This is a genomic window from Dellaglioa sp. L3N (genome assembly GCF_054941095.1).
This window is the reverse complement of the sequence record NZ_CM142928.1, coordinates 632501-690171: the sequence shown is the minus strand read 5'-3', so window position 1 is coordinate 690171 and position 57671 is coordinate 632501. Positions and strand designations below refer to the sequence as shown.

At 33.9% G+C, this 57671-nt stretch carries 53 protein-coding genes, 2 tRNA genes, 2 pseudogenes and 1 other annotated feature (1 of these 58 cut by a window edge); of the genes and pseudogenes, 13 read left to right on the top strand and 44 right to left on the bottom strand.

Features of this window, described 5'->3' with window-relative positions:
* Nucleotides 1-95: 95 nt before the first annotated feature.
* The 12 genes from ACVPPR_RS03510 to ACVPPR_RS03455 form a co-directional block, all read right to left on the bottom strand.
* Nucleotides 96-797, bottom strand: a complete 702-nt coding sequence (locus ACVPPR_RS03510; RefSeq protein ID WP_462297689.1) for a Bax inhibitor-1/YccA family protein — start codon at nucleotides 795-797, stop codon at nucleotides 96-98.
* Between the two features lie 19 nt (nucleotides 798-816).
* Nucleotides 817-1245: a MaoC/PaaZ C-terminal domain-containing protein gene (locus ACVPPR_RS03505; RefSeq protein WP_462297690.1), complete on the bottom strand. Its 429-nt coding sequence runs from the start codon at nucleotides 1243-1245 to the stop codon at nucleotides 817-819.
* A 140-nt stretch (nucleotides 1246-1385) separates the two neighbouring features.
* A complete protein-coding gene (gene murC, locus ACVPPR_RS03500) occupies nucleotides 1386-2717 on the bottom strand; it encodes a UDP-N-acetylmuramate--L-alanine ligase (protein WP_462297691.1) in 1332 nt (443 codons plus the stop codon).
* Between the two features lie 81 nt (nucleotides 2718-2798).
* On the bottom strand, nucleotides 2799-5237 hold the full coding sequence (locus ACVPPR_RS03495) for a DNA translocase FtsK (RefSeq protein ID WP_462304656.1): 2439 nt from the start codon (nucleotides 5235-5237) through the stop codon (nucleotides 2799-2801).
* Nucleotides 5238-5294: 57 nt separating this feature from the next.
* Entirely contained in the window at nucleotides 5295-5933 is a 639-nt protein-coding gene (gene ytpR, locus ACVPPR_RS03490; protein ID WP_462304655.1) for a YtpR family tRNA-binding protein, read from the bottom strand.
* Between the two features lie 2 nt (nucleotides 5934-5935).
* Nucleotides 5936-6394 (bottom strand): universal stress protein, encoded by a 459-nt coding sequence (locus tag ACVPPR_RS03485; protein WP_462297694.1) that lies wholly within the window; start codon nucleotides 6392-6394, stop codon nucleotides 5936-5938.
* 14 nt (nucleotides 6395-6408) lie between these two features.
* Complete coding sequence (locus tag ACVPPR_RS03480) at nucleotides 6409-6729, bottom strand: thioredoxin family protein (RefSeq protein ID WP_462297695.1); 321 nt, start codon at nucleotides 6727-6729, stop codon at nucleotides 6409-6411.
* Between the two features lie 5 nt (nucleotides 6730-6734).
* Nucleotides 6735-7814 carry a glutamyl aminopeptidase gene (pepA, locus tag ACVPPR_RS03475; protein WP_462304654.1) on the bottom strand — a complete coding sequence of 360 codons (1080 nt, stop codon included), beginning with the start codon at nucleotides 7812-7814 and terminating at the stop codon, nucleotides 6735-6737.
* A 195-nt stretch (nucleotides 7815-8009) separates the two neighbouring features.
* Nucleotides 8010-8669: a tRNA (guanosine(46)-N7)-methyltransferase TrmB gene (trmB, locus tag ACVPPR_RS03470; protein ID WP_462304653.1), complete on the bottom strand. Its 660-nt coding sequence runs from the start codon at nucleotides 8667-8669 to the stop codon at nucleotides 8010-8012.
* 73 nt (nucleotides 8670-8742) lie between these two features.
* Nucleotides 8743-9531, bottom strand: coding sequence for a phosphotransferase family protein (locus tag ACVPPR_RS03465; RefSeq protein ID WP_462304652.1), 789 nt, complete (start codon nucleotides 9529-9531; stop codon nucleotides 8743-8745).
* Between the two features lie 62 nt (nucleotides 9532-9593).
* Nucleotides 9594-10814, bottom strand: coding sequence for an ABC transporter permease (locus ACVPPR_RS03460; RefSeq protein WP_462304651.1), 1221 nt, complete (start codon nucleotides 10812-10814; stop codon nucleotides 9594-9596).
* Entirely contained in the window at nucleotides 10811-11548 is a 738-nt protein-coding gene (locus ACVPPR_RS03455) for an ABC transporter ATP-binding protein (protein ID WP_462304650.1), read from the bottom strand. Before ACVPPR_RS03455 ends, ACVPPR_RS03460 begins: the two co-directional genes overlap by 4 nt.
* A 114-nt stretch (nucleotides 11549-11662) precedes the next feature.
* Between ACVPPR_RS03455 and ACVPPR_RS03450 the strand changes: the two genes are divergently transcribed.
* The 3 genes from ACVPPR_RS03450 to ACVPPR_RS03440 all read left to right on the top strand — a co-directional run bounded on the left by ACVPPR_RS03450 (nucleotide 11663) and on the right by ACVPPR_RS03440 (nucleotide 13452).
* Nucleotides 11663-12094, top strand: coding sequence for an HIT family protein (locus tag ACVPPR_RS03450; protein ID WP_462304649.1), 432 nt, complete (start codon nucleotides 11663-11665; stop codon nucleotides 12092-12094).
* Nucleotides 12094-12417: a hypothetical protein gene (locus ACVPPR_RS03445; RefSeq protein ID WP_462304648.1), complete on the top strand. Its 324-nt coding sequence runs from the start codon at nucleotides 12094-12096 to the stop codon at nucleotides 12415-12417. The genes ACVPPR_RS03450 and ACVPPR_RS03445 overlap by 1 nt, the downstream gene beginning before the upstream one ends.
* Nucleotides 12418-12552: 135 nt before the next feature.
* Nucleotides 12553-13452, top strand: a complete 900-nt coding sequence (locus ACVPPR_RS03440; protein ID WP_462297704.1) for a peptidylprolyl isomerase — start codon at nucleotides 12553-12555, stop codon at nucleotides 13450-13452.
* Nucleotides 13453-13539: 87 nt separating this feature from the next.
* Here ACVPPR_RS03440 and ACVPPR_RS03435 read toward each other — a convergent pair whose 3' ends face one another.
* From ACVPPR_RS03435 to ACVPPR_RS03340, 20 genes are all read right to left on the bottom strand, one after another.
* Entirely contained in the window at nucleotides 13540-14514 is a 975-nt protein-coding gene (locus ACVPPR_RS03435) for a 3'-5' exoribonuclease YhaM family protein (protein WP_462304647.1), read from the bottom strand.
* A gap of 10 nt (nucleotides 14515-14524) precedes the next feature.
* Nucleotides 14525-17215 (bottom strand): ATP-binding protein, encoded by a 2691-nt coding sequence (locus ACVPPR_RS03430; protein WP_462304646.1) that lies wholly within the window; start codon nucleotides 17213-17215, stop codon nucleotides 14525-14527.
* Nucleotides 17202-18422 (bottom strand): metallophosphoesterase family protein, encoded by a 1221-nt coding sequence (locus ACVPPR_RS03425; protein ID WP_462304645.1) that lies wholly within the window; start codon nucleotides 18420-18422, stop codon nucleotides 17202-17204. The genes ACVPPR_RS03430 and ACVPPR_RS03425 overlap by 14 nt, the downstream gene beginning before the upstream one ends.
* Nucleotides 18423-18493: 71 nt before the next feature.
* Entirely contained in the window at nucleotides 18494-18838 is a 345-nt protein-coding gene (locus ACVPPR_RS03420; protein WP_462297708.1) for a YlbF/YmcA family competence regulator, read from the bottom strand.
* Between the two features lie 76 nt (nucleotides 18839-18914).
* Complete coding sequence (locus ACVPPR_RS03415; RefSeq protein WP_462304644.1) at nucleotides 18915-21041, bottom strand: PBP1A family penicillin-binding protein; 2127 nt, start codon at nucleotides 21039-21041, stop codon at nucleotides 18915-18917.
* A 148-nt stretch (nucleotides 21042-21189) separates the two neighbouring features.
* A complete protein-coding gene (locus ACVPPR_RS03410) occupies nucleotides 21190-21657 on the bottom strand; it encodes an arginine repressor (RefSeq protein WP_462304643.1) in 468 nt (155 codons plus the stop codon).
* A 70-nt stretch (nucleotides 21658-21727) separates the two neighbouring features.
* Nucleotides 21728-22438, bottom strand: coding sequence for a Crp/Fnr family transcriptional regulator (locus tag ACVPPR_RS03405; RefSeq protein ID WP_462304642.1), 711 nt, complete (start codon nucleotides 22436-22438; stop codon nucleotides 21728-21730).
* A 284-nt stretch (nucleotides 22439-22722) separates the two neighbouring features.
* Complete coding sequence (argS, locus tag ACVPPR_RS03400) at nucleotides 22723-24414, bottom strand: arginine--tRNA ligase (protein WP_462297713.1); 1692 nt, start codon at nucleotides 24412-24414, stop codon at nucleotides 22723-22725.
* Nucleotides 24415-24674: 260 nt separating this feature from the next.
* The gene (locus ACVPPR_RS03395; RefSeq protein ID WP_462304641.1) at nucleotides 24675-25532 is read right to left on the bottom strand and encodes a MurR/RpiR family transcriptional regulator; all 858 of its coding nucleotides are present in this window, start codon (nucleotides 25530-25532) and stop codon (nucleotides 24675-24677) included.
* Nucleotides 25533-25558: 26 nt separating this feature from the next.
* A complete protein-coding gene (locus ACVPPR_RS03390; protein WP_462297716.1) occupies nucleotides 25559-27013 on the bottom strand; it encodes a PTS transporter subunit EIIC in 1455 nt (484 codons plus the stop codon).
* Between the two features lie 21 nt (nucleotides 27014-27034).
* On the bottom strand, nucleotides 27035-27925 hold the full coding sequence (gene murQ / locus ACVPPR_RS03385) for an N-acetylmuramic acid 6-phosphate etherase (RefSeq protein WP_462304640.1): 891 nt from the start codon (nucleotides 27923-27925) through the stop codon (nucleotides 27035-27037).
* 3 nt (nucleotides 27926-27928) lie between these two features.
* A complete protein-coding gene (locus ACVPPR_RS03380; RefSeq protein WP_462304639.1) occupies nucleotides 27929-28975 on the bottom strand; it encodes a DUF871 domain-containing protein in 1047 nt (348 codons plus the stop codon).
* Between the two features lie 209 nt (nucleotides 28976-29184).
* Nucleotides 29185-30954 carry an ABC transporter ATP-binding protein gene (locus tag ACVPPR_RS03375; RefSeq protein WP_462304638.1) on the bottom strand — a complete coding sequence of 590 codons (1770 nt, stop codon included), beginning with the start codon at nucleotides 30952-30954 and terminating at the stop codon, nucleotides 29185-29187.
* Nucleotides 30954-32633 carry an ABC transporter ATP-binding protein gene (locus ACVPPR_RS03370; protein WP_462297753.1) on the bottom strand — a complete coding sequence of 560 codons (1680 nt, stop codon included), beginning with the start codon at nucleotides 32631-32633 and terminating at the stop codon, nucleotides 30954-30956. The genes ACVPPR_RS03375 and ACVPPR_RS03370 overlap by 1 nt, the downstream gene beginning before the upstream one ends.
* A gap of 240 nt (nucleotides 32634-32873) precedes the next feature.
* A tRNA-Gly gene (locus tag ACVPPR_RS03365) sits at nucleotides 32874-32944 on the bottom strand.
* A 47-nt stretch (nucleotides 32945-32991) separates the two neighbouring features.
* A complete protein-coding gene (locus ACVPPR_RS03360) occupies nucleotides 32992-34356 on the bottom strand; it encodes an MATE family efflux transporter (RefSeq protein WP_462297722.1) in 1365 nt (454 codons plus the stop codon).
* A 29-nt stretch (nucleotides 34357-34385) separates the two neighbouring features.
* Nucleotides 34386-34835, bottom strand: coding sequence for a YaiI/YqxD family protein (locus ACVPPR_RS03355; RefSeq protein WP_462304795.1), 450 nt, complete (start codon nucleotides 34833-34835; stop codon nucleotides 34386-34388).
* Between the two features lie 56 nt (nucleotides 34836-34891).
* Nucleotides 34892-35764 carry an SPFH domain-containing protein gene (locus ACVPPR_RS03350; RefSeq protein WP_462297724.1) on the bottom strand — a complete coding sequence of 291 codons (873 nt, stop codon included), beginning with the start codon at nucleotides 35762-35764 and terminating at the stop codon, nucleotides 34892-34894.
* A gap of 6 nt (nucleotides 35765-35770) precedes the next feature.
* Nucleotides 35771-35971 (bottom strand): hypothetical protein, encoded by a 201-nt coding sequence (locus tag ACVPPR_RS03345; RefSeq protein WP_462304637.1) that lies wholly within the window; start codon nucleotides 35969-35971, stop codon nucleotides 35771-35773.
* Nucleotides 35972-36024: 53 nt separating this feature from the next.
* Nucleotides 36025-36858, bottom strand: coding sequence for a LicD family protein (locus tag ACVPPR_RS03340; protein ID WP_462297727.1), 834 nt, complete (start codon nucleotides 36856-36858; stop codon nucleotides 36025-36027).
* 155 nt (nucleotides 36859-37013) lie between these two features.
* Between ACVPPR_RS03340 and ACVPPR_RS03335 the strand changes: the two genes are divergently transcribed.
* Nucleotides 37014-37634 (top strand): DedA family protein, encoded by a 621-nt coding sequence (locus ACVPPR_RS03335; protein ID WP_462304794.1) that lies wholly within the window; start codon nucleotides 37014-37016, stop codon nucleotides 37632-37634.
* Nucleotides 37635-37688: 54 nt separating this feature from the next.
* Here the strand turns inward: ACVPPR_RS03335 and ACVPPR_RS03330 are convergent, their stop codons facing one another.
* The 7 genes from ACVPPR_RS03330 to ACVPPR_RS03300 all read right to left on the bottom strand — a co-directional run bounded on the left by ACVPPR_RS03330 (nucleotide 37689) and on the right by ACVPPR_RS03300 (nucleotide 44410).
* Nucleotides 37689-37883 carry a hypothetical protein gene (locus ACVPPR_RS03330; RefSeq protein ID WP_462297729.1) on the bottom strand — a complete coding sequence of 65 codons (195 nt, stop codon included), beginning with the start codon at nucleotides 37881-37883 and terminating at the stop codon, nucleotides 37689-37691.
* 182 nt (nucleotides 37884-38065) lie between these two features.
* On the bottom strand, nucleotides 38066-39253 hold the full coding sequence (locus ACVPPR_RS03325) for an acetate/propionate family kinase (RefSeq protein WP_462297730.1): 1188 nt from the start codon (nucleotides 39251-39253) through the stop codon (nucleotides 38066-38068).
* 177 nt (nucleotides 39254-39430) lie between these two features.
* Entirely contained in the window at nucleotides 39431-39871 is a 441-nt protein-coding gene (locus ACVPPR_RS03320; protein WP_462297731.1) for a MarR family winged helix-turn-helix transcriptional regulator, read from the bottom strand.
* 67 nt (nucleotides 39872-39938) lie between these two features.
* Complete coding sequence (locus ACVPPR_RS03315) at nucleotides 39939-42905, bottom strand: YhgE/Pip family protein (RefSeq protein ID WP_462304636.1); 2967 nt, start codon at nucleotides 42903-42905, stop codon at nucleotides 39939-39941.
* A 165-nt stretch (nucleotides 42906-43070) separates the two neighbouring features.
* On the bottom strand, nucleotides 43071-43430 hold the full coding sequence (locus tag ACVPPR_RS03310) for a hypothetical protein (RefSeq protein WP_462297734.1): 360 nt from the start codon (nucleotides 43428-43430) through the stop codon (nucleotides 43071-43073).
* Nucleotides 43431-43526: 96 nt separating this feature from the next.
* A complete protein-coding gene (locus ACVPPR_RS03305) occupies nucleotides 43527-43850 on the bottom strand; it encodes a hypothetical protein (RefSeq protein ID WP_462304635.1) in 324 nt (107 codons plus the stop codon).
* Nucleotides 43851-43963: 113 nt separating this feature from the next.
* A complete protein-coding gene (locus ACVPPR_RS03300; protein WP_462304634.1) occupies nucleotides 43964-44410 on the bottom strand; it encodes a universal stress protein in 447 nt (148 codons plus the stop codon).
* Between the two features lie 104 nt (nucleotides 44411-44514).
* On the opposite strand from ACVPPR_RS03300, the gene ACVPPR_RS03295 reads away from it, so the two are divergent.
* The 8 genes and pseudogenes from ACVPPR_RS03295 to ACVPPR_RS03260 form a co-directional block, all read left to right on the top strand.
* Nucleotides 44515-45039, top strand: coding sequence for a GNAT family N-acetyltransferase (locus tag ACVPPR_RS03295; RefSeq protein WP_462304633.1), 525 nt, complete (start codon nucleotides 44515-44517; stop codon nucleotides 45037-45039).
* Nucleotides 45040-45166: 127 nt separating this feature from the next.
* Nucleotides 45167-45415 (top strand): hypothetical protein, encoded by a 249-nt coding sequence (locus ACVPPR_RS03290; protein WP_462297739.1) that lies wholly within the window; start codon nucleotides 45167-45169, stop codon nucleotides 45413-45415.
* A gap of 101 nt (nucleotides 45416-45516) precedes the next feature.
* Nucleotides 45517-45795: a hypothetical protein gene (locus ACVPPR_RS03285; protein WP_462297740.1), complete on the top strand. Its 279-nt coding sequence runs from the start codon at nucleotides 45517-45519 to the stop codon at nucleotides 45793-45795.
* A gap of 7 nt (nucleotides 45796-45802) precedes the next feature.
* Nucleotides 45803-45886 (top strand) — tRNA-Leu (locus tag ACVPPR_RS03280).
* 355 nt (nucleotides 45887-46241) lie between these two features.
* Nucleotides 46242-46601: a ribonuclease G gene (locus ACVPPR_RS03275; RefSeq protein ID WP_462297741.1), complete on the top strand. Its 360-nt coding sequence runs from the start codon at nucleotides 46242-46244 to the stop codon at nucleotides 46599-46601.
* A gap of 249 nt (nucleotides 46602-46850) precedes the next feature.
* Nucleotides 46851-48061 (top strand): annotated as a pseudogene (locus ACVPPR_RS03270) (IS3 family transposase); the annotation flags it as partial.
* Between the two features lie 171 nt (nucleotides 48062-48232).
* Nucleotides 48233-49501, top strand: a complete 1269-nt coding sequence (locus ACVPPR_RS03265) for an ISL3 family transposase (RefSeq protein WP_462296923.1) — start codon at nucleotides 48233-48235, stop codon at nucleotides 49499-49501.
* A 48-nt stretch (nucleotides 49502-49549) separates the two neighbouring features.
* Nucleotides 49550-49729 (top strand): annotated as a pseudogene (locus ACVPPR_RS03260) (IS3 family transposase); the annotation flags it as partial.
* Between the two features lie 124 nt (nucleotides 49730-49853).
* Here ACVPPR_RS03260 and pepV read toward each other — a convergent pair.
* The gene (pepV, locus tag ACVPPR_RS03255; protein WP_462304632.1) at nucleotides 49854-51251 is read right to left on the bottom strand and encodes a dipeptidase PepV; all 1398 of its coding nucleotides are present in this window, start codon (nucleotides 51249-51251) and stop codon (nucleotides 49854-49856) included.
* A gap of 122 nt (nucleotides 51252-51373) precedes the next feature.
* Here pepV and ACVPPR_RS03250 point away from each other — a divergent pair, with 122 nt between their 5' ends.
* A complete protein-coding gene (locus ACVPPR_RS03250) occupies nucleotides 51374-52180 on the top strand; it encodes an NAD(P)H-hydrate dehydratase (protein ID WP_462304631.1) in 807 nt (268 codons plus the stop codon).
* A 34-nt stretch (nucleotides 52181-52214) separates the two neighbouring features.
* Here ACVPPR_RS03250 and ACVPPR_RS03245 read toward each other — a convergent pair whose 3' ends face one another.
* The 4 genes from ACVPPR_RS03245 to ACVPPR_RS03230 all read right to left on the bottom strand — a co-directional run.
* Nucleotides 52215-52928 (bottom strand): pseudouridine synthase, encoded by a 714-nt coding sequence (locus ACVPPR_RS03245; RefSeq protein WP_462304630.1) that lies wholly within the window; start codon nucleotides 52926-52928, stop codon nucleotides 52215-52217.
* 13 nt (nucleotides 52929-52941) lie between these two features.
* On the bottom strand, nucleotides 52942-54591 hold the full coding sequence (locus ACVPPR_RS03240; protein ID WP_462304629.1) for a putative polysaccharide biosynthesis protein: 1650 nt from the start codon (nucleotides 54589-54591) through the stop codon (nucleotides 52942-52944).
* Between the two features lie 154 nt (nucleotides 54592-54745).
* Complete coding sequence (gene leuS, locus ACVPPR_RS03235) at nucleotides 54746-57160, bottom strand: leucine--tRNA ligase (protein WP_462304628.1); 2415 nt, start codon at nucleotides 57158-57160, stop codon at nucleotides 54746-54748.
* A gap of 57 nt (nucleotides 57161-57217) precedes the next feature.
* Nucleotides 57218-57422, bottom strand: a binding site (T-box leader).
* A 28-nt stretch (nucleotides 57423-57450) separates the two neighbouring features.
* Nucleotides 57451-57671: the final stretch of an MDR family MFS transporter gene (locus ACVPPR_RS03230; RefSeq protein WP_462304627.1), read on the bottom strand. It continues 1243 nt past the right edge of the window; only the last 221 of its 1464 coding nucleotides appear in the window; the start codon falls outside the window, past its right edge; it ends in the stop codon at nucleotides 57451-57453.

Here is a 57671-nt window from a genome sequence, read left to right as displayed (position 1 = left end):
ATGAATCACACAATAACTCAATAAGTAATAAAAACCCCTAAGTTATCAAATGCCTAACTTAGGGGTTTTACCAACTTATTTTGTTAATTTAATATTTAATCTCTACCACCATAACCAAAAATTTGTAAGAACGAAATGAATAAATTAATGAAATCAAGATATAACATCAAAGCACCCGTCATAGCTAGATTAGAAACCGAAATATTGCTATCACGTTGTAAAAAGACTTGTCTTAATTTTTGTGTATCCCAAGCTGTTAAAATGGTGAAAATAATAACAGCAATATATGAAAATACGTAATTAATAAGTTCACTTTGTAAGAACAAGTTTACAAATGAAGCAACAATTAATCCAACTAAAGCAGCTAAAGCTTGTGTCCCTATTTTAGTTAAATCTCGTTTAGTAACATTACCCAAAATTGTCATTGTTATAAAAACAGCTGAACTTGCGGCAAACGCAGCAATAATATTGCCAGCTGAATACATTGATATAATCAGCGACAGCGTTACTCCCTCAAGTACTGAATAACCCATCAATAACGCAAATGTAACAAATGGCGCCCGTGACGCTTTGACGTTAATATTTAAAACAACAACCAATTGAACGATAAAGAGTACCCAAATTGACCATGAATGTGCTGACATAAATCCGAAAACTGATTGTTGGAAGACCGTCAAAACTAAAAATGCGGTAATAGCTGAAACGCCAACGGCTAATGCCATATAACCATATAATTTTGATAAGAAATTGTTTAATCCATCTTTTTCATTAATAATAACTCTATTCTGATTATCCATCTCATTTTCCTCCTATTAATTAAGAAATTTTGGGTGGTTTAACCATAATTAACGCATCCAAAACTCTTTCATTTTCTTTATTCGCTGCTTCAACAGAAATAGTTATAACTTCCTTCATTTCATCTACACGAATAATTTCAAACTTAAATGTAATATTTTGATTTTGATAAATTGGTAATATAAAATTCGTTGAAATGTTCACAATTTGACTACCTGGGCCCGGAAATAACTTAGAAATTGAACTTGTTATAATACCAATTACTAATACCGGAGGCGCAAGAATTGTTTCAAAATCAGCACGCTCAACATAATCTTTTTGCGTATATAAAGGATTCGTATCATTGGTTAATCCTAAATAAATCATAATATCGCGGTTAATAATCCGTTCAGTCACGGTTAGTTTATCGCCCTCAACAATTTCATTAATTAATTTACCGACATTTGCCATACTGTTAGCTCCTTTATTTACCATTTCGTATAAGCACCAGTGTATCAAATTATTTAAGATTATCAAGCCATTTTACTTTTCTTTAAAAAGAATTAACTAATAAAAAAGAAATGACTTTTACGTCATTTCTTTCCTAACAATTAATTATTTTTAAAACTTAAATTACTTAATAAATCTTCATACGCATATTCATATTTTTGAACGTCTCCGGCACCCATGAAAATAACAACTGCATTACTATAATCAAGCAATGGTGAAAGATTATCAAGTTTAATAATCTCGCCACCCTTAACAATTTTTGCGCCAAGATCTTCACTTGAAACATTACCTGACGTTTCACGAGCAGAACTAAAAATATCCGTTAAATATACTTTATCGGCAAGATTTAAACTAACCGCAAAGTCATCCATCAATGCAATTGTTCTACTGAACGTATGTGGTTGGAAAACAGCAATTAATTCTTTATCTGGATATTTTTGACGAGCAGCATCAATTGTTGCTTTAATTTCTGATGGATGATGCGCATAATCATCAATAATCGTCATATCACCAATATATTTTTCACTGAATCGGCGTTTAACCCCTTTGAAGCTTAACAATTCATTAGCAATTTCTTCTAAATCAACTTTTTCAAAATGAGCGACAGCAATAACAGCTAAACTATTTAAAATATTATGTTCACCAAATATAGGAATATTGTAGTGACCTAATGCTTCATCATGATAAAAGACATCAAATTCAGACCCTTTAGTCGTTCGTTTAATATCACGAGCTTGGAAATCATCAGCTTCCTTTGTTCCATAATAATAAATTGGAACATCAGCTTTGATTTTACGGAGTAAAGGATCATCTCCCCAAGCAAAAATACCTTTTTTAGTTTGTTTGGCAACCGTTTCGAAAGCATCAAAAACATCATCAATGCCAGTAAAATAATCTGGATGATCAAAATCAATATTCGTCATAATTGAATAGTCTGGGTGATACGCAACAAAATGGCGACGGTATTCATCAGCTTCATAGACAAAAAATCTTGCATCAGGTTTCCCTTTACCAGTACCATCACCAATTAAGTAGCTCGTTGGTGCGATTCCACTCAAGACATGAGCAAGAAGTCCAGTTGTACTTGTTTTACCATGAGAACCAGCTACTCCGATACTTGTGTAGCCTTCCATCAAACGACTGACCATCTCAGGATAACTAACAACATCTAAGCCCATTTCACGAGCTTTTTTTATTTCAGGATGGTCAGCAGTAAATGCATTTCCCGCAATTACAGTTAACCCTTCATGAATATTTTTTTCATCAAATGAATAAACCTTAATACCAGCTAATTCCAATCCACGTTGTGTAAACGTGTACTGATCGATATCAGATCCTTCAACGTTGAATCCTTTGTCATGTAAAATTAATGCTAAAGAACTCATCCCTGAGCCTTTTATTCCTACAAAGTAATATACCTTTTGATTATTCATAATTATCCTCTTTTCTGACAGCATTCTCTATAATTTTACCATAAACTAAACTCAAAATAAGGTAATATATTCAGAATGTCATTAAAATTCTGCTCTCATTCGTCTTAATTCATCTTCAGTCAAATACACATCTCGGGGTTTAGACCCTTTAGCATGTGAAACATGATGATGATTTTCAAGTTCATCAATAATATTTGCAGCTCTATTATAACCAATCGAAAAGACGCGTTGTAATTTAGAAGTGGAAATAGTCTGTTCATGTGCAATAAAATCTAAAACACCTGGTAATAAATCGTCTTGTTGCTCATTCTGATCTGCCATTTTCTTCAATCCATCTGGATTAAACGCATATCTTGGCTTTCCTTGTGTTCTAACAAAGTCAGTAATCAAATCAACCTCATCTTCGATATAGGTTCCTTGTAACCTAACAGCCTGGCTTGACCCATTACCGAGGTACAACATGTCGCCTCGGCCAAGTAACTTTTCAGCACCCGCCGTATCCAAAATTGTTCTCGAATCAATTTGACTTGATACCATGAACGCAATTCGAGTCGGAATGTTATTTTTAATGGTTCCTGTCACAACATCGACACTTGGACGTTGCGTTGCTAGAATTAAATGAATCCCTGCAGCTCTAGCCTTTTGCGTAATTCTAGCAATATAATCTTGAACTTCATTTGAAGCAACCATCATTAAGTCTGCCAATTCATCAATAATAATTAAAATATATGGCATTTTTAAGCTAAAATCACCATTTGCTTCTGCTTTTTGATTAAAGTTACCAATATTCTTAGCTCCAGCTGCAGCTAATTTCTGATAACGTTCTTCCATTTCATCAACAGCCCATTTTAAAGCCGCAGAAGCCGCTTTAGCATCTGAAATAACTGGCGCCAATAAATGTGGAATATCATGGTATGGTGCCAATTCAACAGCTTTAGGATCAATCAATAGCAACTTAACTTCATTTGGCGTCGCTTTATATAAAATAGAGACTAGTAAACTATTGATAAAGACTGATTTACCAGAACCTGTAGCCCCAGCAATCAAGCCATGTGGCATTTTTTGTAAATTAGTTACTTGCGCTTCACCAAATAAATCAACCCCTAATGCAACTGTTAATGGTGATTTATTTTCCATAAATACAGGCGACCTTAATACCTCTGAAAGTAGGACAGGTCTTGATTTTAAATTAGGAATTTCAATTCCGACACTACTACGACCAGGAATTGGTGCTTCCACACGAATATCTTTTGCCGCTAAGGCTAATTTTAAATCATCGACAAGATTAGTAATCTTGCTTACCTTAACACCAGCAGCCAATGATACTTCGAATTGTGTCACCGTTGGTCCAACTGTCCAACCATCAACTTCTGCATTAACATGAAAAGCTTCTAACGTATTATTCAACACGTCAATTTGAGAAAGAACCCAATCATCCAATTCACCAGCATTCTCTAGAATAGGATCTGGCAATAAATCAAGTGATGGAAATTGGTAGGTTGCATCCGCAATGACAATTTCTTCATCAGATTGGTCATCGTAATAACTGTCTTGTACTTCTTGTACTTCTTGTACTTCTTGTACTTCTTGTACTTCTTGTACTTCTTGTACTTCTTGTACTTCTTGTACTTCTTGTACTTCTTGTACTTCTTGTACTTCTTGTACTTCTTGTACTTCTTGTACTTCTTGTACTTCTTGTACTTCTTGTACTTCTTGTACTTCTTGTACTTCTTGTACTTCTTGTACTTCTTGTACTTCTTGTACTTCTTGTACTTCTTGTACTTCTTGTACTTCTTGTACTTCTTGTACTTCTTGTACTTCTTGTACTTCTTGTACTTCTTGTACTTCTTGTACTTCTTGTACTTCTTGTACTTCTTGTACTTCTTGTACTTCTTCATTAGTTTGATGATTCTTATCAACAGATGCAAGCTCTTCTCGTGACGAAACTTCAGGTTTATCTTTAAAAACAGATAACTCTTTTTGAGCTTCATTTTCAGAATTTGAAATTTCAAACAAACCACGAGCTAATGCATGTTTGTTATTAACAACCATCTTTCTTGGCTCTTGATTAATTTTTTCAATGCTATCATGTTGTACTGGCTTTTCTGCCACTGTTTCAGCTAAAACGGATGGCATTTCTGGTATTACTTTATCCTCAACTACTGGATCTGCAATATGGATTAATTTAGTCGACTCTGTTTTTGGCTCTTCAATCTCTGCTTCAACAAAGTAACTAGTATCCTGTTTGTCAAATAACAAATAAGTATCCTTTGCCTTAGTTAATTGCACTAAAAGCTGACGATACTCAACACTCTTATTATGTTTTTTACTCGTTAAAAATGCGGGTATTTGTTTTGGCTTGAATCCTCGAGAATAATGATTCATTTGCGAACTTTCATTTTGACTACTAGTCTCAATTCCTTTTCGTGCAAAATGATCATTACGACGAGGCACATTTTCTTCTTTTTTTATCGTTTTTTTATAAAACGCGGGTCCATCGTAACGCTCCATTAAATTCATCCTAACTATGTAAAAAACTAATTGCTAATAACCGCAATTAGTTTTTTTAAATCTATATTATGCGAATAATTTAGCTGCTTTTTCAAAATCAAAAGCATCACCAACATGATTCGTTTTTTCATCTAAAACCAAAATACCATGTGCAGTTGGAGCATTAGGGATCCCTAATTCTTGTGCTGAACTAACCATCCCATAACTGTCAATACCACGTAATTTGCCTGGCCAAATAATGGCCCCAGTTGGCATCATTGCACCAACTTTTGCGACTACTACTAATTGTCCCTGTTCAATATTAGGTGCCCCACAAACGATATCCAACATTTGATTATTATTAACCTGAATTTTTGTCACATGTAAATGATCTGAATCAGGATGTTCAGTAGATTCCGCTACATATCCAACAACAAATTTAGGATCATCATCAACGATAAGAACATCATCAAACCCAGCAGCACTGATAAGCTCGTTCAACTTATCTACTTGATTTTCATTTAAAAAGACTTGTCCATTACCTAACAAATCAGGTAATTCTTTAGAAATTTCTAAAAAATTAAAGCCTAACGTTTCATTCGATTTTTCATTAAAAATACGAACAACATTGTTTTTTAATTCTGAATTTTGTTTTTCTGCATCTTCACGTAAGACGACCATTAATGTATCGCCAACATTTTTTAAGTTATAACTTGCTATCAACATGTTTATTTTTTAGTTCCCTTCTTATCATCGCTGATGACTAAAACATCACATGGTGCATTTCTAAGAATTGCAGCTGTTGTTGACCCATTTACAAATCGTTCAACAACATTGGCCCCAGTTTGACCAACCATGATTAAATCAACGTGTTTTTCTTCTGGTATTTCACGGCTCAATAATACCTTAGGAGACCCATAAGCCAAAACAGTTTCAACGTTTTTAACGCCCTTGTCTAATGCAACTTGCTTGTAGTCAGCTAATGTCTCATTCAAACGTTCAACTTCCGTCGTAACATCATCTTCATCTTCCGAAAAGGTATTATCAATACTGTGTTCAACGACGTGCACAATTAACAAACTTGCTTCATTTTTTAAAGTACTGTCAACTGCTTGATTAAATGCACGTTCAGACTGAACACTACCATCAATGCCAACCATTACTTTTTTATAAACTTGCTCAAACATGACCATCACCCCAATTAGTTTAGTTTGTTCATAAATGCTTCGATTTGTTCTTTTGTTTTACGATCTTTATTAACATAACGATCAAGTTCAGTACCATTTTCATAGGCAACAAAACTTGGAATTCCAAAAATACCCCATTCTTGGCAAAGGTCAATTTGTTCGTCTCGATCAACTTTATAAAATTTAAAATCAGGGTATTCTGCTTCAATCTCAGGCATCATTGGTTCAATAAAATTACAATCTGGACACCAACCTGCCGTAAAGTAGAATAATGACTTCCCATTTGCTAATAATTCGTCAAATTTGTTTTTTTCTAAAACTTCTAATTTTTCCAATTTAACTACCCCCTAATGATTGTATCAACAGTCGAGCGGTCTAATCCTAAAATTGTCTTTTCAAGTAATTCTTTTGCTGCTTCGTAATCTCTAATTGAAAACATCGTTTGATGTGTGTGAATATAACGTGCGCAAACGCCAATAACAGAACTTGGAATACCATTATTTTCCATTTGAGCAGCACCCGCATCAGTCCCACCTTGAGAAACAAAATATTGATAAGGAATATTATTATCAGAAGCAGTATCTAACAAGAATTCTTTCAATCTAGGAAGTGTTACTAATCTTGGATCGTAAATTCTGATTAATGTGCCTTCACCAAGGTGTCCAAATGTGCCTTTGGTTGTTTCAATATCATTTGCTGCTGAACAGTCAACGGCAAAAAATAAATCTGGTTTCAGCATATTCACTGCACCTGGTGTTCCTCGCAAACCAACTTCTTCTTGAACATTAGCACCCGCAAACCAAGTATTTGGTAATGGCGTATCCTTTAATTTTTCAAGTGTTTCAAGCACTGCAGAACATCCATAACGGTTATCCCACGCCTTACTAATGATATTTTTACCATTAGCTGTCTTAATTGTTTCAAAATCTGGGACAATGTAATCACCTGGTGCAATCCCAAATTCTCTTGCTTCATCTGCAGATTCAAAACCACCATCAAATAGAATATCATTGATTTGTGGTGTTGCGTTTTGATGGTTATCACCACGCAATAAATGAGGTGATACCGAAGAAGAAATAATTGGATAGGTTTGACCTGAGCGTGTTGTTAATGTAAACCGTTGTGAAGAAACAACGAATGGGTTCCATCCGCCAAGTGGACGAACTGAAAATAAACCATTATCATTAATTGCAGCAAGCATAAATCCAACTTCATCCATGTGCGCAGCAGTCATAATTTTAGGTGCATTTTCAGCCGCATTTTTACGAATACCAAAAATACCACCCAAACCATCTTGGACAATTTCATCCACATTTGGTGTCATTTTTTCACGCATGACCTCACGTACATTATTTTCAAAGCCACTTGTTGCTTGAAGTTCTGTCATTGTTTTAACTAAATTAAACGTTTTATCATTCATAATTAGGAAACCCCATTTCATTTTATCTCACAATTTGGTTACAAATTTTACCATTAACTCGTTTAATATTTCTTAATTTATATTATATAATATTACCATAAAAGAAGCTAAGAATGTAGCTCAGTTACCATTTAAAGCAGTAATCATAGTCTTTTTAATTTTAAACGGTTTTTTTGCAAAAAAAATCTGGAATTCTTATTCCAGATTTTTAAGTGCTTTAAAATGTGCTTCTAATTTGTAAATAGGTTGTCCTTTTTTACTAAATTTTTCTTCATATTCAGTCATAACGTTATCTTCAGCTTCTATGCTGGCATGTAAATCAAGCCAAACTTGATCATAAGACATCCCATACTCATTCAAACTAACTAAAGAATATTCAAACAAGCCTCGATTATCCGTCTTAAATTCAAGATGGCCTTCATTTTTCATAACTTTTTCATAGCCTTTTAGAAAACTACTATGTGTCAAACGACGTTTAGCTTGTCTTGTTTTTGGCCAAGGATCTGAAAAATTCAAATAAATACCATCAACTTCATTATCATCAAAAAATTCAGTTACTGAATCACCATTACCCAAAATTAATTGTAAATTTGGAATTTGTGCTTCAACTTGTTTTTTTAAAGTAATTGCCGCAATTGTCGTTTGTAATTCAATACCAATAAAGTTATATTCTGGAAATTTTCTAGCCATCCCCATAATAAAACCACCCTTGCCCATACCAATTTCGATAAATAGGGGTTGATCTTTTTCAAATCTTGATTGCCAATTACCTTTAAATTGATTAGGTGACGTCACAAGTAATTCGGGATGTTCTGCAATTAATGGTTCGGCCCATACCTTATTTCTTAATCTCAATTTGGATATCCTCATTTCATTTTATAAAGTAAGTGGGGCTAGAACGTATTAATCGTTTTAGCCCCACTCTCTTTTAATTCATTTTCATGTTGTATTTTTGCAATTCGATAAGTGCCTGATTCATTTCATGAAATCGGCCTAACCCATGTGCTTTTTTTATTCGTTGTAAGTTGGCCATTATAATATACCAATTAATTCTGTTCAATAAATCGTTATCCTCTAATGACTCATGGTACTCACTCAACCAATCACTCCATTGGGCATTTGGAATATACTCCGACATAATCAAGCTCAAATCCATGGCTGGATCAGCAATCTTTGCTGACTCCCAATCAACTAAATACAATTGATTGGTATCAGACCGCAACCAATTTCGATGGTTCAAATCACCGTGACAGACTGTATATTCGTCCATTGATAACTTAGGTTGATGTTCATTTAACTGTTGAAACATGTCCGCCAACAAAGGATGTTTTTTTAAATCATCACTCAAATCATCAAAATAATTTGCCAACAATCCACTAGGTGTTATGACTTCCCCACCAACTTGACTCAACATATTTTTCAATTGTTTTGAACGATGAATTTTAGACAGTAACTCAGGAACCATTTTTTGATCCATTTCATCAGAATTAAGATTTCGACCATTCAACCATTCCTGCGCAGTTATTGTATCACCACTCGAAATACGTTTAGTCCAAATTAATTTTGGCGTAATACCAGCAACTGACAATGCAGCTAAAAAAGGTGACATATTTTGTTTCAAAAACACCTTTTCTTGCGCACGAGTACCCATGTATGCGGTACCTGTATCTCCACCAATTGGCAGCAATTGCCAACCGGGATCCAAATTAAAATCCATCCTATTGCTACCTCTTTTTCTCAACTAAACTCTGACCTTATAGTTTTATATTACAAACATCCTTATTCTACGTCAAGGATTTTTTTAACTCTGACAACTAAGTAGAAATGAGTAAACAGTATTATTTCGATTAAACTTACCAAAATACCATAACCTAGCATCAAAAATTGGCCCGTTCCAATATAAAGTGCACTATTTAAAAATACAGCACTTATCACTAAAATAATTAGCGTGAATTTTTTAAAATTCTTAATTTGATGGTCTTTTCCTCTTGGATACAATCTCGTAAAAATGATGTTATCATAATGCTTTGCAAAAGGAAGTAATTGAAAACCAATCAGATAAATAAACAAAGCCAAAAATGCAATTGCTAACCAATCATTTGAAATAAACGCAAGAATCAATGACCCCATTAACGTTAACCGAATGAACAAGCCACTAAATTCAGTCCCACGAATAAATCCTCTTGCATACAAGAAGGCATAAACATTTTTATCATCCTTCTTAATCCAATTTAAAATAAAATCAAGATAGGCCCTTCTTTTAACTTGGCCCTTGACCATTGGGACATCAGTGAACAAATTAAAAAAGCGATAAATTCCTAACATTCTATTTTCTTCAAAACTAATTGCTTTTTTCCAATCAAAAATTTCTTTGAAATCTTTTTTTGCCAAATAATGCAATACAAAACTGCTTAAAATAGCAATCATAAAACTCCCAACAAAACTGCCATATAGACCAAGACTATAAAGTACAATTGGAAACAAAAGATTAACTAACCCTTTATTCAGCCGACCAAATCTGTTATTTTGATACTTTTCCAATAATGAAATTGTTAGCCAATTATTTTTCAAACATAATTGCGTCAGAATTAAAAATAGACTATTTATTAATGAAATTCGCATACCAATGATCATAACCGGAATAAGTAACACAATAAACCCTAATTGCATCAAACTAGCCATAATTGTTGAATACCGTTTTGCCTTTTTTAAATAAGTAATTAACGCATACTCTTGTGGCAAAAGGAAAACAACATCCGCTTCTTTTAGCAACGTACTTAATCGACCAATTTGTAAAATCACCAATAAACCAACAATTAGAGCTGGTCGATACCAAATCAAATTAACCGGCATTACTTTTAAGCCATTAGAATAAGCCAATCCAAGTCCACCAATAAAAAACATAATTGCTACAACAAAATGATCATTTAAGACATATCGTAAATATTTCAATAGTAATAACTGGTGATTTTTTAAACGAGTTATCCATAAATCTTTCATTTTCTTACCTCATCCTTAGTTAGACCGAGATAAATTTCATCTAAAGAAGCATCAGGCTTGTTATAAGCTTTTCTCAATTCAATCATTGTACCTTGCGTTTTTATTTCACCTTTATTCAATAAAATAAACCAATCACAATATTTTTCAGCAGTAGCCAAAACGTGAGTTGACATTAAAACACTTGCGCCACGTTCCTTTTCAGCGACAATTAACTCTAGTAAATCATTAATTGCTAATGGATCTAATCCAAGAAATGGCTCATCAATAACGTAAAAGTCTGATTCTGTTAAAAAAGCACAGACAATCATCACTTTTTGCTTCATCCCTTTTGAAAAATTAGCTGGAAACCATTCTAATTTATTATCAAGTCTAAATATTTTCAGTAATTTATTAGCTTTTTTCCATGCCTTTTCCTCATCCAATCCATAAGCCATCATTGAAAGCTCTATGTGTTCTTTTAACGTTAATTCTTCGTAAAGAATCGGCGTTTCAGGAATATAAGCTAAATGTGATTTATAAGCTTGGCTATCTTCCCTTAATGTCACACCATTTAATTTAATAGTCCCTTTTTGTGGGGTTAATAACCCAATAATATGATTAATTGTCGTTGATTTACCGGCACCATTTAACCCGATTAAGCCAACAACGTTTCCAGGTTTAACTTCAAAAGAAATATCTTTTAAGACTGGTATTTGAGAGTAACCGCCCACTAAGTTTTTAACTTCTAATGTCATTTAATAATTCCCCATTTACAATTTATTTACGCCTTTGATTATATCATATTATGATGAATTATCATTCATGATGTATAATGTAAGCATTAACTAACTTTGAAAGAAGGCAAACTTATGACTGACTGTATTTTTTGTAAAATTGTTGCTAACGAAATTCCTAGTTTCACTGTGTACGAGGATGATAACATTAAAGCTTTCCTTGATATTTCACAAACAACTCCCGGACACACACTTATCATTCCAAAAAAACATGTGGCAGACATCTTTGACTATGACCAAGCACTTGCTAGTAAAGTATTTGCCAAAATTCCAATGATTGCCGCTGCGATTAAAGCAAGTAATCCAGATATTCAAGGGATGAACATTGTTAACAATAATGGTGAGATTGCTTACCAATCTGTTTTCCATTCACATTTTCATTTAATTCCCAGATACACATCAAAAGATACTTTTAAAATGTCATTCAAAGACAATTCAAAAAAATATACACCAGATCAACTTGAAACAATCAAAACATCAATCAAAAATAAGATTGGAGAAAATTAATGTCAAAAACGTTTAAACGCGTCGCCCTTTTATCAGTTCTTGGTGGCTCAGCCTACTATGTCTACATGCATAAAGATGAACTTATGACACGACTGACAGAAAAAATTGCCCAAACAAAAGAAGATTTTTCCGATTATCAAAAAGATATTAACCGTTTAACTAACGCATCAAAAAAAATGCAAGATGCAACAGACATGCTGAATAAAACGGTTGAACAAACATTACCCATTATTACTTCTATCAATGATCGTATTGATAAATTTGGCTATGAAATCCAACCAAACATAAATAAGATCACTAAAAAGTTAGAACAGTACCAATAAAAAATGGTTTGTAAAGTTTGACTTTTTTGTGAATTTTCATGCAATTACTTTCATTACAACGTAATTATGGTATATTAAGACTATTGATCTTTCATTGAAAAGACAAAAATTTTAAGAAATAGGATGTGTTAGGTTATGAAAAAATGGCTTGTAGCTTTAGCCGGCGTACTATTAACATTTACATTAGCGGGTTGTGGGAACTCAACAGTCGCAACTACTTCAGGTGGTAAAGTTACAGAAAGTGCTTACTACGATAGTTTGAAGAAAACATCAAGTGGTACATCAATTTTACAACAAATGATTTTGAACAAAGTATTGGAAAAACAATATGGTGATTCTGTTTCTACTAAAGCTGTCACAAAACAATACAATACTTATAAAGCACAATACGGATCAAGTTTCTCATCTGTTTTATCACAAAACAGCATGACAAAAGCAAGTTTCAAAGAAGAATTACGTTCTAACTTACTTTTGAAAGCTGCCGTTAAACATTACAGTGATTTAAGTACAACTGCTGTAAACAAACAATGGAAAGAATACCAACCAAATGTTACCGTTCAACGTATTCAAGTTGCTGATAAAGCAACTGCAGAAAACATCATTAAACAACTTGATAAGCAAAAAAATGCTAAAGATTTAACTGCTAAATTCACTGCATTAGCTAAATCAAAATCAACTGATACAACTTCTGCAAGTACTGGTGGTACTTTGGCTGCATTTAACAATACAGATACAACATTAACATCAGAATTCAAGAAAGCTGCATTCGACTTGAAACAAGGTAAATACACAACTACCCCCGTTAAAACAACTTCAGGTTACGATGTAATCTTAAGTGTTAAAAACGCTGGTAAAGGTAAAAAAGCCGATCATGTTTCTGACTTAAAGGAACAAATTGTTACTGAAAATATGGCCAACTCAACTAAGTTACAAAAGATTGTTGGTAAAGTACTTAAAAAAGGTAACGTATCAATCAAAGATAAAGATTTGAAAGATGTTCTTTCAAGCTACTTATCATCATCTTCTTCAAAATAGTTCAGTTAAAACATCAGATTTTATCTGATGTTTTTTTTTGCAAAAAAATAACACAATGGAAAAATTCCATTGTGTTATTTAGTAAAATTAATTATTTGGCACATCGTTATTAAGATGCGGCTTATAGAAATTACGACCATCCATCCCAAAAATGCGTTCGGAAAATTCGCCCTCTTCTGTATGAGCTAATGATCCCTTCAACATTTGGATTGATGCATCTATATTATCAATTTGATGTAAAATATCCGCTTCAATCAAATGTGGTTGCACTGGTGATCCATATTCGAGCAAACCGTGGTGAGCAAGAACAACGTGACGTAATAAAATCATGTCTTCTGATTCAAGATTAATTTTCAACTCACCAGCCGCTTTAACAATTTCTTCATCAATCAACACAATATGCCCAATCAAATTACCCGCCAAAGTATAGGTTGTCGCAACAGGTCCTGATAATTCGATTGTTTTACCTAAATCATGCAAAATAACCCCTGAATAGAGTAAAGGTGCATTAATCACATCACCGTACTCAGCAACGATTGATTTGGCAAGTCTTAACATCGAAAGTGTATGGTATGCTAGTCCACCAGAAAATGCATGGTGATTTTTCTTTGCAGCAGGATAGCTAAAAAAGTCATCATGTTTTTCAGTTATCAAATACCGCACAATTCGATTCCAATTTGGAGTTGTAATTTCAAAAATGGTTTTATTAAATTCTTCTTCCATCTCATCTTTTTTCATTGGTGCACTAACAACAAATTGACTTGGATCATTAGGTTCGCCCTCTTCAGTCAATCTCATATGATAAATCTTCATCTGTGGATTATTTTGGTAAACTTCTCGTTTTCCTTTAATGAAGGCAACTTTTCCTGTTTGAAATTGTTCAATTGCTTCAGGTGTCGCGTCCCAAAGTTTAGCACTAATTTGACCGGAACTATCTTCAAAATTAAAGGCAATAAATTGCTTATTATTTTTTGTATTTCTAACTTCTGCGCTCTTAATTAAAACAAACAACGCAACATTTTCATCAACTTTGTATTCAAATATTTTCTTTTCTTGTGCCATGTCCATCCTCCTATAACTCGATTATCTTATCACTATCAAATTCAGTTAATCCTGAATCATCGGCTGTTAAATATATAACTTGAACTGTCTCACTTATTTCTCGTATAAGTCGTAACACAGCATTTCTTCTGTTTTTATCGAAATTAACAAACCCATCATCAATAATCAATGGTAATTCTACTGATTCATTAATTGTCATAACTAAGGCAAATCTAAGTGCAATATAGAGCTGTTCTGCTGTTCCTTGCGATAATTCGCCTATTTCAAATGATACCATATCAGAAGAAACAACCGTTAATAATCCCATTGAATTATTTATTTGTGTGAAACGCCCTAAGGTTAATAATTCAAAGTAATGATTGGCTAATTTAATCATTTGTGGCATTCTAACACCTGATGAATCCTGCAACGCCTCATTAATCCAATTAATAGTGAGTTTTTGAGTTAACCATTTATCTGCTAACTCGCTCAGAACAGTTACTTTTTCAGCCAGATTTTGGCGTAACTCTGTATAATTTCCTTCTACTTTTAAAGTCTGTAACGCCGTTTTTTGGTCAATAATGGTCTGATTTATATGCACTATATCATTTTGAATTTGAGTTGCTTGCTCTGTGAATTTAGCTAATTGTTCATTCAGGCTTGCCTCGGATTCAAACGTATCAAGTTCTTTTCTGACCTCCATAGGTAGTTGCGCATTAATAGTATCCAATTTAGATTTATCTTGAATAAATTGTTTTTGTGAATCATAATTTTTTTCAAACTGATCAACTTCAGTTAGCTGATACTGTGTCAATAAGTCATTGATTTGATTTGAAATATCATTATGTATCTTATCTTCATGCTTTTTTTGCTCATCTAAATAACTCATTTTATTTTTAATCGATTGTGATTCAGCAATTAATGGTTTTAATTTATTATTAAAAATCCTAATTCTACTTAAGCCATCTGATAACTCATTTTTATTGATAGCTAAAAAACTATCAGCAAAATCCGCTTGATTTAAATAAGTCAGTATTGCCTCTGACAGACCATCAATCTCTGCAGATTTTTGATTAACTTGACTCGTTAAAGACCCTAAGCGATTTAAATCATTTTGCATTGGAAGCCACTGATTTCTTGGAAAATCTGTTAACCCATATTGCATTTGGTAATTAGTCAGTTCAACCTCTGTTTGATTCAACTGCCCTGTTAATTCATTTATTTTCAATTGAGTTGTATCAATCTCCGCCGTAAGCGTCTGCAACTCAATTTGAGATTGCGTTAACTGTGTTGGATTCGATTTGTTTTTTGAATTATGCTGTTTAAATGCATATATGGTATATACAATTGCTATAACTGTTCCTAACCATCCTATTAATTTTGATGGGTTAAAAATCAATATACTTAAGACAATTGCAATATCTATTGCACCCATTACAATCATTTGTTGCATAGACCATTTACTTTTTTGGGGGATATTTTCTTGATTAATTTTTTGATTTAGCGCCAAAACATCTTGTTTTTTTGCAAATTGACTTTGCTCAATTTTTTGTAAAGTTGCTTTATTACTTTCTTCAAGCTTAACTAAGTCGACAACTTGCTTAAGATCACTTGTACTAAACACTGTTGGCATTATGCCTTGAGAATTTTGATATTGAATCGTTAATCGTTCTTGTTCAGCCAACAACTGATTCAAGTTTGTCTGCTCCAATAACATTTTATCTAATCGTTGCTGGTTCTCAGACAACTGAGTAAACAAAGTGTCAAAGTCACTTTGATTCGCTTCATAAAAATTGATTAAATTTAAAGCCGCTAAATTTTCTTGCTCACTAGCCACACTATGATCAATTGATTTTAGTCTTTCGTCATTCACTTTTTGCTTACCTAACAAGTTTTGCATCGTTTGATAATTGTCATTGGAAATCATTTCATTTCCATCAACTTGTTTTAACTCATTCACTAATGCTCTTGATTGTGCATAAATTAACCAATTTTGTTTTAACTGTTCATAACGTTGTTGGTCTTTTGTTAGTTTTTGTTGGGTTACTTGTAATTCTTTAACTGCTTCTTTATTTTGATCCAACTTTTTCTGCGTTGCAACATATTCTGGAAACTTCTGTTTAGCATGATTTATCTTATCAACTAAATTGTTGTATGCTGCAATTTCCTTATTTAACTCAGTTACGCGACCAGCTGGTTTATAGACATGATCTGCATTTTTTTGAATTTGTTTAGTCAATTCTAGCCATTCTTGACTACCAACTGCACCCATAGTCGTTAAGTATTCATTCAAATCTTCATTTGTTAAATCAAATACTTGATTCAATGCTTGCTGATTAAATGAAAATACTTGATTATACAGATTTTCATCTACTGGTTTTAACCATTCCTGCAATTGATTACTTGCGACCTTTGCACCAGTCTGGCTGTTGACAATAGCTACCTTGCCACCGGCTTTCCCTTGTGTCCGTGTTAATCGATAAGCAACATCTTCAACCAATAATTCTAGTTCTCCGCCATATGTAGAGGCATCTTTAGGTAAATACTGTTGATATTTCTTTTTCGCAGTAGCAAATCCAAACAACATACTTAACATAAAAGTTGTTAATGTTGATTTACCGGCTTCATTTAACCCAAAAATAACTTGATTCGTTTGACTAAAATCAAATACTTGATCATGCCATTTTCCAAATCCATAAATCGTAACTTTAGTTATTTTCATTTTTACGGCCCTCAATTGCTTGATTTTCACGAAGCAATACTTTCGCACTTTCTTGTAATTCTGATAAGTGTCCATTCCCTAATAAGTATGTATTTAGTTCTGGAATTTGTAATAATTTATCAGCTAACTCAGTCATTTTATCGTTCGTAAACACACGCTTTGCGCTTTCTTCCCAGTACTCTTGGTCAATTGACTCAAAAGTCACTTTTTCATTAACTAACATTTTTATTTTAACAAGCCAATAATAATTATCCGGCGTATGTTTTTGAATCCAAGCCGTCAATAAATCACCATTTTGAATTCGATTTAATAATAAGTCACTAAAATCATCTAAATCAGTTAATTGTATTACCATTAAGTACGCTTTATCTTCAGAGAATTTTTGACATTCGGCATCAATCTCATCAATTGCATCTGACAAGGAATTAATGGTTGCCATAGAGACATCAACTGTCTCCCAATCAATCGTAGAGGAAGTAACAAATTCAGGCACCAATTTACTTCCCTCACTACTTACCAAATAAAAGCCCTTATCGCCTGATTCTTTACGATGACGGCCCTGCGTATTCCCAGGATAGATAACTGGGGGCATTTCATTTAAAACTTGTCGTACGTGAATATGGCCTAATCCCCAATAATCATAATTTTTCTGTAGTAATTCTTTAACCGTAAATGGCGCATAACTTTCAACTGAAGTTGAACTCACACCTTCATTTGCACCATGTATTAATCCAATATGCCATTTTTCATTACCACGTATTGGGTAATCAGCAATCTTTGAAGGCTCCCATCTGTGCGCATAGCTAAATCCAGTTAATTGCACCTCATCGCCATTTTTTAAAAGATGGGTCACGGTTTCAACTTCACTTGTAAATAACGTTACATTTGGCGGAAAAGCTAAATGATTTTGACTATTATCAGAAAAGTCATGATTACCAAAACTTAAATAAACGGCTATCCCCGCTTTTTGAAGTCGTTCACACTGATCAATCAATGTCGTCTGTGCCATAATACTCATCTCGTCTGAATCATATAAATCACCAACTAAACAAACGAAATCAACTGATTCCTTGATAGCTGTATCTACAAGATTGCTCAGAGCTTTAAACGTTGACTGATAAATTGAATCCATTAATTGATTAGGCACATTTTTTAATCCGCCAAAAGGACTATCCAAATGCAAATCAGCTGCATGAATAAATTTCATCTTTCCACTCCTTTATAAAAAAAGCCTGGCACAAAACATAAACTGCTTTGCCTCCAGGATTTTTATTCAAATTAATTACGATATAAATCTTGTATTGGTTTTGTGATAATTGAATTAACTTCATTCATAACTTCACTTAACACACGTTCTTTGTCCATTAAATCTTTAATTGCATCAAACTCACCAATTTTTTCTGAAAGTTTATGTGCTTTTTCAAGTTCTTCGTCTGTCATTTCTTCGCCGTTCATTTGTTTTTGTTGCAATGCCATTTGAATTGTTTGAAATTCCTTAAATAAGTTATAAGCAACTTCATCCTCTTGCATTTTTGTATAAGCTAATTTTAAAGCCTTATATTCTTCCGTTTGACCAAGATCTTGACTCATTTGATTTGCTGTATCATAAATATTAACAACCATTTCTGCTTCCTCCAATAATAGTTTATATTAACCTAATAAGTGTATCATTTTTATTCATAATTTGCATTGATTCGTTCTAATTTCCAAACATTCCTTTAACGCCATCACTAAGCCATTTTTGAGCTTTTTTAGCGGAATCAGATAATTTATTTTTTATTTTATCCGTTTGCTTTTCAACTGAACTCAAAATCCCAGTTCCATTATCATCTGAATTAGTATTATTCGCCAAAACGGCAGCAGATTTCGTTGAAAAACTTGTTTTTGGTGTATTTGGTAAAATACCTGTCATTTCATCTTTAAATAAAGAATCAACAACGTTGCCACTTAAATTTTTCAAGTAATGAGTATCATCAGTTGTATCAAATCCAACCCATGTTGCAACGGTAACATCTGGTGTGTATCCAATCACCCACTGATCTTTCGTACCATTTGTAGAGCCTTTTTTTGCCTCAGTACTTCCCGTCTTTCCAGCAATTGTATAGCCAACTGGCGCAGCAAGTTCTCCGGTACCTCCAGTCTCAAAAACACCCATCATCATACTTGTCATTGACTTAGCAACCTTGCTACTCATCACTTTATTTTCACTATCATCTGAATGATTAGCAATCGTATTACCAGAAGCATCTACAATTTTAGTAATAAAATGAGCCTTTTTTTGCACACCACCATTAGCAAACGCGGTGTAGGCACTAGCCATTTCATATGGTGACACTCCGGTAGTCAACCCACCCAAAGCTAAATCTAGATTTTTATCAGAACTTTTAACGGGTATCCCAAATTTTTTAACAGCTGCATACCCTTTATCAACACCAATTTTATTTAATAACCAAACTGCTGGCGCATTTTTACTAAGTGCTAGTGCTTCATACATCGGTATTTTACCCGAGTATTGGTTATCATAGTTATTTGGCGAATAATTATTTGATCCATATGACTGCTTTTTATCTTTCAATTCAGAATCATAAAAGTAACCATTCTCTAATGCAGGCATATAAACTGCAATAGGTTTCATCGTAGAACCGGGTTGACGATGAATCTGTGTTGCACGATTGTACCCTCGGAAGACATGGGTGCCACGACCACCAACAATTGCCGTAACACCACCCGTTCTTGAATTAATTGCGATTGAACCACCTTGTGCCTTTGTACCATCATCAGCATTTTCTGGGAATAAAGCTGAATTACTGAACGATGTTTGCATTGTTTTTTGATGCGTTTGATCCATCGCTGTATAAATTTTATACCCACGATTCATGATTTCAGATTCAGTTAAGCCATAGTTTTTGATTGCTTCGCTAATCACAGCATCAAAATAATATGGATATTTATATCCTGATTGATAGTCATACGTATCCTTCAGCGTGATAGCTGTCTGTTTAGCACTCGATAATTCGGAATTAGATATTTTTTTGTTCTCATTCATAACATCTAAGACAACATTTCGTCTTTGCTTGGCTGCTACAGGATGATCTATCGGATTGTAAGCTCCTGGTGAGCTCAACATCCCCGCAATAACTGCAGATTCACTAATCGTCAACTCTGAAGCATTTTTACCAAAGTACTTCTTCGAAGCATCTTGAACACCCCAAACACCATTACCAAAATACGCATTATTGAGATACATGGTTAATATATCCTTTTTCGAATATACATTTTCTGTTTGAACTGAAATAAATATTTCTTTTGCCTTACGACTAAAAGTTTGTTTCTGTGATAAAAAAGCATTTTTAACAAGTTGTTGTGTAATGGTACTCCCACCACCACTAATTGCACTGCTACCCGTTAATCGATTTTTAACCAATAAAACAGCAGCACGGGCCATCCCTTTGATTGAAAATCCATACTCATGGTAAAAATTTCGATCCTCAGATGAGAGAACTGCATTCTGAATATTTGGCGAAATTTTGTCCAGTGATACATAAGTCCCTTTTTGAGAATAAAGCGACCCAGCACGATCACCATCTTTGTCAAAAATTTCTGTTGATTGCTGCAAGGCAGATTTTAATCCACTAACATTTGTTGCCTTCGCCACATAAGTTAAATACGCACTTGAGCCTAAAATAATTGCAAGAATAAAAATAGTTAACCATTGCCAACCATGTAAAAAATGCCATACTTTGTGGAACCAATTTTTAAATTTAATTACTAATACGACAAACCAATTTTTATTTTCAGGTTCACTTCTTCTATTTTCAGTTTCCATTAGTCATCCTCATACCAATCTTAATATCTTTTTATCATTTTACCATAGCGTTATTATAAAAAGTAAACTGGCCATTTTATTATGAGATTTTTAAGAACTTAAAAAGGACTAAAAAATGACTTACGTCCATTTTCTAGTCCCTCAATCATTAAATTAAATTATCTACATTAGCGTGTTCAGTAAAAATAGCATAAACTCGTTCAGCAGCCTGTTCATCTGGACTGATAATCATAATTGTATCATGTCCCGCAACGGTTCCAACAATATCAGTTAAACCAAAATCGTCAATAATTGCTGCCAACAAATTACCATTACTGGGAATTGTTTTAACAACGTTCATAAATTGAATTTTAGTAATATTAGTCACTACTTCAAAAATAATTTCAAATAGATGTACTTCTTCGCTAAGATTACCTGATTTAAAAATGACATACCGCAAGTTTCCTTGTTCATCTTGTGCTTTAACAATTTTCATTTCACGAATATCTCTTGAAATAGTCGCTTGCGTCGCCTTAACTCCAACACGTTCTAATTCTGCAATCAAGTCATCCTGCGTTGCAATTATTTTTTTATTAATTAACTGGTCAATTTTAGTTTGCCGTATCTCTTTCTTCATAAGAATCCCTCTTTGAATGAGTATTTATTCTTAGTATAGCAAAAGACAGCAAAATATCGAAATAATACGCTTAATTTAAGACAATTTTATTCATTTTATTGAATTTTGATTCAAATATTAACATCCCTGAATCTTTAATAATATAACCATCTAATACTAACTTTTGGATAACACGGCCAACCGTTTCACGCCGCGTCCCACTGATTGTCGCAATATCTTCATGCGTAATTACATACGGAATTCGCCGACTATTTTCACCATGCTTATCTGCTAAATTTTCACTTAAATATTGTAATGCTTGTGTAATTCGCGTTGTCGTACTACTGCATACCGTTCTTAACCTTAACACCTCTGAACAATTTAAAATGTTTTCAAATTGACCAAATAAATAAGCGGAAACTTCGTAATGTGTCTTAATTAAATTTTCAATAAGTACAACCGGAATTTTAGCAACGGTTACCCTTGTAGCAGCACGACTTGAAACCGTATAGTATTCACTCTGCAGCATCCCACCAATTGGAAACAATTGTTTTGGTGTAACGTACATGTGATTTTGAAAAATACCAGCACGGTCACCCCGTTCAATTTTGACTAACCCATCCAATACAGCATAAATAAAGTCACGTTTATCATTCATATCAAAAATAGCATTTCCCTTTAAAAATCGTTTAAAAGTAATTTGTTCAAAACAAACGGTTTGTTCAACATCATTCAAACACCTAAATAACTCATGACCAACAAACTCTGATCGATACCTTTTCATTTCTTTTTCTGTAATCATCCCTTTACTCCCTTAATGCCCATATTTATGATATATAACTATCAACACTATCAGATTAAATATAGAATGTCGATTTATTTTTCGGATTTTGGAGACCCTGGTTTATTTTTTCGATTCACTGATAGCTCTAAATCGTTAATCCAACAGTAGCAAATACAAAAAATTCACTCTGGTACATTCGCACACTCACTTTGTGTCTAAACGCACAACCATCATCAAAAAGGATACAAACTAAGCATTAAACAAAATAAAAAAGTTAACAATTAAGTTAACTTTTTTAAGAATTACATTTCTTTCGGTGCATTGACGCCTAATAATCTTAATGATTCTGTTAAAACAACACTTACACTTTGAACAAGTGCTAAACGTGCTAATTTTTGATCATCCTCAACTAAAATTTTTGAATTTGCATAATATTTATTAAAAGCTCTTGATAAATGAATAGCATATTTAGCAATCACTGATGGTTCATACTCTTTAGCAGCACGCTTGATTATTTTAGGGAAATCACCAAGTAACTTAATTGTATCCCATGCAGCAGGATCAGAAAGTTCGTTATTGCTTTCACTAATCACAACGTCACCCGCTTTGCGGATAATACTTTGTGCTCTAGCATTTGAGTACTGAACATAAGGACCTGTTTCACCTTCAAAACGAACAACTTCTTCTAAAACAAAATCAAAGTTATTCATCCGTTCATTTTTCAAATCATGGAAGATAACGGCTCCAACACCAACATCCTTAGCAACTTGTTCAGCATTTGGTAAATCAGGATTTTTATCTTGAATTTGTTTTTTAGCAAGGTCAGTTGCATCATTTAAGACTTCTTCAAGTAAAATAACACGACCTTGACGCGTTGATAATTTCTTACCACCTTGTGTAATCAAACCAAATGGAATATGGTGCATATCATCTGACCAATCATTACCCATTTCTTTTAAAACAGCTTTTAATTGTTTGAAATGGTTAGCTTGTTCATTACCAACCACATACAATGATTGTACAAAATCATACGTCCGTTTACGGTAGATAGCTGCAGCCAAATCACGCGTAATATAAAGTGTGGCACCATCCGTTTTTTGAATCAAAGCAGGATTTAAATCATATTTCTCAAGATCAACAATTTCTGCGCCTTGACTTTCTTTTAACAAGTTTTTATCTTTTAACATTGTGACAACTTCGTCCATCTTGTCATTGTAAAAGGCTTCCCCTTTAAATGAATCAAATTGAACACCAAGCATGTCATAAATTTTGTTAAAGGCAGCTAAAGATTCTGAACGGAACCATGTCCACAATTCGATAGATTCTTTATCGCCATCTTCAAGTTTTTTAAACCAAGCACGGGCTTCGTCATTTAATTCAGGTTTTTCTTCTGCTTCTTTATGGAAACGAACATAGTATTCAAGTAATTTATTGATAGGGTCTGCTTTAACTTCTGCTTCACTACCCCATAATTTGTAAGCAGTAATTAACTTACCGAATTGCGTCCCCCAATCACCTAAATGATTAATTTTAATTGGGTTGTAATTAATTTTAGATAAGATATTAGCGATTGAATTACCAATCACGGTTGAGCGTAAATGTCCCATTGAAATGGGTTTAGCTATATTAGGTGATGACATATCAATCGGTACATTCCCATCATGACCAATATCAGATGCCCCATATTCACTACCATTTGAGAGCACTTGTTCAATGATATCTTGGCTAAATGCCGCTTTATTCAAGAAAAAGTTCACATAAGGTCCGACTGCTGCAACTGATTCAAATTGACTTTGATCAATTTGTTCTACTAAATCTTTAGCAATCATTTGAGGTGCTTTTCTGAACGCTTTAGCTAATGCAAAAGCTGGAAATGCATAATCTCCCATATCAGAACTTTTTGGTGTTTCAATTTTGGCAATAATTTCTTCTTCAGTTAGGTTTCCATCAACGACAGCAACCAATACTTGTGCAACTTGTTGTTTATAATTCATTATCCATTCCTCCTAAAATTGTATAAAAAAAGCCCCTTACAAATAATTATGTAAGAGACGAGAATTCCCGCGGTACCACTCTAATTGATTAATATCCACTCAAAGTATTCAGTTATTTCTAAAAAGTACGATTCAACTAACGCCTTTATCTAGCTTCCACCAACCTAGACTCGCTTTGAAATTAATTAGTTTACTAGCTTTTATCATCGAATTTATAACTTGATTGTAACAAATTAATATTGTAAAAGATAGTGATTTTATCATTTAGATTGATTTTTAGTAAAGTACTTCTTTACGATATCCCTTGAATCAGTCAATCTGTTTATACTATCATTAAAATGAATTGATACGAAAGAATAATAAATAAGATCTACCGCATACAACTGCGCTATTAGAGAAGTTGTTGCAGCACTTCTAAATTTTTTATTTTCCCCGCTATTATCATGTTCTAATACAATATCAGCTAACTTTGCCAGCGCACTTTTCTTGTTGTGTGTTAAAACGATAACTTTAATTGCTTGTTGCTTTGCGAGATTCGCTAACTTAATTGCATCTTGGTTTTCACCTGAATTTGATATTAAAAATAAGATTGTTCTTTCTTTTAATTGAGACATCCCAACAGCAATCAAATGTGTGTCAAGTGTTTCCATCACAGATTTCCCAACTCGAATAAATTTTTGTTGAAAGTCTTTAGCGACAATTTCTGATGCACCAAGTCCATAAACGTAAATCATTTTTGACTCTTCAATCGCTATTGCTGCACTTGTAACTCTCTCGTCTAACGTTTTATTAGACTCTTCAATTGTGTGTTGTATTCTCATCGTTAATTTTTGTTTCGTTATTTTTAAATTATCATTAGGATCAATTTCCTCAAGCATCGATTGATCGACTTGAATCTCCGCTGCTAATTCCAATTTTAAGCCTGGAAAACCACTATCACTCATATTTTTACCAAATCTAGTGATTGCTGCAGTACTAACTCCCACTTCATCTGCCATGCTCTGTGTACTCATTCTTATTACTTTCTGTGGTTGCTCTAAAATAAATTGTGCTACTTTCCGCTCTACTTTTGTATATTTATCCATATTAACTTTAATTGTGTACAAACAATTTTCCATGCCTTTACCTCTTTTTCATAATGATGCTATGCCTCTGTTTCAATCATAGCATCTTTTGGAACACCAAAGAAGAACGTTAATACAAAACCTCCTGCGTATGCCGCAAGTAATCCAAAAATATAGCCCAGCCAATGACCGTTACTGATTAAAGGAATCAGAGCTACACCAGAAGGTCCAATTGCGATTGCACCAATATGACCCATACCACCGATTACCGCACCACCAATTCCACCACCTAAACAAGCTGTAATCATTGGTCGTCCTAGAGGTAAAATTACCCCGTAAATTAACGGTTCCCCAATCCCTAGAAATCCAACTGGTAAAGCACCTTTAATTAAATTCGTTAATTTTTTATTTTTACGACAACGAATCCATAATGCAATTGCTGCCCCAACTTGTCCCGCTCCTGCCATTGCTAAAATTGGTAATAATAAAGTAGACCCTGTCTTAGCAATCATTTCAAGATGAATAGGCGTTAAAATTTGATGTAATCCTAACATTACCATTGGTAAGAAGAAAGTTCCTAAAACAAACCCAGAAAATGCGCCACCAACTTCTAAAACCCAATTAATTGATGTAACTAAAGAGTTTGAAATAACCCCTGCAATTGGCATGACTAAGAAAATGGTCATCATCCCAATGACAAATAATGAAATTGTGGGTGTAATAATGATATCTAATGAATCTGGAATCCATTTATGTAATCTTTTTTCTAAAAAGGCTAATACCCATACTGCAAAAATAACACCAATAATACCACCCTGACCAGCACTCAATGCCTGACCATTAAAAATATTGTGTAGTGGTGCTTCTGGGGTTACCCCACTCAGTAAAGTAACAGCTCCAATAACACCACCAAGTCCAGGAGTAGCACCGAATTCGCTAGCACTATTTATCCCTACATAAATAACTAAGTAACTGAAAACACCGTTTTTAATAACATTCAACACAGCAATAAAATCTGTCCAACTTGAACTCAAATCTCCAGCAACCATCATATTTCCAAGAACAGCCGCTAATCCACCAATTAACCCGGCTCCAACAAATACTGGAATTAATGGCACAAAGATATTTGAAATTGATTTAAGTACTTTTTTTATTGGTGTCTGTTTTTGTTTAGCTTTATGTGCCGCTTTAACTTCAGCTGCCTTACTCTCAACCAACTCTTTATCAGTCATTTCTGTCGATTCTACTAAAGACTTTGCAGGAAATGGTTCACCCAATTTAACGCCTACTTGATCAACCATTTCATCCGCAACTTTATTAACTGTTCCTGGGCCAACGACTACTTGTAGCGTGTCATCTTCAACAACACCCATAACTCCATCAATATTTTTTAATTTTTCAATATCTACTTTATCTTCATCCCTAATTGTCATCCTCACCCGAGTCATACAATGAATTAATTTTTCAACATTTTCTGGTCCACCAACATTATCGTAAATTTCATTTGCAATTTTTTTAATTTTTTTGTCTGCCATGATAAAGTTCCTCCAAATAATTTATTTGATTGCTTCTCTAACAAACCCATGTGCTTTTTCTAATTTTTCTTTAGCTTGTACAACATCTTCATCCGTTAAAATCATAACAATTGCGAGCTTAACATCGTGCTCAGAACTTTCAAATGCCCGCTCCGATTGTTCATAACTAACTCCCGTTGCATCCATAATAATACGTTTTGATCGTTCGACTAACTTTTCATTTGTTGGCTTTACATCTACCATTAAATTTTTGTATATTTTCCCAATTCCAATCATCGAAATTGTTGAAAGCATATTTAAAACTAATTTCTGAGCTGTCCCTGACTTTAGGCGGGTAGAACCTGTCAAGACTTCTGGACCAACCTCAACCTCAATAACCGTATCTGCATGCTGACCGATTAGTGAATTTTTATTACATGCTAAACTTACTGTATTTGCGCCTACAGACTTCGCATAATCAAGCCCACCAATGACATAGGGCGTTCTGCCACTTGCCGCAATTCCTACAACCGTATCTAACGCTGTTAATTGAATCTTTACCAAATCTGCTTCACCTAATGCTACCGAATCTTCGGCACCTTCAACGGCTATTGTCATCGCCTGCATACCACCAGCGATTAATCCCTGAACTAAACTTGGATCTGTCCCAAATGTGGGAACACACTCAGCGGCATCCAAGACGCCTAATCTGCCACTAGTACCTGCTCCCATATAAATTAATCGTCCACCATTATTAAACGATTCAATAATTTTGCTAATAGCAGTATTAATTTGAGGTAACTCTTTTTCTACACTTTTAGGTACCGTCATATCAGCTTCATTCATTAGTTTTGCAATTTCAGAATGTGTTAATTCATCTAAATTCATTGTTTGCTTATTTCTAGTTTCTGTTGTTAATTTTGTAATATCCATAGTCTATTCCTCTTTTATGTTTGTATGATTAAATTTTATTTTCTGTCTTGCGCCTATATAGTCAATTAAATCCAAATCCTCAGGCTTAACCCGCCCAATCAGATTTACCTTATCATCAATGGGTAAATTAGTTTTCACAATCTGTAATTCGCCAACATATCTACCATATAATTTATTATCTTGCGTTATAGACCCTCGTAGTCGGACCTTTTTATTGTTAAATGGGGCTATAATAGCCTTATTTCTGATCCTGCCCTCTTCTAATCGAACGACGTCTCTTGCCACATCAGCTCGATTATGCCATGTTTTCTTACTCAGCTCACTATAAGTACTTTCAATGTTTATTTCCATCGTTTGATATCTAAAATAATTAACTATTTTACTTATTGTGCCTCCAGAGATACGTGGATCACCAATATAAACACTATCTGTATGATTATTTTGAATTAAATCTATCATCGCTGCCAAAACATGATAATGGCGATGTTTTTCCAACGTTGGCAATCCCTTGCCAATTGGACCTCTAAACGATTCGTTACCTGGTACAAAAGCCATCGTCCTAAATCCTGATTGCTTTAACCAACTGTTCTTATTTTTTAACCAGTTTTCATCCAATCCTGTATTTGGTCGAGGATAATAATTATGCCACGCTTCAATATTTTTAAAATTTGCGTGATTATCCGTTAATTGCTGAATATCCAAATCTGAAATTGTACTAGCGTTTAATCCAATTTCAATATCAGTTGACAACGCAGCCACTTTTTCCATACTGACGCCATCGTCAATTCTTAATCCAGTAACCCCTGTCTCTTTTAAATCAAAATCTAATAAGTTCAAACTTTTCTCTGAAATATCAACCATTAACGTAAAATTGCTTTTAAGACATAACTGTCCTAAAATTTTTAACGCTTTAATTATTGTCCCACTATCTTCTTCAGGAATATGTAACGACGTAAAAACCCCCTCAAATCCTGCATCGTGCATCACCTTAATATAATGTTTAGTCTCATTATTAATCCCATCACCCAAATAAATTGAAAAACCTAGCATCTGTATTAATCCTCCATCCTAACGAAAAAGAAAACGCTACCATCGATAAATACATCATAACTTAAACGATATAAAATTACAACAAAAATTACTATTAAGTATTTAATTATGTAATTTTATATCATATTTACAAATAAAAAACATCCAACCTAAATTCAAAAAATGAATTCAGGTTGGATGTTTAATTTTTTAAATTCCTTTATTACTGCTTATTCAAACACAAATTGGTTATTATACAATTCAGAATAAAACCCTTTTTGATCTAATAACTCTTGATGATTACCTTGTTCAATCACTTTTCCATCTTTTAAGACAACAATTTTATCAGCATCTAAAATTGTTTTTAAGCGATGAGCAATAACAAAACTAGTACGTCCTTGAATAACTGTATCCATCGCTTTTTGAATTTTAGCTTCGGTTACCGTATCAACGTTAGACGTTGCTTCATCTAAAATTAAAAGTGTTGGATTCGTTAAGATTGTTCTTGCAATACTAATCAATTGTTTTTGACCCGTTGAGAAAACTGAATTTTCATCCGACACTGTCGTATCATAACCCTTTTCTTGACTCATAATAAAATCATGAATATTAGCTTGTTTAGCGGCAGAAATCATATCTTCATCTGATGCCTCAGGTTTACCAAAAACAATGTTATCTCGAATTGTTCCTGAGAATAGAACACTTTCTTGAAGAACAATCCCCACATGATTACGTAGACTCTGAAGTTCAAGGTCTTTTACATTCACACCATCAAATTCAACTGAACCACCTGTAACATCATAGAATCGATTCAACAAGTTCATGATTGTCGTCTTACCCGAACCAGTTGGCCCAACTAATGCAACCATCTCACCCTTATCAACATTAATTGAAACATCATGTAAAATCTCTTTACCAGGATTATAGCCAAAATCAACATTTTTCAATTTAACACCACTCGTTAAACCTGTTAATTCTTTTTTGTCCATTGAATTAACTTCATTGGGTTCGTCAAACATTTCGTTCAAACGACTAGCACCTGTTATAGCAAGCTGGAACATACTGTACAATGAAGAAATTTGTGAAATTGGTTGATAGAATTGTTGTGAATATTGAATAAACACCACCACAAGTCCTAAAGCTGTTGTACGACCCATATCACCATTCAAGGCTAACCAACTACCAAAGAAAATAACGATAGCTGTATTAACCAATGAAAGACCATTCATTACTGGGAAAAGCATTCCTGAGTAAACTTGCCCTTTGAAAGTTGCTTTACGAACACTTTCATTATATGGCAAGAAACCATCAATGGCGTCTTTTTGAAGACCATTAGTAATCACAATTTTCTGACCACTAATTTTTTCATTAATGTAGCCATTTAACTTACCAACTTCTTTTTGTTGAATATCAACATACTTACGCGTTTTAGAAATTAAGATAACAGCAAGAATTAATGCAACAGGAGTTGATGCAATGGTTACCCAAGCAAGCTCAACATTTTGTTGGAACATCATAATAATAATCCCAATCATCAAGGCAATATTACTCATAATTTGTCCCAAAGCTTGGTTCATTGCATTTGAAATATTATCTAAATCACTTGTAAAACGACTTAAAATATCACCATCTTTATGTGAATCAAAGAAACGAATAGTCATTTTTTGTAATTTTCCAAATAATCCTTTTCTCATTCTGTTTGTTGAATTACCCGTAATAAATGTCACAATAATATTTGAAAAGAACATTGCAACAATTGAGAAAATGTAGAATAAAAATAACATCCACAGTGAGTTAACAAAGTTTCCTTTATCACTCACTCCTTTTGTTAAACCAATCACATAATTAGCCAAAGCCGTAATTGCTTTTCCCATATATACAGGTGCTTTAACTTGGAAATAGGTTGATGCAATAATCGCTATAGTCATGACTGTAAAGCCTAATTTATAACGTTTCAAGTAGTGGAAGAAGAATGCCATAGATCTATTCATATCTTTCATTAGACAGTCTCCTTTCCTTTTTGAGTATTATAAATTTCTTGATAAATCTGACTGTTTTTAACAAGTTCTTTATGTGAGCCTTCGCCAACTAATTTACCATCATCCATCACAAAAATGCGATCAGCATTAATCACAGATGAAATTTTTTCGGCAATCACAAATGTTGTTGTCTCTTTTAATTCATTATTTAACGCTTTTTGAACTAATTTTTCAGATTGTGCATCAAGTGCTGACGTGGAATCATCCAAAATTAATATTTTAGGTTTACCAATAACCCCACGTGTGATTGACAAGCGTTGTTTTTGACCACCTGAGAAGTTTGCTGAACGTTCTTCAACTTCTGCATCATAGCGTGCTGGCAACCGATTAATAAATTCAGATGCTTGTGCAATTTGACTGGCAATATCCATATCCTTTTCGTCTGCATTTTCTTTACCTTGACGTAAATTATCTGCAATCGTCCCTGAGAATAAAATAGCCTTTTGTAGCACAAATGCAACTGTTTTACGAAGTGATTTTTCGTTGATTTCTTTCAGGTTTTCGCCACCAACTTTAACCGTTCCTTCTTGTGGATCAAATAAACGTGGAATCATTTGAGCTAATGTTGATTTACCTGACCCAGTTGCCCCAACAATCCCAATCATTTCTCCAGGTTTAACATTAAAACTAACGTGTTTAAGTGTTGGTTTATCATCACCCTCATATGAAAATGAGACATCTTCAAAACTAACAGAACCTGTTAACGCTTCTTCTGGAACATCTGGATAATAAATATCTGGTTCTTCATCCAAAATTTCACGTAATCGCTTGATTGACACCATTGCACGAGCGCTAAATGTCATCATCATTCCACCAATAATAATAGCGAACATGATTTGCATTAAGTAATTAACAAACGACGTAATTGCTGTAACCGTACTTGGATCCGTTTTAGCCAGATCACCAACAAAATAAATGGCAGCTACAACGGCCATATTCCCAATTAATGTAAATGCAGGAATCAAAACAGAAAATAACGTTCCTACGTAAATGTTTTGTGCATTTAAATCATCAGAAACTTTATCAAACCGTTTTTCTTCATTTTTTTCCTGGTTAAAGGATTTAACAACACGTACGCCCATTAAATTTTCTTTAGCCAGTTCATTCACACGATCAATTAACCCTTGCATCATCCCAAAATGGCGTCCCATACGACCAAAAGTCAACATTGAGATACCTAAGACACATACAATTAAAATAACAATAACCCACCATAAATCAGCAATGGTATTCATCGCTAAAATAAAAGCACCAATAAATAAGATAGGTACTCGAATTAATGACTGAAGAATGGTCATAATTAACGTTTGAATTTGTGTAATATCATTCGTTAAACGGACAACAATATTCCCTGCTTGGAATCGTTCGATATTGCTAAAAGAAAAGGTTTGAATCTTTCTAAAAGCTGTTTCACGAATATCTGCACTCATTGATTGCGCGACTTTAGCTGACAAAATCGTGTTCACGACCCCAGCCAATAGTCCAACAACAGCAACACCGATTAAATATAACCCAAGTGTTGTAATCTTATCACCTTGATCTTTCAAGATAGCGTCGATTACTTTTTGTAACAACTTAGGCTGCCATAATGTTGAAATAGCCATAATTACGACCATAACAACTGCCCAAAAAATATCCATACGATATTTTTTTGCATGTTTTAGTAAAATATCCAATTTCTTCCCCCTTAATTCTGTGCACTTTAAAGTTCTTTTCACTGAAAAAAAAGAACTAATATCAGTTACTAAAGTTAGCAAAAATAACACACAATTGCAATCATTTTAATTCATTAAAAACGATTTAAAAGTTAAAATTTTGCACAAAAAAAATCCAAGATACACAATCTTGGATTTAAAATAATTTATTATAACTACTTTTTAAGCGGGCGACGAGAATCGAACTCGCGACATCAGCTTGGGAAGCTGGAATTTTACCACTAAACTACGCCCGCAGAACGTTAATTAGTATAGCATATTTCCTCACTGTTGTCATAACTAGTTAGACAAATTTATTTTCTGCCTTTTGTTCAGAATCTAATCGTTTTAAATTTTTAACTGCTTTCACATATGAATAAATTAAAACAACACATGAGCCACCCCAAGCTAATGGATTTGCAAAACAAGCTCCTGCATAACCAAATGCACCAGCTAAAAAGATAGCCGCAAATGACCTCATTAACAATTCAACAACTCCGGCAACTGTTGGCACAATACTTTGTCCCAACCCCTGTAACGTATATCTAATAACAAATAATACTGATAATAAGAGGTAAAATGACCCATTAATATTGAAATAGACTTGTGATAATGCCACCACTTTTGGCGCATTATTTCCAACAAACAACGTTACCAACTGCTGTCCAAACAGAATGACTAACAAACTTGCCACGATACTAAATGACCCTGACATCAACAAACATTTTTTAACCCCGTCTAAAACGCGACTATATTTTTTTGCGCCATAATTTTGAGCAGTAAAAGTTGCCATTCCAATTCCAAATGACATCATTGGTTGCGTCGATAACTGATCAATCTTCGATGCTGCAGTCGTACTGGCAACTGCAGTCGTTCCTAGCCCATTTAAAGCAGATTGTAGCATAATGGCACCAATCGCAATAATTGAGGCTTGAAAGGCCATTGGCAATGCTACATAAAGATGTTGGTTAATATCCTTCTTTGTAATGCCTTTAAAATGATGTCGCCCAATATGTAAAACGGGAATCTTTCGATAAATATAAACGAGACAGAATACGACAGAACATGATTGTGCAATAATGGTTGCAAAACCAGCCCCCGCAACTCCCCAATGAAAGACTAAAATGAACAATAATTCTAACCCAACATTAATAATGCTGGCAAAAATTAAAAAGTACAACGGCGTGCGACTGTCACCCAAGGCCCGAATAATATTAGATAAAATATTAAACGCCATTGAAGCAAAGATACCGCCAAAGATGATACTAATAAAAGTTTGTGCATCCCCAAATATTTCTGTTGGCGTCTTCATGAGCGTTAAAATATCTTTTACAAAAAATAAACTAACGGCTGTTAAAATTATCGTCGCAACTAAGCTGATCATAAGCCCCACTGCGAAACTCTTTCTCACACCACGATAATCTTTTGCACCAAAACGTTGTGCCGTAATGATGGATAACCCCGCAGTCAATCCTTGTGCAAATCCAATAATTAAAAATTGGATACTTCCGGTTGAACCAACTGCGGCTAGTGCATCTACGCCTAACGTTTGTCCAACAATTAATGTATCAGAAATACTATATAATTGTTGAAATAAATTACCAACCAATAACGGAATGGTGAACATAAAAATTAATTTTGCTGGATTACCTGACGTTAACGATCGCAAATGAGCCCCTTCTTTTCTTTATATTTTATTTAATAGCCTTTTTCATTCAATAATAGGTTAAATTTTTCCTTAAAATTAGCTCTATCTTGATTTGAAAAGGCACTTGGCCCCTTCGTCCGTTGGCCTGATTTTCTTGCCATGGCACTCATGTATCTCGATTCTAATAAACCATCAATATTATAATTTGTGTATTCAAAGCCTCTATGATGCATCACAATCACACCTTTTGGAAATAAAAGTGAGGCTAGCCCATAGTCCTGTGTAATAACAATATCGGATTTTTCAGCCAATTTTACAATTCGATAATCTGCCGCATCTGGTCCTTGATCAACATAACTGACTGACACATTTTCAGGATATTCTTTAGTTGAAAAATGTGGTGTACTTGTAATTAATAGAACACTTAACTTTCTATGCTCAGCTTCAGAGATAACCTCATTTTTAACCGGAGAGGCATCCCCATCAATCATAATTTTCAACTTAAACACGCTCATTCCTAGTAAAAAAACTTTCAAGGAATAACCTCTTGAAAGTTTTATTTAGCTTTTTGTTTTAATAAAGTACTGATTGCTGGAATTTGTCCCAACCCGTCAATTGCATTACTAGGCATAACAACTGTATTTGCCTCACTCTTTGCAAGTTCTTTGAAAGCCTCAATATTTTGACTGACAAAATAACCATCGTCAACTTTAGTTAATGAAAGGTTCACTGCATCGATTCGGTAAGCTTCGGCATCAGCTGTCTTTTTAACCGCCTCAGCTTTAGCTTGAGCTGAATTAACCCATGCATCATTATCCGCTTTATTTTTCAATGCAACTGACTTACTATAACCTTCAGCTTCTGCAACAGTTGCATCACGATTTCTAGCAGCTTTCAAAAGTTTATTCATTGAATCTTGAATTTCAACTGATGGCTTAACTGTATCAATATTAATTCGATCAACATTCAATCCATATCCAGCAGTTACATTAGAAATTTCGCCAAATAAACCACGATTAATTTCTTGTGTCCCATTCAAAACCTCATCCAACATTTTATTACCAATAATGCCACGTAATGATGCACGCGTATCTTGAATCATACTACGCACTGAATCTTCATTTTTAAACACGAAATCTTGGATATCAGTTACGTGATACTTTAATGAAATCTTCACTTCAATTTCAGCATTATCTTTTGTTATCACAACTTGTTTATCAAGATCTAAAGGCTGTTGTGCTGTACTTACTCGAATTACTGAAGAAATAAATGGTTTAATGAAATGTAATCCTGGAGCCAATGTTGTTTCATATTTTCCTAAAGTAATAACCACGCCTTGATGCGGTTGCCTGATAATTCTGATTGTAGCCGGTAAAATAACCACCAATAGTACAGCAACGATAATAATAACAACTAAAAGTCCTAACATAATAATTTAACCACCTTTATATTTTTTTACATCCAATCCCTCAACGTGCGTTTTAATAATCTGAACAGTATCACCAATTTTCAAAGTTTCATCACTGAAATAGTGATAATAGATGCCAAAGAATACAACCGTACCTTGATTATTTTGGCTATCAATTGTAAATTTCCGGTCAATTAACCGCTCATCAATAATTGATTTTTCATCCATTTGAAAGCCCCTCCATTCGTTATCTTTAAACGTATCTCATTTGCACTATAAAATCAATCAATTCCGTTATCAAAAACAAACTGATTTCGATCTAAAATAGTCACTTTCTCAATATGCTTTTCAATTTGCTTACTTTCAGGCGGTAGTTGTAAATAATCGCCGTACAAGCGGCTCAAAATTGCATCGTATGCACTCAAAATAGTTACCGTAAGGTTTTCAAAAGGAACTGAAATAACAGACGCCAATTCCTTTTCTGATAATAATTCTTTTTCATATGAATATTGTGAAGCCAAATTCTTATATTCCATAAGTGTTCTATCTTGATTATAGGTTCTAACAAGTTCTTCTCTTTTTTCTTTATATTCTTTTATTTTGAGACTTTGGTCTGGTTGTAATTTTCTGATTTTTGCGTTAATTTCAGTATCCAATAACCGATAATTACTCAATAAAATAATTCGAGCATTCAGATATTTGTATCGTGACTGTTGGATTGAACGTTCAACATTCCCCGTTGGAACCTTATCAAAAGGAAATATATCCACAAAAACACCTTTTCTAGCATCGTTAATATTTCTTTTCTCTTCAATATAAATAGATTCATCCAGTAACTTGGCATAACCAAACGCATATTTTTGATCACTTTGATCCGTTTGAAGAAAATAATAAGGCTGGCTAAGTGCCTCGGGTGCCACTTGTAAGAATCGATCATAGTCCTCTCTTACCATACCGATATCAACATCATCATCCCATGGAATAAATCCCTGATGTCTGACCGCTCCTAATAAACTACCACCAATCATAAAATACTTGATGTCGTTTTTTTGACAAATTGTAATAATTTCCTGAATTAAATCTAACTCTACTTTGTGTAATTCCTCAATTTTCATTTTATCACCCTAAGCCGTCTTATTTCTTATTTCAATTGTACCAAATTAAACTCTGAATACGAAAACTATTTACTTTTTATTAAGTTAATCTTTTTATTTACTTTGTTTCCTAACAACATGATATGCTTAATCTATCAAATAAAAGGGGTGCCCAAATGCAAGAAACCATTATTGACTTAATCAGCCAACATGGCTATCTAGGTGTTGCGTTACTTATCGCAATCGAAAACATTTTCCCACCGATTCCTTCTGAAATCATTTTAACGTTCGCTGGATTTATGACACTATCCAGTAATCTCGAACCGATTGGATTAATTTTATCTGCTACCATTGGTGCCACTATTGGCGCTTTAATTTTATATTCAATTGGCCGCTTTTTAAGTACTGACCGCTTAAATCAATTTTTTGCCAGTAAATACGGATCATGGCTTGGTTTAAAACCCACCCATATCGCAAAAGCTACTGAATTTTTTATAAAATATGAAAATCGTGCCATTTTCTTAGGCCGCTTTGTCCCAATTGTTCGAAGTCTAATCTCAATCCCCGCTGGCATTACAAAATGTAAATTACGCTACTTTATTCCTCTAACTTTTTTAGGTACACTCATTTGGAATACTGTTTTAATTTATCTTGGTGCATTTGCTGGGAACGCTTGGGCACAGGTGGCTGCCACAGTCGATATTTTCGCCACAGTTGTGGGTATTATTTTACTCATATTGTCATTCTTAGGTATCTATAAATTAATTACTTTAAATAAGAACAAAAAAAACGATTAAATTCATTTCTGAATTTAATCGTTTTTCACTACTTTTATTTTCCAAAAAGTAAAATTAATCTTCCGCAACATCAATTGCTTCTAATAAAATGTTTAGTTCAGAACATTCCATTTCAAGCGATTTTTCTTCTTTAAAAAAACTATCTCGAATTGATGATTGTTGTCTATTTCCAATGTTACTTCTAAGATCAGCAAGCTTTTGCATCGCTGCTTGATACTCACTCATAATATCAAGTTTACAACTACTCATTATGTTACGCCTCCGAATGATGACAACAATTTGTTGTCAATATTAATAATTTATAATGTTTAATTTAACACTTTTTTAATAACTTGTTAACCCTTTAAATATTACCGTTTTGTTACAAAATAAAAAAGACATCGTAACACGACATCTTCTTCATCTCAGAGCACTATTCTAAAGGCTTATTCTTACATTAATGATTGCACATCACGTGCGATAACCAATTCTTCATCTGTTGGGACAACAATGACCTTAACAGCAGATTCTGGTGTGCTAAGCATGACTTGTTCGCCCATTTTTTCATTATTTTCAGCATCAAATCCAATACCTAGATAAGCTAAATGTTCAACAACACGGCGACGAATAACACGATCATTTTCACCAAGTCCAGCTGTGAAAATAATACCATCAACACCTTGCATTTCTGCAATGTATTGACCAATATATTTAACAATATTATGCGCATAAATTTTAACTGCTAAATCAGCACGAGGATTTTTACCTAATTGCGCTTTAACATCTCTCATATCAGGAGAAATGCCTGAAATACCAACTAATCCAGATTCACGATTCAAGATATTAATCATTTCATCAATATCTGTGATTTTTAATTGTTTCATCATGTAAGCAATCAACGACACATCCACGTCACCTGATCGCGTGGCCATTGTAATTCCAGCAAGTGGTGTGAAGCCCATTGATGTGTCAATTGATTTACCACCAACAGTAGCTGTAATTGATGCCCCAGCACCTAAGTGAAGTGTAATTAATTTTAATTCTTTAGGATCTTTATCAAATAATTTTTCAGCTTCTGAGACGACATAACGAACACTTGTCCCATGAGCACCGTAGCGTCTTGCGCCATATTTTTCATACCATTCATAAGGCACACTGTACAAGTAACTTTCTTCTGGCATTGTTTGATGGAAAGCTGTATCAAATACAGCAACACTTGTGGCTTCTGGTAAAATTTCTTCAAAAGCTTGAATACCCAAAAGGTTAGCTGGATTATGTAATGGGGCTAATTCAGATAATTCATCAATTTTGGCAATTGTATCAGCGTTCACTAATGTTGATTTCTTAAAGTACTCACCACCAGCAACAACACGATGTCCCACACCTGAAATTTCACTGAAATCAGCAATAATATCTAATTTAAGGAGAAGTTTAAGTAATAATTGTACCCCTACTGAATGATTGTCAATATCCAAGACATCTTCATACTTTTTACCATTATCATATTTAATCGTCAAAATTGAATCTTTAAGACCAATTCTTTCAATCAATCCCTTAGCGATGACGATTTCTTCCGGCATACTAAATAATTGAAACTTTAAACTTGAACTACCTGCGTTAATTGCAATAATTTTTGACATATTCTTCCTCCAGTTATGATTTCAATTTTAATAATTAACTCTATACTCTTCATATTACTTTAATCCCCAAAAAACGCAATCAAAAATGATTTTATTTTCTAGTAATATATTGTGTTAGCATACCTCTTTTAGAAAACGCATACAATACTTTTAAACAAAAAAATGGTAAACAGAAAATTATTTTCCGTTTACCATTATTTTATTACCAAATTCTTTCATTAAACTAAGCAATTCAACGACTTTAGTTTCACCTAAAACATCCACCCAAGTATCAAAACGCTGTTTAATTGATTCGGTCACAACGTGCTCCACTTTTGCACCTTGATCAGATAATCGCAGATTAATTCGTCTTCGATCAATTGTATCTTGTTCTTGGTAAATATATTTCAATTGTTTTAAAACGTTTAATTGACGTGCAATTGCACTTCTTGAAACATTTCTCTTTTTAGCAATATCCACCATGCTAATATTTTCAGCATTATGAATATCTTTTAAAATTAAAAATTGTTCAAAAGATAAATTATACTCACCAGTGGGTTGTGAAATAAAGCCTTCTACATACTTAAATGTTCCTAAATACATGCTAATATAGTCTTCCATTAAATTACTTGTTGTCATGCTATTTCTCCCTTGCATCATTATGCGTATAGTTAAAGTTAGCATACAACACAGTTAATTACTATATTTAATCAGCCGTATTTTCAGATTGTAGTGTTAATTGCTTACGATTTAAGAAGGCCCAAATTGCACCTAATACCGCTACTGTAGCAAGTAAAGCAAGTACCGGTCCAATCATCCCTGAACCTTGACTATTAATTGCGTAAGTAAAGCCATTTAACACATGAGTAACTGGTAAAAATGTTGCAAAAACTTGATAAGTATTTGATAACATTGTATTTGGAATAACTTGTCCTGTAATCACTAATTGAACTAATAATAGTGCTAATGACAAGAGAATTCCCATTGTTCCAAGCAATTCATCAATCACTACACATAAGAGTGTAAAGATGACCCCTGAAAGGAACGTAAAGATCACGAAACTAATTGAATGTTCTATTGTCACATTAAAGAACACCGTTAATAAGAGAACACCTGCCGTTTGAATGGCTGAAATAAATAACATTAAGAAAAGATTTTGTAACCAATTTTGTGATAATTCATTTTTCTTACGGTATCTGAATAAAATCAATTGTGTCACGATTGCACCAACAAATAATGATAAAACAATCACTAATGGGGCAAGCGTATTTTTCAATGTTTTTGCAAGATTATTACTCTCAGATTCAGTTTTAACAGGTTCAACAAATTGTGCAACATTTTTAGGTGATGAATTAATATCTCCAACTTGTGATGCACCATCAACTAGCTTAGTATTTAATAACGTTACACCATCATTTGCTGTACCCAATCCAGTTGTCACTTGTTTTGAACCATCAGCTAATTGTCTTGAGCCATCAGCTAATTGTGGACTAGCAGATGCCAATTGCGTCTCTCCATCTGTTAATTGTGGACTAGCTGCCGTTAATTGTGACCCACCTGTTGCTAATTGTGGACTAGCCGCCGTTAATTGTGACCCACCACTAACAAGTTTATCAGACCCCGCTTTTAATTGAGTTCCTCCTGCTACTAATGTTTGTGTCCCTGATTCAAGTTGACCACCAGCTGTCACAAGTTTTTGTGATCCCGCTTTTAGGTCAGATACACCAGTTGTTAAAGTTGGAACATTACTATTTAATTGATTAATCCCATCCGTTACTTGTGATGTTCCTGCTGTATAACTTAAAATACCCGCAGACAACTTCCCAACACTATTTGTCATAGTTGATTGATTAATCGTATCACTAATCGTTTTTTCATTTGTTACATCAACACTTGAGCCATTAACACTGGCATTCAATTTTTTAGCAACTTGTTCATTAGAATTTGATGCTGTCACTAATGTATCAATTTGATCACTTAAATCTTTTGTATCACTTAAGAGACCAATCATTGAATCACCTGTTAATGCATCCGTACCACTCAACAATGCATTTGCTTGTGTTGTAATTGTATCAAATTTCTTTAACATAGCAGCAAGATCTACATCACCCATTGTTGATTTAAATTGGGTCATGAGTGAATTCATATCACCCATTGTTTCTTCTAGCATCGCTTTCGTTGTTAATAAATTATCTTTTATTCCGTTTGCATTTGTACCCACTTTTGCAATATCGGTATCTGTTGTTGTTACTTGTTTTAATACGATATCTTTTTCTTCTTGACTCATTGTTTTTGAATTAGTAATCAGCGTCTGAACTTTCTTATTAGAACCTGCTGACATACTATTATAAATTAACATAGCACCCATTTTACCTGTTGTACTTGCATTAATTTTATCCATTTGAGCTTGGACAGTCGTTAGTTTGTCGCCCGCTGCCAACAATTGTGTCACTAATGCAGGTAATGCTTGCAATGTTGTGACTGATTCTTGAATTTCAGCAAGTTCATTTTTTAATTCTTGTGACCCATTTTTCGTTTCTTTTATTTGTTTAATGATTTCTGGTATGTGTTCAATAATATCACTACGAGATTTTAGTTTCGTTTGAATTTGCGTGACACCCGTTTTAATACCAGTTGAGTAAGCTGTTAACCCTGCAACTGCCATTGGTAGTGACTGACTACCTGACATGCCTGCAGCCAATGTTTGAACACCAGCATTTAAATCAGCTGAATTAGAATTCAACGTGTTTGCCCCAGTAGCCAATTTTCCAACACCACCTGCCAATGTCGAACCACCACTTTGTAAGGTAGAAAGGCCCGCATCTAATGCTTTATTCCCCGCAACATACTGCGTTACCCCATTCGCTAATGTTGGTGCACTAGCAACAAGCGTATTGATTCCTGTTGATAATTGCTTGTCACCATCAACTAAAGTATTGACACCGTTAGTATACGTCTTGACGCCACTTGCTAACGTATCTACACCATTAGTATAAGTGTTCAATCCCATTTTTAACGTTTGATTCCCTTTATCGAAAGTTACCATACTTGTTGCTAGTGTATCTAAGTTTCTAGTCACTTCTTTACTACCATTTTTTAATTTAATGGTCCCTTTATTCAAGGTTTTTACACCCGTTGAGGCCTCTTTAACCCCTGACCCTAATTGTTTAACAGAGCTCAGTAAGGCAGAATCATATGCTTTTTGAATATTCGTTAAAACTTGTGATTTCAATTGTTCTGCAACTTGTTTTGTAATTAATTGAGAAACATAATTATTTGTATCCGATTGTTTTGTCTTTAACAAACTTACTTTCGGCGTCTTATCTAGTGCAGTCGTTGCATTTTTTGAAAAATTACTTGGCAACGTTACTGACATTGTATAATCACCTGAATCTAAATGTTTCTTTGCCGTTTTTGCGCTGACAAATTTCCAATTAGCCTGCTTATTTGTCTTAAGGATTTTAGTAACTTCCTTACCAACATTTATTTCTTCCCCATTGAACGACGCTTCTTTATCGTTATTTATAATAGCTACTTTTAAATTACCTGTATCCATTTGTTGCTTATTTGAAACTAATTTGTACATTCCATATGCAATTAAGCTTGGAATTAAACATGCAATTGCAATATATACAATGACCTTCTTGTTATTTGATATCAATTCTTTGAACAAAATTATCCACCCTCTCTTTATTCGTTAATGGCATTAACTAATTTAGAAACAGTTAACCTCGTTAACAATATATGACTATATGGGTTTTTTATTCTTTTGTCAAATCATTTCATAAAAAAATATTCCAATCGTTAGTTAATTAACGATTGGAATATTTTTAAACTTTTAATTTTTGATCAAATAATAATACATGAATTGACCAGGTGCAATTAAAATCAATCCTGCAAATTGAACAACATGAATCAATAATCGAGTCACGTTTTCAGTTGATATCTTGCGTGTATTCATTTCTTGTCTAGATTTTGGCTCTGCCGCTTCATCTTTTTTAAATTTCTGAATAACCTTTTTATTTAATCCGTCTAACTCAAGGTTATATGGATAAAACGTTAAAAAATTTAATATTAGATAATAATTACTTAGTGACTGCCAATCAGACGGAATGAGTAACTTTCCTATCGCTAAAAGAATTATTAAAGAAGCTAACCCTTTCAGCAAGGATATTGAATAATCTTTAAATCGTTTCACAATAACCCTCCGGAAAATTTTCTTATTCATTCTAGAATAGCATAAATCACTTAAAAGCACCGATGATTGGCGGAAACCTTTACCATTTGTTAATTATTAATTGTCCAATAACAACAATTTATTGACCCTAATTCTCGACCGGTTCACCGCAATCATCGTCACAACATACAATGTAACGAAGAAACTCGTCTCAATAGTCGTTCCAACGAATGCGCACACAAGTGCCATAAAAAATAACACATTACCTAAAATTTGCCATCTTCGTTTCTCAATTGCATAATCCGCCAATATTTTAGTTTCTTCGGGACCCAATGAATCCACAGTTCTAATATTAGCCTGACGTACTTTAGTTAATTGCAACGATAATCTGATATTATAAATAATCAATATTGCCATAATTAAATATAAAACTGCTTCCACGAGCAACCCTTCTCTCTTTTAATTGATATAACTACTTTTTAATGGTTCTTTGCTTTATACTGAATTAACTCATAAAATAATAAAAGGGTTGCTAAATTACGCAACCCCATTCATTATTTAACAACTAAGACATCACAAGGTGCTAAACGGGTAACATAATCTGTAACAGCACCCATCAACATTCTCTCCACTGCCTTCAAACCAGATTGACCCATAATAATCAAATCTGAATGATGATCTTCAATGAAGTCTTTAGCAATAACTGTTTTAGGGCTACCGAAACGAACATGGATATCAACATCGCTGAACCCAGCTTTTACAATATTCTCTTTTAATTCATTCATATATTTTTCTGTATCTTCAAAAGTTTGGTAGACGATTGAACCGCCACCATCCATCATCCCTGAAAAACTTACAGAAAATTGACGTGTATCAATAACGTTTAAAATATCTAAATGCGCGCGGTTTGCTTTGGCACTTTCTACAGCACGAGCTAACGCTTTTTCAGCTGAATCTGATCCATCAACTGGGACTAAAATATTTTTATATTTTTGTTCCATATTTGCCACCCCATATCTTTTATTTATACGTCTAGTATATCATTAAAATTGTATTAGATGTTAACGTTTTACCTACAAAATTTGAAATAAAGAAGGTTTTCATCATGTTATTAAAAAGAGTTACTATTTTTAGTGCCCCTTACTCTGTTCGCGAATTAACCGAAAAAGATACCCCTCAACTGTTAGCACTTGAGGAAAGTCAAGCCACTTATTTACAACTGCAAGGAAAGAACGCCTTAACGACCACTGAAATAAAATCTGATTTAACAGCGCTACCTCTATCTGTTAAAAGTGATCAAAAATGGTCTCTCGGCTTTTTTAAAGAGGATAAGTTAATTGCCATGATTGATTTTTTAACTGATTATCCACAAGTTCAAACGATTTGGATTGGCCTATTCCTCGTTTCAAAAAGTGCTGAAGGCCAAGGAATTGCAACACATTTGCTAAAGGCATTGTTCAAATCCTTCAAGTCTGAGCAATTTACAAATGTCCAAACATTAAAATATGAACAAGAAATCGTTAATCAAAAATTGTTGGAAAAATTTAATTTTATCGACCAACAACCACTCATTTTAAAAAATAATAATAATCTCGATATTCCAGCCATTCTTTCAAAATTAACGCTTTAAATTAACATGATTATAAATTTTAAAATATTACTGTTTGCTAACATTTGTTTATCTTCGTTCATAACACCTATGATTTTAACCATCTAGGTGTTATGATTAATAGTAAGAAACTGGAGGAATAAAACATATGAGCAAAAATTTATTAGCAGATCTTGAGAAAAACCTCATCACAAGTGATGAAACTTCTAAAACATTTAAGGTTCCAAGTAAAAAGGAAGATCTAACAATAAAAGTTGACAATGATATTTTTGAAAAAGTTTCTAAAGATGACGTAAAACTTGAACGATTAATTAAAAACTTGCTTAAGTTTAGTTCAAAAAGCAAGGCCAAAGAACTAATTTCAATTAACAAACGTAACTACCGCATTTTCATGTAACCCACAAAACTAGCCTAGTTGAGACTAACTTTGATCTAGTTTTTTTAATTCTTGTCAATCTGACACTTTTATTTTAAACTAGTAATCAAGGGGTGATTTGTATGTTTTTAACAACCGGAGATGTTAATCGTTCGTATGCAATTAAAGGAATTGTCAATGCCACAGCCAAAATCATTTTAGAAGCTGACGAAATTGACCGTGTAGATGATTTTGATTCATTGTACGACAAAGTTCGTGCAGAATTAGCAGAACGGGCCATTAACAAAGGTGGCGATGGTATTATTAACGTTCATTTCGAACCACAAACCGTTCGTGTAACAATCGCCCCTAGATTCTTAGTTTTACATGGTTATGGTACTGTCATCGAGTTTTCCAAATAACTTATATGCGCTTGTGGCGGAACTGGCAGACGCGCAGCGTTCAGATCGCTGTTTGGGTTTCCAAGTGCAGGTTCGATTCCTGTCAGGCGCATCCGCATCATTGCCATATCAACGTTTGAAGCACTTTTGTGTGGTTGCCGAATGGTCTAGCCACACAATGATTCAACTCACACTTATCTGCGAGTTGAATTTTTTTATTTTAAATACGTATAAAACCTAGCACATGATGACTCATAATCATATTTAAAAAGTACCCTATTAGTTTCAAAATTTTTTAATATATCACAAAACAAAGCATTTAAAAATAATACAAATGATTGGACTCCAAAAGTAAAATCAAGTACAACTATATATACTGGTATTTCTTTCACTATACAATTTACATTAAATAACCTAACGTGTAATAGACTGATCCACGTTAAAAGCTGCCTAAGGGGATTTTTATCATGTTAGATGAAAATGGGAACGTTGTACCACAGGAAATTAAAGGTTGGAACTGGGGAGCATTTATGTTCAACTGGGTTTGGGGCATTGGAAATAAAACGTACTTACCTTTATTATCACTTATCCCAATTTTTAATATTGTTTGGATATTTATCGTTGGTTTCAAGGGAAACGAATGGGCTTGGCAAAAAGGTAATTATAAAGATGTTGAAACATTCAAGGCCGTTCAAAAAACATGGAATATTGCTGGACTTGTAAAATTCATCTTATTTATTGCTGGCATTCTTTTATATTTCTTTTTCGCAGCTGCTTTTATTGCTGCAATAACCGCTGGACTATCTAACTCAGCATATTCTTATTAATTATCATTCAACCATCAGATAAGCTAACCCACTGGCCATATTAAAATAATAAGAGGTTGTAACATCAGTCTCTAAATTTGATGTGAAACCAATTTTTGATGCGTGGATTTGTAATTATACCTTAAATATTTTTAAATTAGATATATTAGGACTAATTCAGCTAAAAATAAAAAAAGAAAGCTGCCTGAAAAACCAAACTGAAGTGAACCCCCAGTATTGGACCAAAATCCAATACTGGGGGTTATTTTTATGGTTAAATATTCTAAACAATTTAAAGTTCAAGTCGTTAAGGATTATCTTTCATCATCATTAGGATATAAACTAATTGCTCGTAAATACAATGTTAAAAGTCGTTCATTAGTGATTTCATGGGTTCAACGATATCGAGCCTTTGGCTCATCAGGATTAGATGCCTCGACATCTAAGAAAGTTTTTGGTGGCTCTTTTAAAGTAGATGCTTTAAAATGGATGAAAACGAACAGAGCTTCATATCCAGAAACTGCTCTACATTTCAACATCTCAAATGTAGGGACTATCTGGCAATGGCAACATATTTTTGAAGTTGAAGGTATCAACGCTCTGTATCGATCCAAAGGACGGTCAAAGATAATGACAGCTGATAAACAATCTAAAAATACAGATAAAAAGACTAGACTTGAACGCCTTGAAGAAGAGAATGAACTCCTTAAAATCGAGAATGACTATCTAAAAAAACTAAAAGCCTTAGTTCAATCACGAACAGACAAAAAGCACAAATAGTCACTGAATTAAGGCGTAAATACAAGCTTGTTAATCTATTAAAATTAATTGGCATAGCAAAAAGTTCGTATTTATATACGCTTAAACATAAGGAGCCTTACGGCTCCATCGACAACAAGAATATTGAAGAAATAATTAAATCTATCAAAAAGAGTCATCCAGCATATGGATATCGACGAGTTACTGGAGAGTTAAAAAATCTTGGATTTACAATTAATCATAAAAAAGTTTATCGATTGATGTGCGACCTTAATTTATTATCAAGAGCCTTTAATAAGAAATCACGCAAATATAATTCATACAAAGGAACTGTTGGAACAGTTGCTAAAAATTTAGTAAGGCGCCGATTCTATACAGATCGCCCTTATCAAAAACTAACAACAGATGTTACAGAAGTTCGTTGGGGAAATAAAACAATTGAAGAACGTGCATACTTTACATGTATTTATGATTTATATTCAGGTGAAATATTAAGTTCTAATATTAGTAAGAGTCCAAGTATAAAGTTTACAACTAATGTTTTAAAAGAAGCGATTAAACAAATTCCAAACAAATTATCTTACCGAACGACTATTCACTCTGACCAAGGATTTCAATACCAAAATAAAAAATGGGTTCGTATTTTAAAAGAAAACAAGATATTTCAAAGTATGTCTCGCAAAGCCAATTGTTTAGATAACGCTGCGATGGAAAGTTTTTGGGTCTACAATATCTGTTGTTGGTAATAGAAATTAATTCTATTACTAATAACAGTTTTTTTGTATAATGACAAAAAAAGACCCAAAAGCCATAAGACTTTTGGGTACGGTTTATCCAAATCCATTATCGTTCAACCACCACAGATGAATTAATAAGAAAGAAGGAATCTCCGCATGTCTAATCATACTAAATTTTGGCTTGGAATAGAAGACAATAATCTAATGATTATTGATTATGAGACATCTAATGATGGTGTCACCAGGTTTAACGGTATTCTCGATTACCAGCCGAAGGCTTGTCCCAACTGCGGTATTAAGCACGAAGGTCAGATAATTAAGTATGGTTGGCGTCAAACAACCATTCGTTATCCTAAGGTATTAGGAAAAAATATTATTTTGTCTCTCAAACGCAGATATTTTAAATGTAACGAGTGTCAATCATACTTTTTAGCTCAAACTAGTGCAGTCCCTAAGAACTGTACGATTTCCAATACTTCTAGAAAACTCTGTTTAACTAAATTGACAGAACCCGTTTCTTTAACTCACATTGCTGATGAAATTTCGACTTCTGATTCCTTTGTAGGTCGTATTCTCATGGCCTCTGAACGGGATTTTAAACCTAATTATAAATTTTTACCCAATGTTCTACTCCTTGACGAAGTCAAGAGTACTAAATCTGCTACAGATGCCATGAGTTTTGAATTTATGGATGCTAGTAATCATGAATTAATCGATTTTTTATCTTGTCGACGACTCTACCAAATACAACGCTATTTTTATCGTTATTCAGCTACAGCTAGAAAAAACGTGAAGATTATTGTGACTGATATGAATTATACCTATCCTAAACTAGCCAAAGAAATCTTTCCTAATGCGATTGTTATTATCGATAAATTTCATATTATCAATTCAGTGAATCGTGGATTCACCAAAACTAGAATCAAACTTATGAAAGAACTGCCAACATCATCACAAGACTATAAGGCCCTAAAACGTTACTGGAAGCTCCTATTAAAACCGGCTGAAAATCTGGATTACAAGAATTTTAAAAAATGGACCTACTTTCCATACTTAACAACAGAAATTGATATCATTGACCATTTACTAAGTTTAAATCCAGAATTGAAAAAGGCATATGAACTCATGAACCAAATTAGATCAGCCCTTCACCTAAAAGATTGGAAGTCCTATGATTCAGCAATTAAAAACACCGAAGGTTGTTCCGAAGAAATGACTAAAAGTATTGAAACGTTGTTTCTTCACCATTTTGAAATTAAAAATACCTTTAATCATCATTATTCTAACGGTCCTTTAGAAGGCACAAATAATAAAATAAAGGTCATTAAACGCGTTAGTTTTGGTTTTAGAAACTTTTATAGATTTCGCATCAGAATATTTTATACCCTTAAGATTCATACAAAAAAAGGCCTAATCACTAAGTGATTAGAACCTTCATAATATCATTCACCAACAACAGTTGACGAAGAACCAAGTTTTTTCCATATTATGAAAGCTGAAGCATTCTATCAAAAAGAAACCGATACCTATGAAACGTTAGTTTCACAAATATCGATTTGGGTGAAAGATTATAATTTTTTAAGAATTAAAACAAAACTGGGTTATAAAAGTCCGGTTGAATACCGACTTTCTACAACTCAGAAAGTCGCATAAAGTTTCGTCCAATATTTGGGGTTCACTTCAAACTCGGTTTTTCAGGTAGCTTTTCTTTTTGCAAAGGCCACTTATGTCACAGCCTCTCTTGCATAGCGCGCCATTTTAACATATAAATCATAATTTACTTGATCAATTCGTATATTCCTTCTGCATATATCGCAGCAGCTTTTAACACATCATCCAATGGAATAAATTCATTTGCTTGATGCATCGTATCAGGCACACCTGGGAACATTGCCCCAAAGGCAACACCTCGTTTTAAGAGACGACCATAAGTCCCACCACCAACAACTAAACCTTCAGCTTTTTCACCAGTTTGTTTCGTGTAAACACCTAATAACGTCTTAACCAAAGGATCCTCTGGTGAGACATAATGAGGGCCTTGTAAGCGACCAGCTTCAATCGCAACATCCATTTCATTTGTCACATTTTCAAGACCACGCTTGATATCAACTTCTGTCATACCCTTAGGGAATCGGAAGTTCAAAGCAATTTTACCGCCTTTATCGGCTTTAAATGTAAAGATCCCAGAGTTCATCGTTAAATCACCCATAATATCGTCAGTAAAAGCAATATTAAAGGTATTCATACGTGAATCTTTGTGCAAATAATCAACAGCCAAACGAAGATAGTTCGCAGCATCTCCACCAAAATTAAATTGATTTAAGAATAAAGCTAAGAAAGTCCCAGCATTCTCGCCATTTTTAGGTTCTTGCGCATGAGCTGCTTTACCGACCATCGAAACGGTTACGATATCATTGTTGCGTTCCATTCCACCAGTGACAATGTTAGCATCAATAAATTTATTAAACGCTTTTTCCATTTCAGAGCCATTTTCTGTTTTAATAACGGCTTTGGCATCACGAGGAACCATATTTTCACGAAGTCCCGCATCAAATTCAAGCAATTGGTCCTTATCTCCATTTGATCCTTTAAAGTTTAAGAAATAAGTAATATTCCCTTTTTCACCATTGATAATTGGGAAAAAAGCATCTGGTGAAAACCCAAAATCAGGTTCAGGCATATTTTCAAGATAATGTGTCATCCCTCTCCAACCACTTTCTTCATCCGTTCCAATAATAAAACGAACTTTTTTAGAAACTGGCAAGCCTAATTCCTGAATAATTTTTAAGCCATAGTATGCAGCCATGCTTGGTCCTTTATCATCTGAAGCACCACGAGCATAGATTCGGCCATCTTTTACAACTGGTGAAAACGGATCCGTATCCCAGCCATTTCCAGCAGGCATAACATCAACGTGAGCTAAAATTCCCAGCGTCTCGTCCCCTTCACCAAACTCGATATGTCCGGCTAACCCATCAAGATTCAACGTTTCAAAACCATCACGCGCTCCAATTTCCAAAAATTTATCCAATCCAGCTTTAGGCCCTGGACCTAAAGGCGCTTCAGTTGTTGCAATTGATTCATCACGAACACTTTCAATTTTTAACATTGAAAATAAATCTTCCAATAAGGCATCTTGACGCTTTTCAACTTCTGCTTTCCAATCTATACTCATTTGACTTCCTCCTAAATATTAGTAAAACCATTTTATCACAAAATTTTAATAATCGGTATTCAAAAGCGCATTCTATCAAATATATTGGTATACTTTAATCATTCAATAAAGGAGTGATTGAGATGGAAAAAATAACCAAATCTGTAATAACAACTATTTTCCAACCAAAATTAAGTCAAAATAACATTCAAAAAATAGTCATTGTTGGTGGTAACGAAAATGGTGGCGGTTCTGTTTTTATGACTGCGAAAGCGGCCTTTTATAGTAGTGGCATGCCAATCACTACTGCAACCGACAAATTAAATCTTGGCGCTTTATATGCCAATTTGCCTGAAACAGACTTTGTCAATTACTTCGATAAAGTTCAACTTGCAAATACACTATCAAAAGCAGCAGTCATTGTTGCAGGTCCCGGCCTAGGTTCAGATTTACGAAGTTCTGATATTTTAGATGTTGTTCTGGCAAACGTTTCAATTAATCAAACGTTAATTCTTAGTGGTGCCGCACTCAAAATTATCAAAGAATCGCATAAATCATTACCAGAAACAGATTTAATTCTGGTCGCTGATGAAACTGAATGGGCTGATTTTGCCGATATACCAGTAATACAACAAACACCAGAAACGATAAAAGCCATTCAAGAAAACCTTAATGCCACAATCGTTCTAAAAAAGACGTATATCGAGTTATATTCAAAAGACGGAACAATCCAAGTAGATTCATTACAAACGACTCAAACAAGCACAAATTCATTAACTGGCCTCATTGCTGGATTAATTGCCTTAATCGCTGCCCTGCCAGAAACTATTGCGGCAGCAATTTACTTACACAGCTACATCGAATCACAAATTGCTCACTCAGAATTTCCAGTACTTCCTTCTCGTTTAATTGAAAAAATACCTGAATTTATACACGAATTTAAAGCATAAAAAAATTGCCGACTTTAATTAGTCAGCAATTTTTTTATTGAATTGATTTTATTTCTTCATCTGTTAAAACACGATAACGACCTAAAGATAACGTTGGTTCTAACTCTAAAGAACCCATTTGCTTGCGTTCAAGTCTGATAACTTTCATGCCAATAGCGCCAAACATCCGTTTAATCTGGTGATATTTTCCCTCAGTAATCGTAATTAAAACTTCAGATATATTGGTATCCTGATTATAAGATTCAATATACAATTTTGCAGGTTTAGTTTGCGTATCATCTTTTAGCAACAGACCTGTTTTAAATTTAGCAACATCATCATCAGTTACATGTCCCTCAACTTTAGCAAAGTACACCTTTTCAATATGATGCGTTGGTGATAACATTCGATGACCCAATTGACCATCATTTGTAATAAGCAATAATCCAGTTGTATCTTTATCTAATCGGCCAACTGGAAATAAATCATCCCGATAATCAACCCGATTAAACAAATCCATCACTGTTTTTTGCTTTCTATCTTTAGTTGCTGTCAACACCCCAGCAGGTTTATTCAGAAGATAATAATAGTACTTTTGATAAGGAATCACATCACCATTCACCTGAATAACTGATTTAGTTGGGTTAACTTGAATTTTAGCACTAGTAGTTAATTCGCCATCAATCATCACTTGCTTTTGTTTGATAATTTTTCGAACATTACTTCTTGTACCAAATTGCATTTCTGTTAAAAATTTATCAATTCTCATTTCAGATTAAACCTCACTTAATTCTCAATTTACGACGTAATCCAGCGACACGATCACCTAATATTTTATCGGCCAATCTTGTTTTTAAACTGAAGTAAATATAAACATAACCACCCATACCAGCAGCAATAATAAGGGTAATAATGGCACTCATTCGACTATCTATTGGTAACACTAAATAGATTACTTTTACCACTATAAGTGCAACAAAAAATGTCATTAACGCATAAAGCATCATTTTGTTTAATCTTGCCTGTAACAATTTCACATTTAAATGGAACATTTTGTGTAATGATCGAACCATTAACCATGAACTGACACCCATACCGATTGCCGTAGCAGCTAATGGACCAAATGCACCTAACCAGGCAACTAATGGGTATTGGACAATTAATTTAATGACCATACCAACGACAAAATAAATAATCGCTTTTTTATTTTGATAAACACCTTGTAAAATAGCAGAAACAACTGTGAACAACCCTAGAAAAATGGATTCATAGGCTGAAAATTGTAAGACGTAAATGCCGACTGGATCATAACCATAAAAGATAACGTATAAGGGGTGAGCAACAGCAGCCATCCCTAACGCACATGGCAACATCACAAAAAAGAATAATTGTAATGTATCTGCGGTTTGTTCGCTCAAAGCTTTTTTATCATTTCGCGTATATGCCTCAGACAATAGTGGAATGGCCGTAATTGACATAGCAGAGGCAATAGAAATAATAATCATTACTAATTTGTTGGCGTTAAAGCTAAATAATGCCCATAATTCATTTTGCACTGTTCGCGAATAATTAGTAACATGCGTCATAATACCAAAGAAAGTATACTGATCAATCAAACCAAAAATTGTAATCGCAGCCCCAATAATGATAAAAGGAATTGATTCCCGAATAACTTCTTTAACAATTTGTTTGGTAGAAATCGTCAGTTTGTTATCACTGTTAGCAACTAATCGATCTAATTCAGGTTTACGACGATAAAAATACCAAACTAAAACCAGCATCCCGCCTAATGCACCAATAAAAGCTGCAAAAGTTGATTGCGTCACGCCCGTAATATAGCTACCATGGCTAATTTTCATAATGAAAAATGTTGCTGCAAGCATATAGATAACTCTAGCAATCTGTTCAAAAAATTGTGAAATAGCCGATGGAGCCATTTCTTGATAACCTTGGAAAAAACCACGAATCAAGCTCATCATAGGAATAATCAATAGCGCCCAAGATAAAGATCTAAAAACAGGAATAACATTTTTATCACCACTTGTGATATATGGTGCAATAATCCATAAAATTACTGCACAAACGACACCCATAATAGCCATTAGCGCCATCCCATATTTAAATAGACGTCTTCCAATACCATATTCATTCTGTGCATTGTAATGCGCAACTTGTTTAGCAACCGCTGAAGGTACCCCAGCCACAGCAATCATCAGGAAGAAACTATAAACATTATATCCCATACTGTATAAGGCATTAGCCTGCAATCGATCTGGACCCAACCACATATTCCAGGGAATTATATAAATAGCCCCTAAAACTCTTGAAAAAATACTACCAGCAGTCATCCAAGCTGATCCCTGCAGCATTTTTTGTTTAGCATTATTTTGTTCAGGTGCGGTCTGGCCTTCAACCTTAATATCTTCATCCATTACTTTTGTACCCTACTTTCTCGTCACACTTAATCTTACTATTTTATAGCTTTTAAATTTCAGTTGCAATTTATTTTTTAAATTTTAATCAAAAAATAAACGAATACTATAAAATAGACTCATTCTATAGTATTCGTTTATTCAAATGTAAAATTTAGTTTGCAACAATATTAACTAATTTACCAGGAACAGCAATCACTTTACGGATTGTTTTACCTTCAAGTTCTTCTTTAATTTTGTCATCATTTAAAGCTAATTTTTCTAATTCATCTCTAGTTGCCTCTTTTGAAACGACACTATGCTGACGAACTTTACCATTAACTTGTAAAACAATTTCAACTGTATCTTCAACAAGTTTACTTTCATCAACTTTAGGCCATGCAACATAACTAATTGACCCTTCGTGTCCTAATAATGACCAAACTTCTTCAGCCATATGTGGTGTAATTGGTGCAATTAATTGAATAAATCCTTCAATTTGTTCTTTAGCCAATGATTTAGCTTTATAAGCTTCATTAATAAAAATCATTAATTTTGAAATAGCAGTATTAAAGTGAAGTGCTTCATAATCCTCAGTTACTTTTTTAACCGTTAAATTATAAATCTTATCCAGTTCACCATCGTTTTCATCAACAATAGCTGAACTAATATGATTATCTTCATCCATAATTAAGCGCCAGATACGTTCGATAAATTTATGAGAACCATTTAACCCATCTTCGCTCCAAGCAATTGAAGCATCTAAGGGGCCCATGAACATTTCATAAAGACGTAAAGTATCTGCACCAAAGCGTTCAACAATATCATCTGGATTAACGACATTTCCTTTAGATTTAGACATTTTTTCATGATTATCACCCAAAATCATTCCTTGATTAACTAATTTTTGGAATGGTTCTTTAGTAGGCACAACACCAATATCGTATAAAAATTTATGCCAGAACCTTGCGTACAACAAATGAAGAACAGCATGTTCAGCACCACCAACATAAACATCAACTGGTAACCATTTTTCTAACTTTTTGTAATCAGCAATTCCATTAGGATTGTGTGGGTCAATAAATCGAATAAAGTACCATGAACTACCAGCCCATTGTGGCATTGTATTCGTTTCACGTTTACCTTTACGACCATTTTCATCAACAACATTAATCCAGTCCGTTAGATTAGCTAATGGGCTTTCACCAGTCCCAGATGGTTTAATATCTGTTGCCTCAGGTAATTCAAGTGGCAATTGATCAACGGGAACTGTAGTTGTTTCGCCATCTTCCCAATGAATAATAGGAATTGGTTCACCCCAGTAACGTTGTCTTGAGAATAACCAGTCACGTAATTTATAATTGATTTTCTTTTGACCAACCTTATTTTCTTCCATCCACGCAATCGCTTTTTCGATAGCTTCAGCTTTCTCTAATCCATTTAAAAATCCAGAATTGATATATTTACCTGGTACTGTATTAGGTTCATCAGTAATCTCAGGTCCTTCAATAACCGGTAAAATAGGCAATTCGTATTTTGTAGCAAATTCAAAATCTCTTTCATCATGTGCAGGAACAGCCATAATTGCACCTGTTCCATATGAGGCTAAAACATAATCGGCAATCCAGATTGGTAATTTTTCACCATTTACAGGATTAATTGCATAAGAACCAGTAAATACACCAGTCTTCTCTTTAGCTAAATCAGTTCTCTCTAAATCAGATTTAACTTCAATTTTCTTTTGATAAGCTTTAACAGCCTCTTTTTGAGAATCAATCGTAATGTCATCAATTATAGCCAATTCAGGTGCGACGACAATATAGGAAACACCATAGATAGTTTCAGGGCGCGTCGTGAAAACTTCAATTTTTAAACCATCAAATTGATCAACTTTAAAGTCAACACTTGCTCCTGTTGATTTACCAATCCAATTTCTTTGTTGTTCTTTAATACTGTCTGGCCAATCTAAATCATCTAAATCTGAAAGTAAACGGTCTGCATAAGCTGTAATTTTCAAGACCCATTGACGCATCGGTTTTCTAACAATTGGATAACCACCACGTTCTGTCTTCCCATCAATAACTTCTTCATTAGCAACAACCGTTCCTAAATCAGGACTCCAGTTAACGGCAACCTCATCTTCGTAAGCTAACCCTTTTTCATACAATTTCTCAAAAATCCATTGAGTCCATTTATAATAATCTGGATCAGTCGTATTTAATTCACGATTCCAATCATATGAAAGTCCCAAAGATTTAATTTGGCGTCTAAAATTATCAGTATTCGTTTTTGTGAATGCCTTAGGACTGTGTCCAGTATCAAGTGCGTACTGCTCAGCTGGAAGCCCAAAAGCATCCCATCCCATTGGATGCAAGACGTTAAATCCCTGCATTCTCTTCATTCGAGCCAAAATATCAGTGGCTGTAAATCCTTCTGGATGCCCGACGTGAAGTCCCTGACCGGATGGATATGGGAACATATCTAACGCATAGTAGTTTTTCTTTTCAGCATCTTCAGTTGTTTTAAACGTCTGATTAGCATCCCAAAACGCTTGCCATTTTTGTTCAATCTCTTTATGGTTATATGCCATTCTTAATAACTCCCTTTCTGATTATATATACAAAAAAGTCCTATAGAAGATAAACTTCTATAGGACGAATTTTCCGCGGTACCACCTATTATTCCAGTATAAATACTGACTCTTTTTCATAACGTGAAATAACGTTCGCACCTACTATCGTTCAGTGAGAAAACTCGAGAATGAGTTCAAATAACCAATTATGTATATTTCCACTACCATATACTCGCTGAAATAATCAGTTAAACTACTAGTTTCTCTTAATCGTTTTATATTAATTTTAGTGTAGCAAATGAACGCTATTATTGCAAATAATCTTTCGTTTTTTTATCGAACAAATTAACAATGATTGCAAGAATAACAACACAAATTCCTGCTACATATATTCCATGAAGTCCTTGATATAATACCTCACGCAATTTTGGTATCAAATGTTGTGGTAATTGATTAGCAGTCTGCGGATTAATCAAGATATCCATCATACTATCCTTAGTTCCAGGCGTTTTTACTATTTCTTTATGCA

Bases quoted from the DNA above. Each gene is read 5' to 3' on its own strand.
- murC (WP_462297691.1), bottom strand. From the start codon at position 2,717: ATGAATAATCAAAAGGTATATTACTTTGTAGGAATAAAAGGCTCAGGG.
- murQ (WP_462304640.1), bottom strand. From the start codon at position 27,925: ATGGATATTACAAAATTAACAACAGAAACTAGAAATAAGCAAACAATG.
- ACVPPR_RS03460 (WP_462304651.1), bottom strand. From the start codon at position 10,814: ATGAAAGATTTATGGATAACTCGTTTAAAAAATCACCAGTTATTACTA.
- ACVPPR_RS03435 (WP_462304647.1), bottom strand. From the start codon at position 14,514: ATGGCACAAGAAAAGAAAATATTTGAATACAAAGTTGATGAAAATGTT.
- ACVPPR_RS03320 (WP_462297731.1), bottom strand. From the start codon at position 39,871: ATGACAACAAGTAATTTAATGGAAGACTATATTAGCATGTATTTAGGA.
- ACVPPR_RS03300 (WP_462304634.1), bottom strand. From the start codon at position 44,410: ATGGAACAAAAATATAAAAATATTTTAGTCCCAGTTGATGGATCAGAT.
- ACVPPR_RS03245 (WP_462304630.1), bottom strand. From the start codon at position 52,928: ATGAGAATTGATAAATTTTTAACAGAAATGCAATTTGGTACAAGAAGT.
- ACVPPR_RS03450 (WP_462304649.1), top strand. From the start codon at position 11,663: ATGACTGACTGTATTTTTTGTAAAATTGTTGCTAACGAAATTCCTAGT.
- ACVPPR_RS03465 (WP_462304652.1), bottom strand. From the start codon at position 9,531: ATGGATTTTAATTTGGATCCCGGTTGGCAATTGCTGCCAATTGGTGGA.
- pepA (WP_462304654.1), bottom strand. From the start codon at position 7,814: ATGAATGATAAAACGTTTAATTTAGTTAAAACAATGACAGAACTTCAA.
- ACVPPR_RS03510 (WP_462297689.1), bottom strand. From the start codon at position 797: ATGGATAATCAGAATAGAGTTATTATTAATGAAAAAGATGGATTAAAC.
- ACVPPR_RS03275 (WP_462297741.1), top strand. From the start codon at position 46,242: ATGTTAGATGAAAATGGGAACGTTGTACCACAGGAAATTAAAGGTTGG.
- ACVPPR_RS03405 (WP_462304642.1), bottom strand. From the start codon at position 22,438: ATGATTACAGAAAAAGAAATGAAAAGGTATCGATCAGAGTTTGTTGGT.
- ACVPPR_RS03455 (WP_462304650.1), bottom strand. From the start codon at position 11,548: ATGACATTAGAAGTTAAAAACTTAGTGGGCGGTTACTCTCAAATACCA.
- pepV (WP_462304632.1), bottom strand. From the start codon at position 51,251: ATGAGTATAGATTGGAAAGCAGAAGTTGAAAAGCGTCAAGATGCCTTA.
- ACVPPR_RS03335 (WP_462304794.1), top strand. From the start codon at position 37,014: ATGCAAGAAACCATTATTGACTTAATCAGCCAACATGGCTATCTAGGT.
- ACVPPR_RS03410 (WP_462304643.1), bottom strand. From the start codon at position 21,657: ATGAAGAAAGAGATACGGCAAACTAAAATTGACCAGTTAATTAATAAA.
- ACVPPR_RS03265 (WP_462296923.1), top strand. From the start codon at position 48,233: ATGTCTAATCATACTAAATTTTGGCTTGGAATAGAAGACAATAATCTA.
- ACVPPR_RS03415 (WP_462304644.1), bottom strand. From the start codon at position 21,041: ATGGAAACTGAAAATAGAAGAAGTGAACCTGAAAATAAAAATTGGTTT.
- ACVPPR_RS03390 (WP_462297716.1), bottom strand. From the start codon at position 27,013: ATGGCAGACAAAAAAATTAAAAAAATTGCAAATGAAATTTACGATAAT.
- ACVPPR_RS03240 (WP_462304629.1), bottom strand. From the start codon at position 54,591: ATGGATGAAGATATTAAGGTTGAAGGCCAGACCGCACCTGAACAAAAT.
- ACVPPR_RS03430 (WP_462304646.1), bottom strand. From the start codon at position 17,215: ATGAAAATAACTAAAGTTACGATTTATGGATTTGGAAAATGGCATGAT.
- ACVPPR_RS03375 (WP_462304638.1), bottom strand. From the start codon at position 30,954: ATGAAAGATATGAATAGATCTATGGCATTCTTCTTCCACTACTTGAAA.
- leuS (WP_462304628.1), bottom strand. From the start codon at position 57,160: ATGGCATATAACCATAAAGAGATTGAACAAAAATGGCAAGCGTTTTGG.
- ACVPPR_RS03395 (WP_462304641.1), bottom strand. From the start codon at position 25,532: ATGGAAAATTGTTTGTACACAATTAAAGTTAATATGGATAAATATACA.
- ACVPPR_RS03505 (WP_462297690.1), bottom strand. From the start codon at position 1,245: ATGGCAAATGTCGGTAAATTAATTAATGAAATTGTTGAGGGCGATAAA.
- ACVPPR_RS03340 (WP_462297727.1), bottom strand. From the start codon at position 36,858: ATGAAAATTGAGGAATTACACAAAGTAGAGTTAGATTTAATTCAGGAA.
- ACVPPR_RS03250 (WP_462304631.1), top strand. From the start codon at position 51,374: ATGGAAAAAATAACCAAATCTGTAATAACAACTATTTTCCAACCAAAA.
- ACVPPR_RS03285 (WP_462297740.1), top strand. From the start codon at position 45,517: ATGTTTTTAACAACCGGAGATGTTAATCGTTCGTATGCAATTAAAGGA.
- ACVPPR_RS03445 (WP_462304648.1), top strand. From the start codon at position 12,094: ATGTCAAAAACGTTTAAACGCGTCGCCCTTTTATCAGTTCTTGGTGGC.
- ACVPPR_RS03495 (WP_462304656.1), bottom strand. From the start codon at position 5,237: ATGAATTTAATGGAGCGTTACGATGGACCCGCGTTTTATAAAAAAACG.
- ACVPPR_RS03290 (WP_462297739.1), top strand. From the start codon at position 45,167: ATGAGCAAAAATTTATTAGCAGATCTTGAGAAAAACCTCATCACAAGT.
- ACVPPR_RS03440 (WP_462297704.1), top strand. From the start codon at position 12,553: ATGAAAAAATGGCTTGTAGCTTTAGCCGGCGTACTATTAACATTTACA.
- ACVPPR_RS03380 (WP_462304639.1), bottom strand. From the start codon at position 28,975: ATGCTAGGTTTTTCAATTTATTTGGGTGATGGGATTAATAATGAGACT.
- ACVPPR_RS03325 (WP_462297730.1), bottom strand. From the start codon at position 39,253: ATGTCAAAAATTATTGCAATTAACGCAGGTAGTTCAAGTTTAAAGTTT.
- ACVPPR_RS03370 (WP_462297753.1), bottom strand. From the start codon at position 32,633: ATGGATATTTTTTGGGCAGTTGTTATGGTCGTAATTATGGCTATTTCA.
- ACVPPR_RS03350 (WP_462297724.1), bottom strand. From the start codon at position 35,764: ATGTTAGGACTTTTAGTTGTTATTATTATCGTTGCTGTACTATTGGTG.
- ytpR (WP_462304655.1), bottom strand. From the start codon at position 5,933: ATGTTGATAGCAAGTTATAACTTAAAAAATGTTGGCGATACATTAATG.
- argS (WP_462297713.1), bottom strand. From the start codon at position 24,414: ATGAATTATAAACAACAAGTTGCACAAGTATTGGTTGCTGTCGTTGAT.
- ACVPPR_RS03485 (WP_462297694.1), bottom strand. From the start codon at position 6,394: ATGTTTGAGCAAGTTTATAAAAAAGTAATGGTTGGCATTGATGGTAGT.
- ACVPPR_RS03420 (WP_462297708.1), bottom strand. From the start codon at position 18,838: ATGGTTGTTAATATTTATGATACAGCAAATCAAATGAGTCAAGATCTT.
- ACVPPR_RS03345 (WP_462304637.1), bottom strand. From the start codon at position 35,971: ATGGATGAAAAATCAATTATTGATGAGCGGTTAATTGACCGGAAATTT.
- ACVPPR_RS03330 (WP_462297729.1), bottom strand. From the start codon at position 37,883: ATGAGTAGTTGTAAACTTGATATTATGAGTGAGTATCAAGCAGCGATG.
- ACVPPR_RS03295 (WP_462304633.1), top strand. From the start codon at position 44,515: ATGTTATTAAAAAGAGTTACTATTTTTAGTGCCCCTTACTCTGTTCGC.
- ACVPPR_RS03425 (WP_462304645.1), bottom strand. From the start codon at position 18,422: ATGAAATTTATTCATGCAGCTGATTTGCATTTGGATAGTCCTTTTGGC.